At 43.3% G+C, this 57,671-nt stretch carries 57 protein-coding genes, 1 tRNA gene, 1 other RNA gene and 3 pseudogenes (2 of these 62 cut by a window edge); 42 read left to right on the top strand and 20 right to left on the bottom strand.

Annotation, left to right across the window (positions count from 1 at the left end):
* Positions 1-453: the 5' end (the start) of a hypothetical protein gene (locus tag KIK04_RS09300; RefSeq protein WP_232277982.1), read on the bottom strand. It extends 627 nt beyond the left edge of the window; only the first 453 of its 1,080 coding nucleotides appear in the window; it begins with the start codon at positions 451-453; the stop codon falls past the left edge of the window.
* 331 nt (positions 454-784) lie between these two features.
* Between KIK04_RS09300 and KIK04_RS09295 the strand changes: the two genes are divergently transcribed.
* From KIK04_RS09295 to KIK04_RS09260, 8 genes are read left to right on the top strand one after another with little or no spacing between them, the layout of a single operon-like run.
* Positions 785-2,992, top strand: a complete 2,208-nt coding sequence (locus tag KIK04_RS09295; RefSeq protein WP_232277981.1) for an NAD-dependent epimerase/dehydratase family protein — start codon at positions 785-787, stop codon at positions 2,990-2,992.
* The gene (locus tag KIK04_RS09290) at positions 2,985-3,962 is read left to right on the top strand and encodes a hypothetical protein (RefSeq protein WP_232277980.1); all 978 of its coding nucleotides are present in this window, start codon (positions 2,985-2,987) and stop codon (positions 3,960-3,962) included. The genes KIK04_RS09295 and KIK04_RS09290 overlap by 8 nt, the downstream gene beginning before the upstream one ends.
* Positions 3,934-5,946 (top strand): DUF2194 domain-containing protein, encoded by a 2,013-nt coding sequence (locus KIK04_RS09285; protein WP_232277979.1) that lies wholly within the window; start codon positions 3,934-3,936, stop codon positions 5,944-5,946. Before KIK04_RS09290 ends, KIK04_RS09285 begins: the two co-directional genes overlap by 29 nt.
* A 4-nt stretch (positions 5,947-5,950) precedes the next feature.
* Positions 5,951-7,393, top strand: a complete 1,443-nt coding sequence (gene pelF, locus KIK04_RS09280) for a GT4 family glycosyltransferase PelF (RefSeq protein WP_232277978.1) — start codon at positions 5,951-5,953, stop codon at positions 7,391-7,393.
* Complete coding sequence (gene pelG / locus KIK04_RS09275; protein WP_232277977.1) at positions 7,369-8,877, top strand: exopolysaccharide Pel transporter PelG; 1,509 nt, start codon at positions 7,369-7,371, stop codon at positions 8,875-8,877. The genes pelF and pelG overlap by 25 nt, the downstream gene beginning before the upstream one ends.
* A gap of 50 nt (positions 8,878-8,927) precedes the next feature.
* Entirely contained in the window at positions 8,928-10,760 is a 1,833-nt protein-coding gene (locus tag KIK04_RS09270; RefSeq protein WP_232277976.1) for a CotH kinase family protein, read from the top strand.
* 45 nt (positions 10,761-10,805) lie between these two features.
* A complete protein-coding gene (locus KIK04_RS09265; protein ID WP_232277975.1) occupies positions 10,806-11,528 on the top strand; it encodes a polyphosphate polymerase domain-containing protein in 723 nt (240 codons plus the stop codon).
* A gap of 20 nt (positions 11,529-11,548) precedes the next feature.
* Positions 11,549-12,229, top strand: a complete 681-nt coding sequence (locus KIK04_RS09260; RefSeq protein ID WP_232277974.1) for a DUF4956 domain-containing protein — start codon at positions 11,549-11,551, stop codon at positions 12,227-12,229.
* Between the two features lie 85 nt (positions 12,230-12,314).
* On the opposite strand, the gene clpP is transcribed toward KIK04_RS09260, so the two are convergent.
* Both clpP and KIK04_RS09250 read right to left on the bottom strand, forming a co-directional pair.
* Positions 12,315-12,941, bottom strand: coding sequence for an ATP-dependent Clp endopeptidase proteolytic subunit ClpP (gene clpP / locus KIK04_RS09255; RefSeq protein WP_269671011.1), 627 nt, complete (start codon positions 12,939-12,941; stop codon positions 12,315-12,317).
* A 275-nt stretch (positions 12,942-13,216) separates the two neighbouring features.
* Positions 13,217-13,291, bottom strand: a tRNA-Arg gene (locus tag KIK04_RS09250).
* A 7-nt stretch (positions 13,292-13,298) separates the two neighbouring features.
* Between KIK04_RS09250 and KIK04_RS09245 the strand changes: the two genes are divergently transcribed.
* From KIK04_RS09245 to KIK04_RS09230, 4 genes are all read left to right on the top strand, one after another.
* A complete protein-coding gene (locus tag KIK04_RS09245; RefSeq protein ID WP_232277972.1) occupies positions 13,299-13,505 on the top strand; it encodes a hypothetical protein in 207 nt (68 codons plus the stop codon).
* A 205-nt stretch (positions 13,506-13,710) separates the two neighbouring features.
* Complete coding sequence (locus KIK04_RS09240) at positions 13,711-14,301, top strand: hypothetical protein (protein ID WP_232277971.1); 591 nt, start codon at positions 13,711-13,713, stop codon at positions 14,299-14,301.
* 17 nt (positions 14,302-14,318) lie between these two features.
* Positions 14,319-15,209: a nucleotidyl transferase AbiEii/AbiGii toxin family protein gene (locus KIK04_RS09235; protein ID WP_232277970.1), complete on the top strand. Its 891-nt coding sequence runs from the start codon at positions 14,319-14,321 to the stop codon at positions 15,207-15,209.
* Between the two features lie 241 nt (positions 15,210-15,450).
* Complete coding sequence (locus KIK04_RS09230; RefSeq protein WP_232277969.1) at positions 15,451-15,609, top strand: hypothetical protein; 159 nt, start codon at positions 15,451-15,453, stop codon at positions 15,607-15,609.
* Between the two features lie 512 nt (positions 15,610-16,121).
* On the opposite strand, the gene KIK04_RS09225 is transcribed toward KIK04_RS09230, so the two are convergent.
* The 9 genes from KIK04_RS09225 to KIK04_RS09190 form a co-directional block, all read right to left on the bottom strand.
* Positions 16,122-17,918, bottom strand: a complete 1,797-nt coding sequence (locus KIK04_RS09225; RefSeq protein WP_232277968.1) for an ABC transporter ATP-binding protein — start codon at positions 17,916-17,918, stop codon at positions 16,122-16,124.
* A 7-nt stretch (positions 17,919-17,925) separates the two neighbouring features.
* On the bottom strand, positions 17,926-18,324 hold the full coding sequence (locus KIK04_RS09220) for a hypothetical protein (RefSeq protein WP_232277967.1): 399 nt from the start codon (positions 18,322-18,324) through the stop codon (positions 17,926-17,928).
* A gap of 2 nt (positions 18,325-18,326) precedes the next feature.
* Positions 18,327-18,761, bottom strand: a complete 435-nt coding sequence (locus tag KIK04_RS09215; protein ID WP_232277966.1) for a hypothetical protein — start codon at positions 18,759-18,761, stop codon at positions 18,327-18,329.
* A complete protein-coding gene (locus KIK04_RS24415) occupies positions 18,748-19,263 on the bottom strand; it encodes a MauE/DoxX family redox-associated membrane protein (protein ID WP_442951147.1) in 516 nt (171 codons plus the stop codon). The genes KIK04_RS09215 and KIK04_RS24415 overlap by 14 nt, the downstream gene beginning before the upstream one ends.
* A gap of 9 nt (positions 19,264-19,272) precedes the next feature.
* Entirely contained in the window at positions 19,273-19,680 is a 408-nt protein-coding gene (locus KIK04_RS09210; protein WP_232277965.1) for a thioredoxin domain-containing protein, read from the bottom strand.
* Between the two features lie 21 nt (positions 19,681-19,701).
* The gene (locus KIK04_RS09205) at positions 19,702-20,184 is read right to left on the bottom strand and encodes a hypothetical protein (protein WP_232277964.1); all 483 of its coding nucleotides are present in this window, start codon (positions 20,182-20,184) and stop codon (positions 19,702-19,704) included.
* Between the two features lie 338 nt (positions 20,185-20,522).
* Entirely contained in the window at positions 20,523-20,837 is a 315-nt protein-coding gene (locus KIK04_RS09200) for a DMT family transporter (RefSeq protein WP_232277963.1), read from the bottom strand.
* Positions 20,837-21,172, bottom strand: coding sequence for a DMT family transporter (locus tag KIK04_RS09195; protein WP_232277962.1), 336 nt, complete (start codon positions 21,170-21,172; stop codon positions 20,837-20,839). The genes KIK04_RS09200 and KIK04_RS09195 overlap by 1 nt, the downstream gene beginning before the upstream one ends.
* A gap of 109 nt (positions 21,173-21,281) precedes the next feature.
* On the bottom strand, positions 21,282-21,926 hold the full coding sequence (locus KIK04_RS09190) for a TetR/AcrR family transcriptional regulator (RefSeq protein ID WP_232277961.1): 645 nt from the start codon (positions 21,924-21,926) through the stop codon (positions 21,282-21,284).
* A 305-nt stretch (positions 21,927-22,231) separates the two neighbouring features.
* On the opposite strand from KIK04_RS09190, the gene KIK04_RS09185 reads away from it, so the two are divergent.
* The 7 genes from KIK04_RS09185 to KIK04_RS09155 all read left to right on the top strand — a co-directional run bounded on the left by KIK04_RS09185 (position 22,232) and on the right by KIK04_RS09155 (position 30,603).
* On the top strand, positions 22,232-23,287 hold the full coding sequence (locus KIK04_RS09185; protein WP_232277960.1) for a sugar-binding transcriptional regulator: 1,056 nt from the start codon (positions 22,232-22,234) through the stop codon (positions 23,285-23,287).
* Between the two features lie 30 nt (positions 23,288-23,317).
* Positions 23,318-24,325 carry a type I glyceraldehyde-3-phosphate dehydrogenase gene (gene gap / locus KIK04_RS09180; RefSeq protein ID WP_442951165.1) on the top strand — a complete coding sequence of 336 codons (1,008 nt, stop codon included), beginning with the start codon at positions 23,318-23,320 and terminating at the stop codon, positions 24,323-24,325.
* Between the two features lie 639 nt (positions 24,326-24,964).
* Positions 24,965-26,146, top strand: a complete 1,182-nt coding sequence (locus tag KIK04_RS09175) for a phosphoglycerate kinase (RefSeq protein ID WP_232277958.1) — start codon at positions 24,965-24,967, stop codon at positions 26,144-26,146.
* Positions 26,147-26,258: 112 nt separating this feature from the next.
* Positions 26,259-27,011, top strand: coding sequence for a triose-phosphate isomerase (gene tpiA / locus KIK04_RS09170; RefSeq protein ID WP_232277957.1), 753 nt, complete (start codon positions 26,259-26,261; stop codon positions 27,009-27,011).
* A 1-nt stretch (position 27,012) separates the two neighbouring features.
* Positions 27,013-28,551 carry a 2,3-bisphosphoglycerate-independent phosphoglycerate mutase gene (gene gpmI, locus KIK04_RS09165; RefSeq protein WP_232277956.1) on the top strand — a complete coding sequence of 513 codons (1,539 nt, stop codon included), beginning with the start codon at positions 27,013-27,015 and terminating at the stop codon, positions 28,549-28,551.
* Between the two features lie 79 nt (positions 28,552-28,630).
* The gene (eno, locus tag KIK04_RS09160; protein ID WP_232277955.1) at positions 28,631-29,917 is read left to right on the top strand and encodes a phosphopyruvate hydratase; all 1,287 of its coding nucleotides are present in this window, start codon (positions 28,631-28,633) and stop codon (positions 29,915-29,917) included.
* A 275-nt stretch (positions 29,918-30,192) separates the two neighbouring features.
* The gene (locus tag KIK04_RS09155) at positions 30,193-30,603 is read left to right on the top strand and encodes a PPC domain-containing protein (protein WP_232277954.1); all 411 of its coding nucleotides are present in this window, start codon (positions 30,193-30,195) and stop codon (positions 30,601-30,603) included.
* A gap of 59 nt (positions 30,604-30,662) precedes the next feature.
* Here the strand turns inward: KIK04_RS09155 and KIK04_RS09150 are convergent, their stop codons facing one another.
* Positions 30,663-31,184 (bottom strand): DJ-1/PfpI family protein, encoded by a 522-nt coding sequence (locus KIK04_RS09150; RefSeq protein ID WP_232277953.1) that lies wholly within the window; start codon positions 31,182-31,184, stop codon positions 30,663-30,665.
* A 256-nt stretch (positions 31,185-31,440) separates the two neighbouring features.
* Between KIK04_RS09150 and KIK04_RS09145 the strand changes: the two genes are divergently transcribed.
* The 11 genes and pseudogenes from KIK04_RS09145 (at position 31,441) to KIK04_RS09095 (ending at position 42,039) form a co-directional block, all read left to right on the top strand.
* Positions 31,441-31,827 carry a winged helix-turn-helix transcriptional regulator gene (locus KIK04_RS09145; RefSeq protein WP_232277952.1) on the top strand — a complete coding sequence of 129 codons (387 nt, stop codon included), beginning with the start codon at positions 31,441-31,443 and terminating at the stop codon, positions 31,825-31,827.
* 193 nt (positions 31,828-32,020) lie between these two features.
* A complete protein-coding gene (locus KIK04_RS09140; RefSeq protein WP_232277951.1) occupies positions 32,021-32,359 on the top strand; it encodes a PadR family transcriptional regulator in 339 nt (112 codons plus the stop codon).
* On the top strand, positions 32,352-32,999 hold the full coding sequence (locus tag KIK04_RS09135; RefSeq protein WP_232277950.1) for a DUF1700 domain-containing protein: 648 nt from the start codon (positions 32,352-32,354) through the stop codon (positions 32,997-32,999). The genes KIK04_RS09140 and KIK04_RS09135 overlap by 8 nt, the downstream gene beginning before the upstream one ends.
* Positions 32,986-34,059 carry a DUF4097 family beta strand repeat-containing protein gene (locus KIK04_RS09130; protein ID WP_232277949.1) on the top strand — a complete coding sequence of 358 codons (1,074 nt, stop codon included), beginning with the start codon at positions 32,986-32,988 and terminating at the stop codon, positions 34,057-34,059. Before KIK04_RS09135 ends, KIK04_RS09130 begins: the two co-directional genes overlap by 14 nt.
* A 93-nt stretch (positions 34,060-34,152) precedes the next feature.
* A complete protein-coding gene (gene pdxK, locus KIK04_RS09125; protein ID WP_232277948.1) occupies positions 34,153-34,977 on the top strand; it encodes a pyridoxine/pyridoxal/pyridoxamine kinase in 825 nt (274 codons plus the stop codon).
* 112 nt (positions 34,978-35,089) lie between these two features.
* The gene (gene secG / locus KIK04_RS09120; RefSeq protein WP_232277947.1) at positions 35,090-35,329 is read left to right on the top strand and encodes a preprotein translocase subunit SecG; all 240 of its coding nucleotides are present in this window, start codon (positions 35,090-35,092) and stop codon (positions 35,327-35,329) included.
* Between the two features lie 292 nt (positions 35,330-35,621).
* Positions 35,622-38,948, top strand: coding sequence for a ribonuclease R (gene rnr, locus KIK04_RS09115; RefSeq protein ID WP_232277946.1), 3,327 nt, complete (start codon positions 35,622-35,624; stop codon positions 38,946-38,948).
* A gap of 205 nt (positions 38,949-39,153) precedes the next feature.
* The gene (gene smpB / locus KIK04_RS09110) at positions 39,154-39,627 is read left to right on the top strand and encodes an SsrA-binding protein SmpB (protein ID WP_232277945.1); all 474 of its coding nucleotides are present in this window, start codon (positions 39,154-39,156) and stop codon (positions 39,625-39,627) included.
* A gap of 319 nt (positions 39,628-39,946) precedes the next feature.
* Positions 39,947-40,311, top strand: a transfer-messenger RNA (tmRNA) gene (gene ssrA / locus KIK04_RS09105).
* Positions 40,312-40,701: 390 nt separating this feature from the next.
* Positions 40,702-41,295, top strand: a pseudogene (locus KIK04_RS09100) (TerD family protein); the annotation flags it as partial.
* Positions 41,296-41,370: 75 nt separating this feature from the next.
* Entirely contained in the window at positions 41,371-42,039 is a 669-nt protein-coding gene (locus tag KIK04_RS09095; RefSeq protein WP_232278664.1) for a vWA domain-containing protein, read from the top strand.
* A gap of 343 nt (positions 42,040-42,382) precedes the next feature.
* On the opposite strand, the gene KIK04_RS09090 is transcribed toward KIK04_RS09095, so the two are convergent.
* From KIK04_RS09090 to KIK04_RS09080, 3 genes and pseudogenes are all read right to left on the bottom strand, one after another.
* Entirely contained in the window at positions 42,383-42,601 is a 219-nt protein-coding gene (locus tag KIK04_RS09090) for a hypothetical protein (RefSeq protein ID WP_232277944.1), read from the bottom strand.
* Positions 42,602-42,671: 70 nt separating this feature from the next.
* Positions 42,672-42,800 (bottom strand): annotated as a pseudogene (locus tag KIK04_RS09085) (IS3-like element ISBth8 family transposase); the annotation flags it as partial.
* A 157-nt stretch (positions 42,801-42,957) separates the two neighbouring features.
* A complete protein-coding gene (locus KIK04_RS09080) occupies positions 42,958-43,602 on the bottom strand; it encodes an SGNH/GDSL hydrolase family protein (protein WP_232277943.1) in 645 nt (214 codons plus the stop codon).
* A 464-nt stretch (positions 43,603-44,066) separates the two neighbouring features.
* Here KIK04_RS09080 and KIK04_RS09075 point away from each other — a divergent pair, with 464 nt between their 5' ends.
* Positions 44,067-45,578 (top strand): FAD-binding oxidoreductase, encoded by a 1,512-nt coding sequence (locus KIK04_RS09075; RefSeq protein ID WP_232277942.1) that lies wholly within the window; start codon positions 44,067-44,069, stop codon positions 45,576-45,578.
* Positions 45,579-46,125: 547 nt separating this feature from the next.
* Here KIK04_RS09075 and KIK04_RS09070 read toward each other — a convergent pair.
* Positions 46,126-46,800 carry an Ltp family lipoprotein gene (locus KIK04_RS09070; RefSeq protein WP_232277941.1) on the bottom strand — a complete coding sequence of 225 codons (675 nt, stop codon included), beginning with the start codon at positions 46,798-46,800 and terminating at the stop codon, positions 46,126-46,128.
* Between the two features lie 628 nt (positions 46,801-47,428).
* Here KIK04_RS09070 and KIK04_RS09065 point away from each other — a divergent pair.
* Together KIK04_RS09065 and KIK04_RS09060 are read left to right on the top strand one after the other, a co-directional pair.
* Positions 47,429-47,737: a hypothetical protein gene (locus KIK04_RS09065; protein ID WP_232277940.1), complete on the top strand. Its 309-nt coding sequence runs from the start codon at positions 47,429-47,431 to the stop codon at positions 47,735-47,737.
* A gap of 277 nt (positions 47,738-48,014) precedes the next feature.
* Positions 48,015-48,206, top strand: coding sequence for a hypothetical protein (locus KIK04_RS09060; protein WP_232277939.1), 192 nt, complete (start codon positions 48,015-48,017; stop codon positions 48,204-48,206).
* Positions 48,207-48,396: 190 nt separating this feature from the next.
* Here KIK04_RS09060 and KIK04_RS09055 read toward each other — a convergent pair whose 3' ends face one another.
* Together KIK04_RS09055 and KIK04_RS09050 are read right to left on the bottom strand one after the other, a co-directional pair.
* A complete protein-coding gene (locus KIK04_RS09055; RefSeq protein ID WP_232277938.1) occupies positions 48,397-49,002 on the bottom strand; it encodes a pentapeptide repeat-containing protein in 606 nt (201 codons plus the stop codon).
* A gap of 21 nt (positions 49,003-49,023) precedes the next feature.
* Positions 49,024-49,659, bottom strand: a complete 636-nt coding sequence (locus KIK04_RS09050; protein WP_232277937.1) for a pentapeptide repeat-containing protein — start codon at positions 49,657-49,659, stop codon at positions 49,024-49,026.
* A gap of 292 nt (positions 49,660-49,951) precedes the next feature.
* On the opposite strand from KIK04_RS09050, the gene KIK04_RS09045 reads away from it, so the two are divergent.
* The 9 genes and pseudogenes from KIK04_RS09045 (at position 49,952) to KIK04_RS09005 (ending at position 57,342) form a co-directional block, all read left to right on the top strand.
* A complete protein-coding gene (locus KIK04_RS09045; protein WP_232277936.1) occupies positions 49,952-50,323 on the top strand; it encodes a VOC family protein in 372 nt (123 codons plus the stop codon).
* 21 nt (positions 50,324-50,344) lie between these two features.
* Positions 50,345-50,617: a CD3324 family protein gene (locus KIK04_RS09040; protein ID WP_232277935.1), complete on the top strand. Its 273-nt coding sequence runs from the start codon at positions 50,345-50,347 to the stop codon at positions 50,615-50,617.
* 302 nt (positions 50,618-50,919) lie between these two features.
* Positions 50,920-52,137, top strand: a complete 1,218-nt coding sequence (locus tag KIK04_RS09035; RefSeq protein WP_232277934.1) for a hypothetical protein — start codon at positions 50,920-50,922, stop codon at positions 52,135-52,137.
* A gap of 58 nt (positions 52,138-52,195) precedes the next feature.
* Positions 52,196-52,924 (top strand): ABC transporter ATP-binding protein, encoded by a 729-nt coding sequence (locus KIK04_RS09030; protein WP_232277933.1) that lies wholly within the window; start codon positions 52,196-52,198, stop codon positions 52,922-52,924.
* Positions 52,911-53,663: an ABC transporter permease gene (locus KIK04_RS09025; RefSeq protein WP_232277932.1), complete on the top strand. Its 753-nt coding sequence runs from the start codon at positions 52,911-52,913 to the stop codon at positions 53,661-53,663. The genes KIK04_RS09030 and KIK04_RS09025 overlap by 14 nt, the downstream gene beginning before the upstream one ends.
* A gap of 25 nt (positions 53,664-53,688) precedes the next feature.
* Positions 53,689-55,122 carry a sensor histidine kinase gene (locus KIK04_RS09020; RefSeq protein ID WP_232277931.1) on the top strand — a complete coding sequence of 478 codons (1,434 nt, stop codon included), beginning with the start codon at positions 53,689-53,691 and terminating at the stop codon, positions 55,120-55,122.
* A gap of 72 nt (positions 55,123-55,194) precedes the next feature.
* A pseudogene (locus KIK04_RS09015) lies at positions 55,195-55,886 on the top strand (response regulator transcription factor).
* 209 nt (positions 55,887-56,095) lie between these two features.
* A complete protein-coding gene (locus tag KIK04_RS09010; protein WP_232277930.1) occupies positions 56,096-56,365 on the top strand; it encodes a CD3324 family protein in 270 nt (89 codons plus the stop codon).
* Positions 56,366-56,517: 152 nt separating this feature from the next.
* The gene (locus KIK04_RS09005) at positions 56,518-57,342 is read left to right on the top strand and encodes a GNAT family N-acetyltransferase (protein ID WP_232277929.1); all 825 of its coding nucleotides are present in this window, start codon (positions 56,518-56,520) and stop codon (positions 57,340-57,342) included.
* A 209-nt stretch (positions 57,343-57,551) separates the two neighbouring features.
* Here KIK04_RS09005 and KIK04_RS09000 read toward each other — a convergent pair whose 3' ends face one another.
* Positions 57,552-57,671, bottom strand: the end of a protein-coding gene (locus tag KIK04_RS09000) for an alpha-helical endospore appendage domain-containing protein (RefSeq protein WP_232277928.1). 810 nt of this gene lie beyond the right edge of the window; only the last 120 of its 930 coding nucleotides appear in the window; the start codon falls outside the window, past its right edge; it ends in the stop codon at positions 57,552-57,554.

Below are 57,671 nucleotides of genomic sequence, written 5' to 3'. Positions count from 1 at the left end.
CTTTGCCCCTAAGCGCTTCCACTTATCAAGTTTCTCAGCAATGAGCCACATCGGAAAATTGTTTGTGGTTACACCAAGATCAATATAACCGTACACGCTCGTTCGGGGCGCTATTTTCCGCAGCTCAGTTAGCAATGATTTGGTTGGCAAATGATGAGGAGAATCGGGCTCCTCTAAGCCAGCGCCAAATACGATAACGTCGTAACCGGCAAATAGTTGTGCCGCTTGTTTGATGTCCTCTGTACCGTTTACATTTTCGGGTATTCCGTAATAAATGAGCAATCGCTGCTTGGGTTGGCTTGGTAAGGACTCCATCTTGTTTTCACCTTTTTTCGTAATCGGCTTCAGGTGGCTAGTAGAAACGATCTTATCTTTAGCACGTGACAATGCTATATTAGGAATAATCGACCAAATTAAAGTGATGCAAACCAGTGACAACATCCATTTTTTCATAAAAATGTTCCTCCCTCATCCTTATAAACCATTTAACCGTGAATTTAATTCCGCTAACACTGATTCAGTTTACATATTTAAAGTGTATATATGAAATAGTTGTATGACTAATGAATAGTTGGTAATTCCTCATTATTTAACATAAATCGATTAAAATATCGAGGAATTAGAAGAATTATGAAATATAGTGCTAATTAATAATAAAATTACAGCTTTTTTCTGTAAATTTCAAGGAAAACATGACCAGTTTATGTTTGAAATGTACCATTTAATACGCTAGACTTGGAATTAAATAGATTTATAAGTTAAAAATAGGTAGGTGGAGTAGGTAGTGAGAATACTGGTAACAGGTGGTTGTGGTTTTATTGGTTCATTTGTGGCTGAACGATTTTACAAAGAAGGACATCAAGTTTGGATTATCGACAATCTAAGCACAGGTCAGCGATCCAATCTTACATTTAGCCCAACATGTTACGAAATGAATGTCGAAGATGCTCGATGTGAAGAAGTATTCAAGAGTGGTAAGTTTGATGTCGTTGTACATTTAGCTGCTCAAGTTGATGTTGAAACATCCGTCCGATCCCCACAGCAAGATGCGCAAGCCAATATTATGGGATTGTTGAACATGTTGCGCCTCTCCAAAGCGTATGGTGTAAAAAAATTTATATTCGCCTCATCCGCAGCCGTGTATGGTTCAGAAGGCGAAATCCCGTTAAATGAACACGCCGAGCAAAATCCGGTTTCTCCCTACGGCATTCATAAATGGTTCGGTGAGCACTACTGTCAGAAGTGGTCAGAGCTGTATGAACTACCGACCCTATGTTTTCGCTTCTCGAATGTATTTGGACCACGCCAAGGCAACTCCGGAGAGGGGGGCGTTGTATCGATATTTATACAGCGTATGCTCCGTAATGAACAATTGATTGTTTATGGCGATGGCGGCCAAACCCGAGATTTTATTTATGTAGAAGACGTCGCTGATGCAATATATCGGGCTTCGGATTCATACTTGCATGGTGTCTACAATCTTTCCACCACGACCGAAACATCTATTGTCCAACTGATCGACCACCTTGCTGACAATCACCCCATACCTCATGTTATTCATAAGCAGCCAAGAGAAGGTGACATTTATCGCTCATCACTTGATAACTCCCGATTGAAACGAGATTTGGAGTGGGTTCCTCTTTACAGTGTACAAGAGGGACTGCAAAAAACGTTCGCATGGTTTCAAACAAATGCGCAGGAGACGGAACATCGTTCCAACCACCCAACGAAATCAACATTACTTCAACGTCGATCCTCTATGCGCCAACCGTGGCTTCCACTACTAGAAAATATGATCGCATTTTTACTGGTTGCCCTGCTTACCTTATATCCTGCTACTTGGATTCAACACCTATCACTAGATTTCACCCTAATTTATATTACTTTAATCGGAATTATATATGGTTCACGCCAAGCGATGATTGCGGTTGGATTATCTACCTTATTGTATTTTGCTCATTTAAACGAGGAAGGCCGAGAATGGGTGTCGTTGTTATTTGACACAGAAGTGCTGTTCGATGTTTCGATGTATTTACTGCTAGGGCTTGTATTAGGCTTTACGACAGATAAGCGTCTTCAGCAATTGAGGTTGGCAGAACAACGCATTGAAACGCAAGAAGAGCGCTATACCTTTTTGAAAAAAGTGTTTGATGATACAAGCGAGATGAAAGATGCGTTAGAGCGCAATATGGTCAATTCCAAGGACAGTATTGGGCGATTGTATCGTATTGTGACCGAAATGGAGAGTTTGGAGCCGGAAAAAGTGATGACCTCAGCAGTGAGCGTGCTGGAGCAGATGTTGGAGACAGATGCGGTAGCGATTTATGCCGTTAGCACAGGCGACTATTTGCGCTTGCGAGTCCACTCCAAGAAGGAGCGCGCGTGGCTGAAATCACTCCAGTTACATGATAATCATGACATTGAGCGCGTCGTATATAAGCAGACGCCTTGGTTCAACAGGGAGCTGAATCCGAACAGTCCTATGATGGTTGCCCCTGTTGTGTTTGAAGGAGAGACGATAGCCATCGTTACCGTTTACGAGATGCCATTTGAGCGAATGAATCCATATGCCGAGAACGCGTTCCGCATTGCTGTCGATATGTTCTCTAAATCGTTAGGACGCGCGCTGCAATATTCGGATGCTGTACGTACAGACCGTTATATTACGGGCACGCAGTTGTTAAGAAGATTCGCCTTTGAACAAATGTTGTCACAGAAACAGGAAGCAAAACGGAAGCACCACGTCCCATACGTACTTATAAAAATAGAAGGTCTAGGGCTTGATTGGAAGGATTGGGGGGCACGAATTGTTGGTGCCTTGCGGGACACGGACTATGTCGGAACTGAGCAGGGCGATAGTGTAATGGCATTGCTATCTAATACGGACGAGAGCGAAGTGGAGACGGTAAGAGCGCGTATTAACCAACTTGGTTTAACGACACGCGTAATAGTGGAGCCTGATTGGCAGAGTAGGGAAAAAGTATATGGATAATTGGGTGTTGTTGATTGGTGTAGGGATTGTATACACCGTGTGTGTTGTTGCCATATGGACATGGCTGGTGGTGACGCACTGGCGTGATTGGCCTATTCAGAAGCGGCGTGTACTGCTTGTCGTGATGTGGGCGGTGCCGATAGCCGGGGTGATGCTGGCTTTAGTGGTCACATGGGCTGCACGTCACGGGGAACGTGATCAGGCAGGAGAAGGGAAGTCGTGGACATCGCGCTTCTCTTACTTGGTCGTGCGCGGGGAGTCGGGCGACTCCTTGTCGCACCGCCTTTACATGAAACAAGAGCAGGCGCAGGAGACCCTTCCGCTTGAAGAGGCGCTGCTGTTCAGTGATGTAATGGTTCGTCGTCGCCGCTTACTGGATGCGATCAAGTTCGATGCGATTGAGCGGACATCGCTGCTAGAGGCGGCGGTTAGCAATGAAGACACGGAAACGTCGCATTATGCCGTTACCGCTGTTATGGAGATGAAGCGCAAAATGACGCTTGCGCTACAGGAAGCTGCCGTGCGCACCACGCGTGAACCGCACAATGTGGAAGCGCTGAGACAGCATGCAGACTTGTTGACACGTTGTTTGCAGAGCGCGTTGCTCGATCGGCGCACTTATTCCATTTACCGCAATCAACTGGCTGTGGTGTTGGAGCAGTGGCTTGCTGTCGGTGAAGCTGGGGCAGAAGCGTATGAACGTAAAATATCGGTGGAATTGGAGCTTGGGCACCATGCGAAAGCACTTCAATGGTGTGAACGATTCCAGACGGCCCATGGGGACAAGGAAGCCCCTTATTTATGTGCGCTAAAAGTACATTATGCTTTGCGTAACGGTCGAGCCTTCGCAGCACAGTTGGAGCAGTTCAAGCGAACGGGAATTCGTTTTTCACCGGATACGCTACAGCTCGTACGTTATTGGAGTCGGGAGGTGAAGAGCGATGCAACGGCAGGAGAACCAGCAAGGTGAGCAGCAGAACAACCGGCGGGATGAGCAGCAGCAGGATGAACAGAATCAGAACCGCCAGAATGAGCAGCGTCAGAACCAGCACGAGCACTCGCAGGGCGTAAACCCTAACGAGCGACAGCTTACGAAGTTAGACAAGAGCCGAGGGCATGTGCAGCGTGCAAGCATAATCTTTATGCTTGCGATCGTGCTTATATTAGGCGGTGTACTGCAATTTTCCCGCTCGCAAAGTTTAGAGCACATTGGCAGCGTTCAGCAGGTAGAGCAGGCTATCGCGAATGTCAAATGGCAGAGCCTTTCGCTAACTGCTGATAAGAAGGCCACTTTCAATACGCAGCGCTTAGCGATCGCATACGATCAGCAGGATGAGCAAAGTATGCGATTGACGCGCAATATCGAGCGAGTGCTGACCGATATGAAGTGGGCGCATGATCTTGTGGACGTCAACAAACTTAAAGTAGGAAGCACAGTGAATGATTATTACGGTGTGGTGCTGACTAAGCCCGATCTGTCCACGCTGCCAGACAGCGACTGGATCGAACACTATGTAACATCTGGTGGCAGGCTGCTGTTTGCAGTAGTTCCGACAGTGGATGGGGAATTTTATAGCGTGTATCGAAAGCTAGGTATCAATGATATGGGTGGACATATCCAAACGTCTGGTATTCGGATAGAGACCGATTTCATGCTCGGTGCGAAAGGTGCGTCATTTAAAGGGGATTCGTTGACGAATGTGTCACTTTCGGTCACGTTGGAAGACGACGTTGCGGTACATGTTAAAAGTGAGCAAGGTGTACCGTTGTTGTGGGAAACGGCATTAGGTAAAGGCAAAATAGTCGTATTTAACGGTTCTATACTTCAAGAGAAGACGAGTCGAGGCTTAGCGGGAAGTGCTATCGGGTTACTTGCCGATACTTATGCCTATCCGGTCATAAATGCGAAAGTTATATATTTGGACGATTTCCCAGCGCCGCTTCCTATAGGGATCAATGAGTCCTTGTTTGAAACGTATCGACGTAGTTTGCAACGCTTTTTTAAAGAAGTATGGTGGCCTGACATGATAAGACTCGCTGCTAAGCACGATCTGCGATATACCGGGGCAGTTATTCAATCGTATGACAATGATGTGACACCGCCTTTTGAGCAAGCATCTAGTGCCGAGACGACTCATCTGCTTTCGTTTGGACATGAGTTGTTAAAGAACAAGGGAGAAATCGCGATTCATGGATATAACCATCAATCGCTGTCCACTAATCTTAAAAAGTCAGCTTTTTTCGGTTACAAACCTTGGCCGAACGAATCTTCCATGGAACAATCCATAAAAGAAGTGAACAAATATGTAGAGGGTGCGTTTCCAGGTATCCATTTGCACACGTATGTTCCTCCTTCTAATGTCTTAACACCAGAAGGGCGCGCAGCGCTTAAACAAGCTTGGCCGAAGATTGGCGTCATCTCATCTGTTTTTGCTGAAGACCAAAATAAGAACGCCTACGTACAAGAATTTGGGGTCGCCGCGGATGGCATAATCGAGCTGCCACGAATGACAGCTGGCTTTACCCAATCGGAGTATAACAATTGGATTATGATGAATGCCGCATCTTATTTAGGCGTATTTTCACATTTTGTTCATCCTGACGATGTGCTGGACGAGCGTAGAAGTGGTTCCTATTCGTGGAGCCAGATGTACAAAAATTTAAGTGCGTACTTATCCATGCAGGAATCGCATTATGGTTGGCTTCGCCCGATGACGGCAGCTGGAGCAAGTCATGAAACGTTAAAATGGGCGAAGGCGGATGTGACGCTCGATTATAAACAGCAAGGGGTTAACGGTTATGTAAACCAATTTGGTGGAGAGCTGCAATTTATATTGCGTACGGATCAAAGGATAACAAATCAGCGTAATTGCAAAGTAACGCCGCTTGGACAATCCGCCTACTTGGTGAAAGTAGCAGCACCCGAATTTTCAATCCAATGGGGAGGTCAGTAGACAAATGAGAATAGCGCTAATCGCGGAGGGGTCATACCCTTACGTCACTGGCGGCGTATCCAGTTGGGTGCACTCCCTTATCAGTTCCATGCCGGAGCATGAATTTGTGATTTATGCCATAGGAGCAAGCTCTGAACAGCAAGGAAAGTACAAATACGACTTGCCCGCAAATGTAGTTCAGGTGTGCGAATATTTTTTGGATGCGCATCTTCAGGATGAGGGCAAGTGGGGGAAAAGGTACCGTATCTCGCCACAGGAGCGGGATGCTCTGCTCGCCTTTATTAGCGGAGCGTCACATGTCGATTGGCAGGTGTTATTTAACTGGATGTCAGACGGAGGTTTTGGTTCGGCAGCTAATTTTTTGCGTAGTCGCGATTATTTTGACTTGCTATCAGAGCTTAGCGAGACAAAGTTTCAGTATGTGCCATTTACAGAATGGTTCTGGACGGTGCGCTCCATGGTACTGCCCTTGTTCGTTCTGCTGCGCGAGCCGATTCCGCAGGCAGATTTGTACCATTGTGTAACGACAGGGTACGCTGGCGTAATTGGAAGCATGGCAAAATGGCGGACAGGTAAGCCGCTTATCATAACTGAGCACGGTATTTATTCGCGAGAGCGGGAAGAGGAAATTATTAAGGCGGAATGGGTGCCTAGCTATTTTAAGGAGCAATGGATTGACTATTTTTATATGCTCTGTAATTGTGCCTACGAATCTGCGGATCAAGTCATTACGTTATTTGGCCGTAATCGTGAAATTCAAATCGAGCTTGGGTGCAGCTCAAGTAAAATTAGCATTATTCCTAACGGAGTCGAGTTTCACGACTATGTTGGACTGCCTGCAAAAGCAGTAGGCGACAATCGTATACACGTCGGTGCCATCGTGCGCGTCGTACCGATTAAAGACATTAAGACGATGATTCAGGCATTCGCCATCGTGAAACAAGAGGTGCCGGACTCGACATTTTGGATCATTGGCCCTTATGACGAAGATCCTGAATATTACGCAGAATGTCAGGCGCTGTTGGAAGCGTTGGCAGTAGAAGAAGTAACGTTTACAGGTAGTATGCAGATTAGCAATATTATTGGCAAAATGGACTTACTTGTGTTGTCGAGCATCAGCGAGGGGCAACCATTGGCCGTGCTTGAAGGGATGGCCGCTGGCAAGCCGTTCGTGACAACGGATGTTGGCAGTTGTAAAGAACTGCTGTATGGCATGGATGACGCCTATGGCCCAGCAGGATTTGTGGCTCCTGTTATGAATGTGGACAGCATCGCGCAAGCGATTATCGAGCTGTGCAATCATCCAGATGAACGTGTGCGCATGGGAGTAGCGGGTCAGGAGCGGGTTAGAAATCTTTATAGTAAGCAGCAATTTATTCAATCGTATGTTGCGTTGTATGAAAGCTACGAGGAGGGGCGCACATGGCAGGCATCGGCTTTGAATTGAAAAAATTGTTCACTAGGCGGGAGTTAGCTTATCGCTTACGTGCTTATGCCATCTCTTCAATCGTTACAGTTGGCCCCATGCTTGCCTGTATGATGATGATCATTGGTGCACAGCTCGTCATGAAAGCGTGGGAGGGACCACTTAGCGAGCGAGAGTTGCTGTTCGGCGGCGCTGTCTACGCCTTCGTCTGCTCCTACATCATTGTGTCGATCTATCAAATGATGACGACGCGTGCTGTATCAGACATGTTGTATGAACAGCGCTACGAACAAATTTTGCCCTCTGTTTATGCAGGGCTCATTTGGTCACTCACTCCCGCGCTGCTCATCGGCGGGGCGTTTGTCATTTGGGCGCCACTTAGCTTCGGATACAAGCTAGCGCTGTATTTATTTTTCGTGCAGCTAGTCGTGATATGGCATCTTGGCGTATATGTAACGGCGTTAAAGCACTATGGATACGTATTTGGTGCCTTCGCCGTAGGTGGCATTGTCGGTACATTAAACTGTGTACTGTGGCCGTTTATTACAGGTTCCTTGTCAGCCGCAGCCATGTTATGGATGTTAAATATCGGGATTTGCTGCACGCTGCTAGGGCTTGCTTATGCGGTTGAACGGCAATTTGGGGGCCGTCTGCCTTCAACGAAAGGTGCAACAGGTACGATAGATGCGACAAGTGCAACAGGTGCAACAAGTGCGGCAGGTGTGACACGTAAGGGAGACCTGTCGGCGGACAAGCGTCTTTCCGACGAGGCACGTAGCTACAGCTTAGTGCAGTGGATGCGTCGATACCCATCCTTGATGGGCATTGGATTCATGATGGCTCTAGGGTTATATACACATCAGATTGTACAGTGGATCAAAAATGAGGGAATATGGGTCGAAGGTGTGTTTAGGATGTCTCCGGCATACGATTTGCCAGTGTATTACGCATTTTTAACGACGATACCGACGCTAGTGTTGTTTGTTGTAGCGCTAGAGACATCATTTTATCCCAAATGCCGTCAATATTATGAAACGGTACTTGGACAAGGGTCAATGCGGGAAATTGAACAGGCTCGAAGAGATATGAGCCAAGTGCTCGTGTATGAAGTGTCGCTCTTAATGGGCATCCAGCTCTTTTTTACGATATTATCGATTGCATTCGCCGTTCGTTTACTACCCTTTTTCGGGTTCACAAGTACGATGATAGAAGCGTTTAATATTTTGGCGCTTTCCTTTTTCGCCTATACGTTATTTATGGTTATTGTCCTTGTTCTGCTCTATTTTGATGATCGGAAGGGTGTATTTGCATTAAGTGCGATTATGCTCGCATGTAGTGCAACTTTCTCTATACTATTTGATAACGTTGATACGAGCTTTGCTATGTTTACGGCCTCCTTTATCGCTTTAACCTTGTCTTTAGGGCGTTTGCGATACGTCATTAGACATTTGCACTACTACACATTTAGCGCACAACCGATAGTTATCAAACGAACTCCGCTTTAGCATGAAGCGGAACGGACATAAATAACGATGGTGATATGGGAGGGGACAAGATGAAACAGCATGATCAATCCCAGACAGCATTCGGACAAAGTAGTTATTCTGGTGGGGGACGAGGCATCGAACGCTGTGTAGGGTCGGTAAAGGCAGTCATCTGCCTACTGTTGGCAATTACGTTGTTAGCTGTAGCGGGGTGCACAGACGATACAGCGACACCATCACAATCAGATGAAATAGATTCGATCGTATCGAACAATAAGGGAATAATGGCAGCAGATTCACTTGTTGAGAATAAAGAAATATATCGTTCAGATAGGGGTGATCACATCGTTCACCTCTATTTGACGATAGCTGCCTCAAATAAGACGAATGTGCCGCCTGTCACTTGGGCTCAGCTGAGTTCGATTATGAAGAAGGTACCGGGGGAGAAGCATCCTGAGGTGGATGTTATTTTTCAAGAAGGCAATGCAACAGGTCCGGTAAGCGGGATGTTCGGTTACAGCGAATTGGTGCCTAACGGTACGGCTACCGTTCGAGGGGCATCATCGCTTCGCTCGCCGCAAAAGTCATATAAAGTGAAGCTCATTGACGATGCTGGCCTGTGGCGAGATCAGCGGGTCATTAACCTCGTTAAACATTCATATGATTTAACACGTGTGCGCAACAAGCTAAGCTTCGATCTGCTCAAGCATATGCCCGATATAACAAGCCTACGGACCCAGTTCGTCCATTTGCATGTAAGGGATTTAACGGCTAGTCCTGCTGCATCTACCTTTCAGGACTACGGCTTATATACGCAGATCGAACAGCCCAACAAGCGCTTTTTGTTGGCACACGGTTTAGATCCGAGCGGCCATCTGTACAAAGCGGTCATGTTTGAATTTTTCCGTTACAAGGATAAGTTGAGAACGGAAGATGAGCCGCAATTTGATAAAGATGCGTTCGAATCTGTGCTTGAAGTGCAGGGTAGCAACGATCATAAGAAGCTGTTGGCAATGTTAGACGATGTGAATGATATCTCGCAAGATATAGACAGTGTGGTAGATAAACACTTTGATCGCGATAACTTTTTAACATGGACAGCGCTCAATATTTTGTTCGATAACATGGATACGAATACACAAAATTTTTTGCTGTATTCTCCGCTTAATTCGGAAAAATGGTACTTCCTCCCGTGGGATTACGATGGCGCTTGGGGAGATTCCAGCTTTGAGGCGCCTCTGGCAAAGGAGCCGCCTGTTCGCTGGCGGACTGGTGTTGCGAACTACTGGAACAACGTGTTGCAGAGCCGCTTTTTTAAGAAGCGCGCGAATGTTGAACAATTAACGGCAAAAGTCGATGCCTTGTTTCCTAAAATCAAGCCGGAGCTTGTACAGCAATATTTGAACCAGTACCGCAAGGTTGCCCCACAAGTCTCGCTAAGCTCTCCTGATTTGAATTTCTTGCCGGGAACACCGCAGCAATACAAAGCGGAGTGGGCTCGACTGGCTACGATTCCAGCCAAACAAATTGAAGCCTATAAGCGCCACTTGGAATGGCCGATGCCGTTCTTTTTGGGTGAGGCAAAGGCGAAAGGGACTGGACTTGCGTTTAATTGGGGGAATTCCTACGACTTGCAAGGTGATAGCTTAACGTATCGGTTCGAGTTAAGTAAGTCACCGAATTTTGATAAGCCGCTCACGGTTCAAGACGGCTTGCGCTCAACGACAGCACAGGTCAACAATATTCAGCCTGGGAAATATTTTTGGCGCGTGTTTGTATTTGATGCGAAAGGCAACAAGCAGCATGCCTTTGATACGTATCGTGATGCCAATCAGATCAAATTTAACGGCGTGAAACAAATTTTCGTCGAGCGTAAGGACGGAACATTAGTTGTCCCAAAATGATGGAATAACGTTCAATAAACGCTAAGTATAATCGGAGGATACACGATGCCACGCATGAATTTTGGCGACGTAAAGCTTAGACATGAGTTGAAGTTCTACATTCATCATCATGAATATATCGGTTTAAGGCAGCGGATACGTTCATTGCTGACGTTGGACAAGCATTCCGTCGATGAGGAAGGCTACCATATCCGCAGTTTGTATTTTGATAACAAGTATGAATCCGCTTTGCACAATAAAAACGAAGGCATCTTTCATCGGCGCAAATATCGTATTCGTATTTACAACAAGTGCGATTCTATCATTAAACTAGAACGGAAAAGCAAGTGGAACGAGCTCGTATCCAAGGAATCAGAGCAGCTGACCCGCGCGCAGGTCGATCGGATTATGCTAGGAGATTACGAAGCGCTGCTAGACAACAAAGATGAGCGTTCCTTGTCAGCGCGGTTTTACCGTGATTTCACGCAAGGGGCCATGCAGCCAGCGGTTATCGTTGATTACGTTCGTGAAGCTTATTTGTATGATGCAGGTGACGTGCGGATTACGTTCGATAAGCAGCTTAGTGCCGGCGTGCATTCCCTCCAGTTGTTCGACCCGCATCTGATGACACGTTCCATGATTGGCGGGCCCCGAACCATTTTAGAAGTGAAATACAATCAATTTATGCCCCGTGTCGTGTTCGACTTGTTGCAAATGTCGGCGCATCAGCGATCCACGATTTCGAAGTATGCTATTTGCAAAGAGAGCCGCAAGCCGTACGCTTATTAAACAATGGTAAGGAGAGTACCATGGATCAGATCGTGAATTTTAAAGATATGTTTAAAAAGAGTGTGCTGCAATTAGAGGCGTTTAACAAAATTTCGCTGATTGAAATTTTTTGGGGAATGCTTATTTCTTTCCTTATCGGTATGTTCATATATTGGGTATATCAAAAATGTTTCCGTGGAGTCGTGTACAGTCATAACTATAATGTGACGTTCGTGTTAATGACGATGATTACGACGCTCATTATTATGACGATCAGCACCAATATCGTACTCTCGCTCGGCATGGTAGGCGCACTGAGTATTGTGCGGTTCCGTACGGCGGTGAAAGATCCGATGGACATTATTTATATGTTTTGGGCCGTTTCTGTCGGGATCGCGACAGGGGCCAAGTTGTATCCGTTGTCTATTTTCGGATCGTTGGCAATTGGGGCAACGATTTACTTTTTATCGCAGCGGCAAGAAAAGCAGAAGCCATACTTGGTCATTTTGCAATATGAAGAGAAAGCGAGTGACGAAGTACTCGTACAGCTGCGCAAGCGTAAATCGGTGTTGAAATCAAAAACGGTACGCAAAGGGATGACCGAGCTTACGGTAGAAACGAGGCTAAGTGATGACAACACGGCGTTTGTTGACGCACTTGCCGCGTTGGATGGGGTTAAAGATGTTGTGCTCGTCAGCTACAACGGAGATTACGCGCCTTAAATAAGAAAGCCGTCCACCTCATTGGTGAACGGCTTTCAGCTTGTAAAGCTCGCTCTGCGTGCTTAGCATGACGCCTATAGCTTGTTTATATCAACTCGCTAAGCGGTTTATCCAATACTTTGTCAACGAGACCGTACTCCAGCGCTTCTTGCGCGGACATGAAGTAGTCGCGGTCCGTATCTTTCTCAATGCGCTCTAACGGTTGACCTGTGCGGTCAGCCAAGATGCGGTTGAGGTTGTCACGCATCTTCAAGATGCGCTGCGCACGGATATGAATATCCGATGCTTGGCCTTCTGCTCCGCCCAGCGGTTGGTGAATCATAACTTCGCTGTTAGGGAGCGCAAGACGCTTGCCTTTAGCGCCTGCGTTCAGCAGGAATGCGCCCATCGAAGCTGCCATACCTACACAAATGGTAGATACGTCTGGCTTAATATGCTGCATTGTATCGTAGATGCCCATGCCAGCGGAAATGGAGCCGCCTGGACTGTTGATGTACAAGTAAATATCTTTCTCTGGGTCGTCAGCAGCTAAAAATAGCATCTGGGCGATAATGGAGTTCGCCACTACATCATTGACTGGGCTTCCCAAGAAAATAATCCGATCCTTCAACAATCTCGAGTAAATGTCATATGCGCGTTCGCCCCGATTTGTCTGTTCGACAACCATAGGTACGTAACTCATGTTTAACTCCTCCTTACGAATACGTTGCATCCGCCATCGGATGCATTCGCCCAATGATAATAAGCATTGCCTGTTTATGAATCGTGCTATACCCATTAAACGGGATAAATTAACTATAATTCAGAATTTGCAAAAAGTCAAAGATGGTCAAACTCGATATTGAAAAAAACATCCTACCTGTAAGCCTGTGGGCTTGTGCTGGCGGATGTTCCTTCGTATCCCTAATATGTTGCAATATGCGTTCGTTAAGTAGCTTGTTAAATTGCTTCTAATCTCCCGCCCCAGACGCGGGTTCAGAAAATGTATGGCGCGCCCGCAAGGAATCGAACCTTGATCTCAGGCTCCGGAGGCCTACGTCATATCCATTGGACCACGGGCGCACAACTAATGAAAGATGCTCGACTTATTATAGAAGATTCGGAGGGAAAAAGCAAGAACAACGGAAAAATTCAACAATTTATTTTTTGTTTTTGTGTGAACGCCATGCTGGTTATGTTAGCACAAGTAAAATCATGTAAATGTGCAGGTGTTTTTAAGGAAAAAGACGTGCATTGGAAAAAATCTGCGTTTGTGCAGGGATTTGAATCGAAATAAGCCAAATGAAGCAACTTGGGACGTATTATGAAGCCTGTTTGTATCAGTTGTTAGGGGCTCGACTTGATAGGCTATAAAATGAAATATTCGCAGCAATTGTAACAACTCGTGAACTTGTTTAAAATCCAATAATAGGTATACCTATGGCATGGCATTAAGCAGGTCTTTCTGATACAGCATGAAAGAACTTTCAAGGAGTGAAATCATGGAATTTGAATATCACCTTACCATTAATGATTTGAAGTTGGATGAGAAGGAAGCTTTTATGAGTATTTGTCAGTCAGAACAAGTTAAGCCTCTTATGATCGTCTTGGATCAAGGACACTACATCACGCAGCCCATGATTACAGGTGTTACCCAGTGCGCAGATTTTCAAGCAGCTAATATAGAAATTGAAAGGGTTGCAACGGCTTTTCGCAACAACGGATTTACTATTGTAAGGAAAAAAGTAGAGATTCCCCCGCAGGAAGAAAAGTATTTTTATGAGCCGATCGTGCAGCATTCGAAGCCTTATTTTGAATGGCATGGCAAGGTAGAGGTCGATGATGTAGCCAAGTTAAAAAATTGTTGCGCAAGCCATGGCGGACATATTTCTAGAAACTCGATGAACGCGAATGGTAAAGTGCGATTTATTACGGTTAGAGAATATGAAGGCCCAGCGCAATTTTATAGCCGTGTCGACCAGATACATACCATTTTACAGCAAAATAATATAGAACTCATCAAACAACAATATGAGCTATGTATTTATGATAGTAGAGAAGAATTGGATAGCGGCTGGATCTCAACATTGTAACGGGGGAGATGATGAGGATGAAACACGTGGAAAACATAAAAGACTTGGAACCTAAGGTGAGACGGCTAGTTGTAATGGAAGCCCTCTTACGAAGAATAGCACTCGTAAATAAGCCATTTGTATTAAAGGGTAGTCTACTAACTAGACAATATTTAGAAGACCCAGAGCTCCGCGCTGTGAGTGATTTAGACTTGTTGTATGCAGGCAAAATCGAAGACACAGAGCACGCGTGTAAGACATTTACAGCTTGGATGATTCAAGTGACTGAACTGGACTTGGATGACGGTATTGTGTTTAAAAGTTTTAATGATGATGACTATTGGAGATACATCGACTATGCGATGGCAGATGATTTCCCGACGGTAAATACAGAAGTGGAATATTATTTTAAGGGTGAACCGAGGCGTGAAAATCAATATTACGAACTGGATCTCGATATCTCGTTTAACTTAGAAATGGAAGTAGAGCCTGTTGCGCTACAGTATAAGCCTGTCTTCGGGGATAGCTTCATTTTTCCGTATTCCGCACCCCTTGCGCTTCAAGTGGCTTGGAAGCTGCACCAGACTATCGTAAGACCGAGGTTTAAAGATTTAGTCGACTTAAACTATTTGTTATCGCATCCAGCGTATGACAAGCGTGCACTTCAAGATACGCTTCAGGCACTTGTGAATGAATGCAGCCTTGATCCGAATATTACAAGCACTCATATTAAGCGGGTTCTGGTCAACGACCTCCATCATACTTACTCGTTATTAAAAAATGATTATGATTTAAGGACATATGAGGGTGCCGAAGGCAAGGAAGTTTATTTCTGCCGAGTTGTGGATGGGTTGCGTGAAAAAATGGATTTGTGCGGTATGAATCGATATGCATTTGCAGATCTGCCAAGTCCAACGCTGAAAAAATAGTTGACTACAGGGTAGGTGAGCCTCGGACGGTCAAATGTTCGGGGCTTAATTTTACTTTACGAAACATGTGGTGGCAATTTTCTTTAGGATACAAAGCATTAATAGTACATTGGAGCCGTTCTGCTGATGCAGGGCGATTTTTTATATTTTCCATATGTCGCATTGTTGATTTAAAAAAGGTATTCATGCACCTTGGTTAAGGCTCCCAATTTCACAAGCTGTACTCAAGAGGTGACGGGATATGATGTACAGTACTGAAGGTGGCGGGCATCGGCCTCTCTATATGCCTGTAAAAGCAGGTACACAAAAAGGTTGGAAGGAAAACCTTATGTTTTCTCACCCAACCTTTTTATTTTGGGGACTTATTGGACAGCCCCCTTTATACTTAACAACAGCTTAGATATTGCGAATTGTCCCAAAAACAATCTGCGCAATGTGTGCCACCAAATGTTGCGCAGCCTACAGACATTTGGACTATCTCACACCCAACATAAATGTGTTTATATCTTGTTGTGCTGTTACCACATGGAGTACTTGTGCACTCTTCTCTAGGCGAACAATTTGGCTTCGAGCTACTCGTCCAACCGCTAGGACATCCTGCCATTTTTTTTACCTCTCTTCATTACTAATTTTGTTTTGTTCTATGATTTGTTTTTAGTACTTAACAACAGCTTACATATTGCGAATTTTGCCAAAAACAATCATAGCAACCTGGGCCACCGAATACATCACAAGTTACGGTAGCCTTCACACATCCTGTATAATGGTGTCTATATTTTGTTGTGGTGTTACCGCATTTAGTACTTGTGCACTCATCATTAGACGAACAATTTGGTTTCGAGCTCCACGCCCAACCACCTGGACATCCTGCCATTTTTTTCACCTCCCTTCATTATTAATTTTTGTTTTGTTCTATGATTTGCTTTTATACCAATCCGCCTGAGATTTGAACATTTTGGAATATTTGTTTCCATTCACCATGAGCTCTTCATGAGTACCTGATTCGATGATTTGCCCATCATCTAAAACCAAAATTTTATCCGCATTAATACAACTTCCAAGGCGGTGGGTTATAATGAATGATGTTCTAATTTCAACCATTTTCATGAATTTTGATAGTAATTCCGTTTCAGCCAATGGATCAAGTGCTGCAGTAGGCTCGTCCAAAATAATAATATCTGAGTTCCGGAACAACGCCCTTGCTAAGCCAACTTTTTGCCATTGTCCTCCTGATAACTCAATCCCCCCTTGTAAAGTCGAGCCAAGAGGTGTTTCCACTCCATTGGGAAGTTTATCAACCAAATCTTTAAGCCCAGATTCTTGGATAACATGGTTTAATCGCTCTAAATCCAATTCGGTTAATTGCTCTTTAAAGGTAATGTTTTCTTTTAAACTGAGCTGATATTGAACGAAATCTTGAAAGACAACCGTAATATTTTGTCGAAGCTTAGATGGATTAACTGAATTTATATCGATACCATCGTACAAAATTTGCCCAGAGTCAATTTTATACAGACTAGTTAGGCACTTGACGAGAGTACTCTTTCCCGAACCATTAACGCCAACAATAGCGACTTTTTCGCCTGGTTGTACATTGAAAGAAATATTTTTCAGTACACGGTCTTCTGAATTTGGATATTTAAAGGATAAATTTTTTACTTCAATTCCTCGATTTAGAGGAAATTTTATAGTAAGCGTGCGTTCAGGGGTATTCTCCTCTTCTAAACTCATAAAATAGTCAAAATCTTTTATGAAAAAACTATCTTTTATAATTGCCCCAAAATTATTAGACAATGCTTGTATAGAGGAAACAGACATCGAAAGTATCTGAGACATTGCCACGTAATCTCCAACTGTTAGCTTTCCTTTTGTTCCTATCCATAAAAGAATAATTGAAAATATATTCGTGGCGAGGCTATCAAAGCTAAACACCATTAGATTGACCTTCGTTGTCTTCTTTTCAAGCAGATACTTATCGTTGACTGTTTTAAGAAAGGACTTACTCCAATAATTTAATAAAAAATAATAATGATTAAAGAATTTCAATTCCTTATTTGTAGCTCTATTTCTTAACTGATTATTTAAATAGCTAGCTCTTCTCATTAAATACGTTTGGGAAGATATTTGTATGTAACTCCATTTTGATACTAAATGTTGAGTGTAAAATGAGGGTATGATAAATATGATCAAAATGAAGATAAGAGACCAATGTACTGCAAATAACATAAATACATAACCAGATAGGGTAATGAATGCTTTTGCAACTTCTAAAAAAGTCATATAAGAGCTTACCATTTTGCTCCCTATGCCATTTGATGCTTTTTCAAGATGGTCATAATTCTCTGAATTGTCATAGTAAACAAAGGGTAGTTTTCCGCATTTTAATGAAGTGATCTCATCAAACTTGTAACTTACTAATGCGTCAATTCTCATTCTGATTAAATTTTTTACGCTAGTTAATACTGATGTTGTAAGTATTAGAATAACCTGTGCGAAAATGAACAAAATAGCTCTACTCAGTTCGTGCTTCTCTTGAATAACTAGAACAATTTCATCAGTAACAACTTTTAATGAGTAAATTTGCATTAGAGGGATAAACGCTTCAGCAAGCGTTATAATGGTAATGAAAATAAACTCTTTTTTTTGTTCACTTAATAAGAATTTATATTTTTTGAAAATGATCATAAGACTATATAATGCACTAAACATATATTAATTACTCTTTACTATTAACATAGAAAGGATATTGGCATAATAATTCACCGTCTATAACCAGCCTACAAAAATAGTTACCTTCCTCTACAACTGGAAACCTTACGTTGAAGGCCATGTCGAAGCCAGGGATAGCTTCTTTCGCACGTAAACTCTTTACTGGTAATGAAGTCATAATAAATATTATTCGATCATCAGGGGATATTATGGTGAATTCCGCTTCGGTTTCATAGTCATGAGTTTCAAGGTAGATTTTTGCTAATACGTCGGCTATAACTGCAGCAGGAAATAATGGGACACTAATTTTGTTTAAAATGTTCTTTGCAGAATGACAATTTCCTATAGAATCAAACTTTATTTGTTCAGCTAAAATAAGCTGTGCTGTTATTTTTTGATCATTCATATTTAATACCCTCTATTCAGAAAAAATGTATTTTTCAAGTACTTCACCGCATCATTGTGGAAGACTACCTTGCTATTTTCTTTCCTAACAAACAATGTTGAAATACCTATAAAATCATCATCTTGTTTTTTCCATGCAATATGGGTCAATCTATGCCTCGTCCATGCCTTTTCTTTTACATTAAACATCCACTGAGGTCCTATAAAAATGATGGACAACGCGGGGATTTCTTCTTTACACAAAATCTCTTCTAATTTGTTTAAATGGTCTGAGGAAAAATGGATTAATAGCAAATGCTTTGATTTTTCAGGATGCATATGATCCATTTTCTCAAATTGCTTCAATTGAAGCTTTTCTAGCTTCTTTCCTAAATAAAAGCGATATCCGACAGCAATAATGAGAAGTGAAAAGATGAAAATAACGCTAAATATGATCATGTATTTTCCCCATTACTTTAATCTTTTTAATAGTGTTCCATATATCGAAAAGTACAAGAAAGAGCAGAATGCTAAAAAATAAAAATATGGAGTGTGACCATTGAAACTGAAAAGATACGATATTCATATTTAAGATGCAAATCAAAATCAGTATGAGATTTCTTTGGATGGGATATTTGTTTAAAAAGTTATCGTTCCCAAAACAAGAACAAGTGGTTTGATTCTTTGTTTTAGTCTTTCTTAGTAAAATTATGATGAAGAAGAGTAACAATGTAATCGTAAATAACTCTCTCCAAACACTAAACAAGTCAAGAACATAAGAAACTACGAGGAATAGTTCAAATATTAATAAGCTATAAACAGATAATGCAATTAACTTATGAGGAATAATTTCAAGCGATTCTACTTCTTGAAAAAAAGAATCGTAATCAGATAACTTTGAAAATAAAGACAGTGCGAAGATAAAGGCAATAATAAATTGAAACAGGATACTCCAACTCATTTTAGATACCTAAAGCATACTCAGTACTGATGAAATATCAGTCGCTTGAGAGTGATTCAGTATTTGACCATTGGGACTTACCAAAACTAAGTAAGGAGTTGTTTCAACCTCTAACTTACTTAGAGGGCCACGATAAGAAATTATAGGGAATGTGTAGCCGAAGTGTTCTTTAATTTCCAAATTATCTTCTTCAGTGCCATCCGTTATAAGAATAAAGTTATCTTTATCATTAATCTGTTCAAACTCGGATAGTAAGTCAATACAGTGGGTACAACTAAGAGAAATAATGGCGAATAAACTATTTTGAGTAATCGGGGTGTCCATTTTCAGTATTTCAAACGGGAACTTTTTTTCACCTAGGTCGATGTTCTCCGTTTTTTCCTTTGCTGCTCTTTGAAAAATATTTTTCAAACTCACAAGAATCCCTCCCGATATTTGTTATAAATCTAATTTCCTTAGTGGATCTTTTAATTTGTTGTACCAGAATACTTCACTGCATGTTTCCACAGCCAACACCTGACCCAAGCTATTGAGTGTATATCCTTTTGGAAATTGATATGTCTGTAATTCCTCATTCATTTTTGCTTTCGGCATCATGAATAACAATATTTTATTTTGATAATATTCTCTTAACATATGTAATAATTCATCCGTTGTGTTTACAAAAGCAACGATATTTAAGTTTGGATTTATGTCTTGAAATCTTCCGAGAGCTTCCATTGCCGGTTCACAGGAGTCACAGTCTGTGCTAAAAAAGGTAGCAATAAGATGATTTCGTTTAATTAAGTCATGCATTCTAAATGATTCATTACCATCTTTTAAAATGATATTTGGAATATAATCACCAACTTGCAGTTCTCTTTTTGAAGGAACTTTCAAAAACTTTCTGTGGATATTTTCTTTTGTTGAGTTATTCTCCATTATGTTCCCTTCTTTTCCAAACAAGATATTATCTAACTTAAATATCTCATTAATATGTTTAATATTTAATCCCGAGTAATAAAATAACATGTTCTTCCCTATATTTCCACTATATAATATGTAAAAATTTCAAATTAATAGATATATTTTGAGGATATAGCATTCGCATAAAACAACTTTGGCATAAAAAACGCTTGGAGCGTCGTGCTGTGCTCCAAGCGTCATTGTAAATAAAGTAAGCTTAATGTCTAATGTGCTCCACCGTTAATTGTCCCAACGTGATGCATGACTTCGTGCGCTGTACGGATTGGAGGAGTTGATGTACGTTGTGTTTTTCGTTATGTCGTTAACTTCAACCCCACAATGCCAATAATAATGCAGCCTAAAAATACAAACTGTACCGGACGATAATGTTCCTTGAACCAGAGCATGCTCACCAGCGTAATTCCGACCGTTCCGACTCCTGCCCATACCGCATAGGCGACACCCGCAGGAATGACGCTCATCGAGTGGGTCAGTAAATAGATCGAGGCGACAAGGCCGATGATGACGACCGCAAGTGGACCTTTCTTTTTAAAGCCGTCCATATGCTTCATCGCGATAACGGCAATAATTTCTTCAAGTCCGGCCAAGATCAAATATAGCCAAGCCATTATGCCTCACCCTTTCCGCTCTCAGCTTCATCCGGTGTCGTAACTTTCATACCGATGATGCCTCCAAGTAAAATGAGCAAGAACATGATTTGCAAGGCGTTAAAATCTTCGCCCATTACGATACCGATAACGTATGTACCGATTGTGCCGATACCTACAAAGACCGTGTACGCAATCGCAACTGGCAGCGTCTTATAAGAGCGAATAAGCAGGCCGAAGCTTACCGTAATTAACACAGCTACGCCAATCCAATGCCAAGTTGTTGTCGCGTACTTCAGGCCCGAAGCCCAAACAATTTCCAATAGTGCAGCTAATAATACTAGCAGCCAAGCCACAATATGACCTCCTTGATATGAGGTGCGGGTTCAATAACGAATTTTACTTTTCAAAATAGTGGTGAGAGGAGCACATGTCGATGCCCTGTTATAGATGTTCCTTGTCCCGTCAATTCCGTGAATTTAGCGAACTCAGCGAACGAGAAATAAAATCAAATAGCTCCTGCTTGAGCTGATGCTCCATGCCAGTTGATGAGGATTGCTCCGTGCTAATCTTCTCACCATGCTGCTCCTGTTGAACATCGACGAAGAAGTACATCTCTGCCGTTTGCTCGACCATATTGATGATCATGCGGACAAGACGGTCGGTCACGACAATATCCTGATTGACTTCTCCTGTTTGCTGCGCAGAGCGAATTTGCTCGGCAAACCAGACGTAGTAAGGATCATAAATTTTTTCCCACTGTAAAAAAGAATGGTGATACGCAAGTCCAGAATAACAAAGTAAGATTGCTTCCTTATAATGAGACGTCATGTCAAAAGTAGCATCGATTATAGTGTGCACCTTATCCCAGAAGCTATGTGATGCAACCGTGGTTGACTTGATCTGCGACAGAAGTTGCTCCAAAATATGTTCAGCAACCGCAGGGACAATATCATTTTTTGTTGGAAAATAAATATAAAAGGTACCTTGTGCCACACCAGCGCGCTTAACAATGTCACTAACGGACATCTTTTGAAATCCTTTTTCCAAAATAAGCTCAATCGAAGCTTGCAGCAGGGCATTAAACTTCGCTTCTTTCTTAACATTCATGAGAGCAGGTCACCACCTGTTTGAAATATCCCGCACAACAGCCCGTTTCAAAAATGACTGATTGTCATTCATTTTTACATATAATCGATAAAAAAGTCAACTGTAGAGCAGTTTGTGCATTTTGTGGGGCGTGATTTTTAGATGCTTTTGGTCAAAATGAATAAGTTGTGCGAACGTTGCCCATTCTAGATGCGGGATGCTTGCAAGTTGCTGAATTATTCGGTAAAATAGTGGTGGGACATAAAAAGTTATGTTGGGACGTTTTTAGTCCAACGGTTGGTTTGGGGAGAGCAGGAGTGGAACAAATGCGTGGTTGGATAGATATACAAAAGCGACTTCTGCCCGATCTCATGGAACTGTTGAAGAAGCGTTATACGATTCTGCATCAAATTATGTTGTCCGAATCCGTTGGAAGAAGGACACTCGCAACGTCTCTGCAAATGACAGAGCGCGTATTGCGGGCGGAAGCTGACTTGTTGAAGGCCCAGGGCCTGATCGAAACAGACAGCACCGGCATGCGAATCAGTGAAGACGGGCGCAAGCTTGTCCAGCAACTGGAGCCGTTGATGCGGGAGCTGCTCGGTACGCGCGTGCTTGAGGAAGCGATTCGTCAAGCGTTCGGATTGAAGCAGGTCATTGTCGTCCCTGGCAACTCGGATATGTCGCCCGCCGCCAAGCAGGAGCTTGGTCAAGCGGCGTGCCAAGCGCTCAGCAGCGTAATGGGCAAGGAAGATGTCGTCGCCGTAACGGGCGGGTCGACATTGGCAGCGATGGCTGACCAATTAACGAGCTCTACATCGCTACGTGGGAACTGGTTTGTCCCAGCGCGTGGCGGACTCGGTGAGAGTCTCGAATATCAAGCGAATACGATTGCTTCCACTATGGCGAAGCGAGTAGGTGCGCAGTATCGACTGCTGCACGTGCCGGATCAGCTTAGTGAAGAGGCGTATCAATCGTTGAAGCAAGATCCTAACATTCAAGACATGTTGCGCGTCATTCGCCAAGCACGCATCGTCGTGCATGGTATCGGAGATGCCTTGGTCATGGCTAAGCGTCGTCGTGTCGATGACGAGACGATCCAGCAGCTCATGTCAGAAGGTGCGCTAGCCGAAGCTTTCGGTTATTACTTTGACCGCAATGGCAAAGTCGTTCATGCGATGCTCACAATGGGCTTACGGTTAGAGGATATTTCCTCAACAGAGGTCGTTATTGCAGTCGCTGGCGGCAGAAGCAAAGGCGAAGCGATTACCGCTGTACTGAAATCAGGCTATGAACACATCTTAGTCATTGACGAAGCTGCGGCATTAGAAATTGTTTACTTGTGTGGTCTCGATGTGCCTATGGGCCGTCTTGAGCAATAAATAAAATGGATATAGGAAATGGGAGGAATCATCATGGTTAAAGTTGGTATTAACGGTTTTGGACGTATCGGACGTAACGTATTCCGTGCTGCTTTGAACAACCCTGCTGTAGAAATCGTGGCAATTAACGATTTGACAGACGTAAATACACTTGCACACCTTTTGAAATATGACACTACACACGGCAGATTGAATGCTACTGTAGAAGCTAAAGAAGGCGCTCTTGTTGTTAACGGCAAAGAAGTTAAAGTATTTGCTGAGCGTAACCCTGAGAACTTGCCTTGGGGCGCTAACGGCGTTGAAATCGTTGTTGAATCCACAGGTATCTTCACAGCGAAAGAAAAAGCTGAGCTTCACTTGAAAGGCGGCGCGAAGAAAGTAATTATCTCCGCACCAGCTACAAACGAAGATATTACAATCGTAATGGGCGTTAACGAAGACAAGTACGATGCAGCTAGCCACACGGTTATCTCCAACGCTTCTTGCACAACTAACTGCTTGGCTCCATTTGCGAAAGTATTGAACGATAAATTCGGAATCGTTAAGGGTATGATGAACACAATTCACTCTTACACTAACGACCAATCCGTTCTTGACTTGCCACACAAAGACTTGCGTCGTGCTCGTGCAGCAGCTGAGAACATCATTCCATCCACAACTGGTGCTGCTAAAGCAGTTTCCTTGGTATTGCCAGAGTTGGCTGGTAAATTGAACGGTATGTCTATGCGTGTTCCTACACCTAACGTGTCTGTTACAGACTTGGTTGTAGAACTTGCTCAAGACGTTACAGTTGAAGAAGTAAACGCAGCTCTTAAAGCAGCAGCTGAAGGTCCTTTGAAAGGTATCTTGAACTACTCCGAAGAGCCATTGGTATCCAGCGATTACAACGGCGACCCAGCTTCCTCTACTATCGACGCTTTGACGACGATGGTAATCGGTGGCAACATGGTTAAAGTTGTTTCTTGGTACGACAACGAGTGGGGCTACTCCAACCGCGTTGTAGACTTGGCAGCTTATATCGCAAACAAAGGTTTGTAATCACATAACGAACACAATCAAAGAGGAGTAACCGTAGAGGTCTCCTCTTTGATTGGTTGTTTAACTGTAAACATTTTACAATTGAACACACTCAAGTAGGCACATCGAGAACCTGAACGGACTGCTTGAGCCCATGTTTGAAATGAGATAGGATAGGGAGTGGAACCATCTTGAACGGTGGTTTACCTTTTAGAGAGATATAAATATAGAGAACCAATATACAGAGTTATTTAAACAGAACCATGTAACAGAACCGATAATATAGAACCCAAATACAGAGATAGAACATGTTCGGCGATATGAGAAACAACCACAGCATGGAATCAAATACACTGCATCATACAACCAGAACGATATAAATAGATACAGATATAGATAAGCAACAAACAGGTAGTTCTTTGGAGAGAAACAACCTGTTTAACAGAACCGATAACAGAATCACACTGAATACCTTCCCATTCAGAGTGATGTGTTTCAAACAGAGCGAATTTCGAAATTATTTTCGAAATAAATCATACAGATAAATTCGCCAGCAATAGGCGGAATAGAGAGAAACCATACAGAATTGAACGAAACTAGCGCAGCTCTGCTTAATTCAGAGGGCATTTTACGGTTAGCATATGATAGGAGGAACGTGAAATGAACAAAAAGAGTGTACGTGATGTAGAAGTGAACGGCAAACGCGTGTTTGTACGCGTTGATTTTAACGTGCCATTGGAAAATGGTGTGATTACGGATGATACTCGTATTCAATACACATTGCCAACGATCAATTTCTTGATCGAAAACGGTGCAAAAGTAATCTTGGCAAGCCACATGGGTCGTCCAAAAGGTGAAGTCGTTGACTCCATGCGTTTGACGCCTGCAGCTGCTCGTTTGAGCGAATTGTTGGGCAAGCCAGTTAAGAAATTGGATGAGTCCATTGGTGAAAACGTGAAAGCGGAAATCGCGAAAATGGAAAACGGTGACGTTGTCGTATTGGAAAACGTTCGTTTCCACAAAGGCGAAGAGAAGAACGATGCTGAATTGGCAAAAGCGTTCGCTGAATTGGCTGACCTGTTTGTTAATGATGCATTCGGTGCTGCTCACCGTGCACACGCGTCTACAGAAGGTATCGCTCATCACTTGCCAGCAGTATCCGGTTTGTTGATGGAGTCAGAATTGAACGTTCTTGGCAAAGCATTGTCTAACCCAGAGCGTCCGTTCACGGCTATCGTTGGCGGATCTAAAGTAAAAGACAAAATCGACGTTATTAACAAAATGTTGGAGATTGCTGACAACATCGTTATCGGCGGCGGTTTGACTTACACGTTCTTTAAAGCTCAAGGCCACGAGATCGGTAAATCCCTTGTGGACAACGAGAAGTTGGACGTAGCGCTTGGCTTTATCGAAAAAGCAAAAGAGCTCGGCAAGAACCTTTACTTGCCTGTTGATATTGTCGTTACAGACGATTTCAGCGCAGATGCTAACACTCAAATCGTAGACGTAACAGGTATGCCTGCGGATTGGGAAGGCATCGACATCGGACCGAAAACACGCGAAATTTACGCGGACGTTATTAAAAACTCCAAGTTGATCGTATGGAACGGACCAATGGGCGTATTTGAAATCGAGCCATTCTCTCACGGCACGCGTGCTGTAGCAGAAGCTTGCGCAGAAACTGCTGGATACACAGTTATCGGTGGCGGCGACTCCGCAGCAGCTGTTGAGAAGTTCAAATTAAAAGACAAAATGAACCACATTTCTACAGGCGGCGGCGCTTCCTTGGAATTCATGGAAGGCAAAGTATTGCCAGGCGTGGTTGCATTGAACGATAAGTAAGAAGGAGCAAAGGCTCTTTGAACGGACTAGCTGTTATGCTGTGTCTTCCCGCACAGTTGTACGCTAGTGCGCCAAGAAGAGCCGCTTCTCTTAGGCATAAGGAGGGACTCACATGAGACAACCGATTATTGCAGGTAACTGGAAAATGTTTAAAACGGTTTCCGAAGCGACAGAGTTCGTGGAGCAAGCAAAAGGTAAAACAGAAGTAGAAGGCGTAGAAAGCGTAATTTGTGCGCCATTTACAAACTTGCCAGCTCTTGCTGAAGCTGTTAAAGGTACATCCATTAAAATTGGTGCACAAAACATGCACTTCGAAGATAATGGTGCGTTCACAGGCGAAATTAGCGGTGCAATGCTCAAAGACTTGGGCGTTGAATACGTTATTCTCGGCCACTCCGAGCGTCGTGCGTACTTCGTAGAGACGGACGAAATCGTTAACAAGAAGATGCACGCAGCATTCCGTCACGGCTTGACACCAATCTTGTGCGTAGGCGAATCGCTTGAAGAGCGCGAGTCTAACCAAACAAACGACGTGTGCAAAGTACAGACAGAAGCAGCATTCCAAGGCTTGTCCGCTGAACAAGCGAAGCAAGTCGTTATCGCTTATGAGCCAATCTGGGCGATCGGAACAGGCAAGTCCTCTACAGCAGCTGACGCGAACGAAGCGATTGCGTTCATTCGCAGCGTTGTTGTAGGCTTGTACAACGATGAAGTGGCACAAGCAGTTCGCATTCAATACGGCGGCAGCGTGAAGCCAGAGAACGTGCGCGAATATATGGCACAATCTGATATTGATGGTGCTCTTGTAGGTGGCGCGAGCTTGCAGCCAGCTTCCTACATCCAGTTGGTGGAAGGGGCGAAGTAAGATGTCTGCACCTAAACCTGTAGCACTTATTATTTTGGACGGTTTCGGATTGCGCGATGACGTAACAGGTAACGCTGTTGCACAAGCGAACAAGCCGAACTATGACCGTTATTGGAACACATACCCTCATACGATGTTGACTGCTTGTGGTGAAGCTGTAGGCTTGCCACAAGGCCAAATGGGCAACTCCGAAGTTGGCCACTTGAACATCGGTGCAGGTCGTATCGTGTACCAAGACTTGACGCGTATTACGAAATCGATTCGCGATGGTGAGTTCTTCGACAACGAAACGCTGCTTGGCGCAATTCGTTATGCGAAGAGCAATAACAAGAAGCTGCATTTGTACGGCTTGTTGTCCGACGGCGGCGTGCATAGCCACATCGATCATACGATTTCGATGTTGGAACTAGCTGCTAAAGAGGGCTTGAAAGACGTGTATGTGCACGCATTTTTGGACGGACGCGATGTAGCTCCGGACAGCGCGATTAAATATATCGAGCATTTGCAAGCGAAGATTGAAGCGATTGGCGTCGGTCAAATCGCAACGGTTCAAGGCCGTTACTATGCGATGGACCGTGACAAGCGTTGGGAGCGTACGGAGAAATCCTATTGCGCTATGGTTTACGGCGAAGGCCCTAAATACCATGACCCACTTCAAGCGGTTAAGGAATCTTACGAGAAGTCGGTTATGGACGAATTCGTTATGCCGACAGTTATCGTTGACGAGAACGACCAGCCACTAGGCTTGGTTGAATCCGGCGATGCAGTTATCTTCTCGAACTTCCGTCCTGACCGTGCGATTCAATTGTCGCAAGTGTTCACGAACGCAGACTTCCACGGCTTTGATCGCGGTGAGAAGTTCCCGACGGACTTGTACTTCGTTGCCTTGACACTGTTTAGTGAGACAGTAGGCGGCTACGTAGCGTACAAGCCGAAGGATCTTGATAACACGCTGGGCGAAGTTATCGCACAGCACGGCAAGAAGCAATTGCGCATTGCCGAAACAGAAAAATATCCGCACGTGACGTTCTTCTTCAGCGGCGGCCGTGATGTCGAGCTTCCGGGCGAGACACGCGTACTCATCAACTCGCCAAAAGTTGCAACTTACGACTTGCAGCCAGAAATGAGCGCGTACGAATTGGCAGAAGCTTGCGTGAACGAAATCAATGCGGATAAGCATGATGCTATCATCTTGAACTTTGCTAACCCTGATATGGTTGGTCACTCCGGTATGTTGGAGCCAACAATCAAGGCAGTTGAAGTAACGGATGAGTGCTTAGGCAAAGTTGTTGAAGCTGTACTCGCGAAAGGCGGCGTCTGCATTATTACAGCAGACCACGGTAACGCGGATATGGTATTCGACGAGAACGGACGCCCGCACACAGCGCATACGACCAACCCTGTTCCGTTCATCATAACGGACAAAAATGTCGTATTGCGTGAGGACGGCATCTTGGCAGATATCGCGCCAACGATTCTTGAATTCATGCAATTGCCGCAGCCTGCGCAAATGACAGGCGCGACGATGTTGAAGAAGTAAGAAAATAAAGTTAAAGTGTATATATAGCTAACATTTTATGAATGTTAAATTTAGACGGTATGAAGGAGATGTATTCAACATGACAATGATTATGGACGTATACGCACGCGAAGTCCTCGACTCCCGCGGTAACCCTACAGTAGAAGTTGAAGTAAAATTGGAATCTGGCGGCTTTGGCCGTGCAATCGTTCCATCTGGCGCATCCACAGGAGCTCACGAAGCAGTTGAGCTTCGCGACGGTGACAAAGGTCGTTACTTGGGTAAAGGCGTTGAGAACGCAGTTAAGAACGTAAACGACATCATCGCTCCTGAGCTTATCGGCTTGGACGCACTTGATCAAGTTGCAATCGACCGTTTGATGATCGAACTTGATGGTACAGCGAACAAAGGTAAATTGGGCGCTAACGCTATCTTGGCTGTATCTATGGCAGTAGCTCGTGCAGCTGCACACGCTCTTGATATGCCATTGTACACTTACCTTGGTGGATTCAACGCTAAGCAATTGCCAGTACCAATGATGAACATCATCAACGGTGGTGAGCACGCTGACAACAACATCGACGTACAAGAGTTCATGGTATTGCCAGTAGGTGCTCCTAGCTTCAAAGAAGCACTTCGTATGGGTACAGAAATCTTCCACAGCTTGAAGTCTGTATTGCAAGGCAAAGGCTTGAACACAGCTGTAGGTGACGAGGGTGGATTCGCTCCTAACTTGGGTTCCAACGAAGAAGCGCTTCAAGTTATCATCGAAGCAATCGAAAAAGCTGGCTACAAGCCAGGTGAAGATGTATTCTTGGGTATGGACGTTGCTTCTACAGAATTCTACAAAGACGGTAAATACACACTTGCAGGCGAAGGTAAATCTTACACTTCTGCTGAGTATGTTGACCTTCTTGCTTCTTGGGTTGATAAATACCCAATCATCACAATCGAAGACGGTATGTCTGAAGATGACTGGGATGGTTGGAAATTGCTTACTGACAAGTTGAACGGCAAAGTACAACTCGTTGGTGACGACTTGTTCGTAACGAACACTGAGCGTCTTGGCCAAGGTATCGAGCAAGGCATCGGTAACTCCATCTTGATCAAAGTTAACCAAATCGGTACGCTTACTGAAACATTCGAAGCGATCGAAATGGCTAAACGTGCTGGTTACACAGCTGTTATCTCCCACCGTTCCGGTGAGTCCGAAGATAACACAATCGCTGATATCGCGGTTGCAACAAACGCTGGACAAATCAAGACAGGTGCTCCTTCCCGTACAGACCGCGTTGCGAAGTACAACCAATTGCTTCGCATCGAAGACGAGTTGGGCAGCGTAGCTCGCTACGACGGCTTGAAGTCTTTCTACAACTTGAAAAAATAATGCACCGCCGCATTAGCGGATTGTGTGTCTTATAAAAAAAGAAGCTGGGCTCTTAGGAGTCCGGCTTCTTTTTTATGATAAAAAAGGGTGCGTCTCGAGGATTTTCATTTTATTGCGCGTTACGATTAGTCATATAAAGTTAACTTATTTTCATTTATAAAGTAATCAGATTACTACAAAAAGTAATGAGACTCCCCTACTTTATCATTACACTTTCTACTAAGATTAAGCGAAGGAGAAATCCTTAGATATGAAAATGAGGGAGGCTACAAACGATGAAAAAGTTTTTGTTGAGCATTTTAGGAGCAAGCTTAATTATGGGCGCAACAATGGGGACTGCTTTTGCTGCAAGTGAGCGTGAGCCTAATGACACTGCTGACAGAGCAGATAGACTTGATTTTGGAGCTAATAGTGGCCATGTCGGCGGTCAAGATAATGATGATTACTGGTTCTTTGAGCTTACTTCACGAACTCGTGTTGAATTTCATTTAAAAGACTTGAGTGATGATGCTGATCTTTATTTACTCGATATAAATGAGACAGGTATTGATAAATCAATTAATACAGGAAAAAGAAAAGAAAAAGTTTCAGGAACATTGGCTCCTGGGAAATATTATGTTCATGTCACCAAAGGAACTAGTAGTGCGAATGCTAATTATACTTTAGAGGGTGTAAAGTTAAACTAACAATAACTTTGTAATTTTCTGCCGACTCTTGATTGTGAGAGTCGGCAGCTTTTTTGTATCTACGCTAACGCCTCAACAAGGCTGTGCCCGAAGTCTTTCGCCCCGTCTGGGCCGTCGCTTGTGATGATGTCGTTGTGCTTAACGACGTGCTGCACGACATACTCAACATGGCTGGACTTCAACTCATTGATCATCACATCAACCGGATAGCAAGTGCCAGCTCGCCCGTTTAACAGCCCCGTTTTTACAACAGAAACAGAACCTGCGCAAATGCCGGATACGAGAATGTGTTGCTCGTGTGCTTGCTTCAACAGTTGCAACAACGGCTCATTGTCCCACAGGTGGTCAATCGTACCCGATCCACCGATAACAGCTACAGCATCATACTCGTCAATCTTTACGTCGGAGATGGCTACTTCTGCTGTTGCCTTACCGTTGAAATCGCCGATGACGTCACCAGCTACCGTGCTGCCAATTGTCACTTTAATTCCAGCGCCTTCAAGGATAGATTGAGGATAGAACAGCTCGACTTCGTTGAATCGCTCTGGTGGTATAATAAACAGTGTTTTTTTAGTTTTCATGGTAATGTTCCCCCTATAATAAATACTGCTGCTAATTATGAGATCTCATGTGTGCTGCTCGTTAACTGTTAATAGCATAGCTCGATTATTAAAATGGCGGAAGAATGCACTTTTTAGTGCGGTAGTTACTTTAAAGTAACTGCCTGCAATGATGTTTATATTTATCTCATCGGAATGTAGATGGTATGATTAGTAGGTTGTGGAAAACAGGCATTTAAATGGATACATTTTCAAAAATAAAAGGGGTTATTAAATCATGTCAGACACATTACGTAAAGAAATTAGAGAAAAGATTCGTAACGGCGATTTCAATTGTGAAAAAGAGCTGACCTTGTCCATCCTAAGCGGAAAGTGGAAAGTCGTTATTTTGTGGCACTTAGGGGTGGAAGGGACTCATCGCTTTAGCGAGCTGCAAAAATTATTTCCTAAAATATCGCATAAAATGCTGACGAATCAGCTGCGTGAACTTATTGAGGATGGGATTGTACATCGTGAAGTTTACCCTGAAATTCCGCCAAAAGTGGAATATTCGATGACGGAGCTAGGGATGACCATTTTGCCGATTGTGGAGTTAATGTATGACTGGGGTAAGAAGCAGATGGTAGAAATAAAAAACAATTTGCAGGAAGAGGATAAAAGTTAAGGGGAGTAAGTGCTGGAAGCCGTCTAAATAAAAGTTAACTGGTAAGTACTTCAATTTACATTGGTTAAATATTCAAATAAACTCTTGCGCAATGTAAGAAACGGATGTACACTACATAAGCAGGTACTATTCATTGAACAATACTATACAATGATTATTATAAGTTTATATTTATTAGCGGAGTTGAAAAGAAATGAAAGAAATTGTTCAGTTTAAAAAGGGAGTGCTTGGCCTATGCGCACTCGTGCTTATTTATCAGCGCGATCGTTACGGTTTCGAGCTTGCCCAGCAAATATCGAAGCATATTGAAGTGGCGGAAGGTGCTATTTATCCGGTTCTACGGCGTCTGGTTGCGGACGGTCATTGCACGACGTATTTGCAAGAATCAACAGAAGGGCCGCCTCGTAAATATTACAAGCTAACGCTGGCAGGAGAGCTGTACATGCGTGAGCTTGAAATGGAGTGGAAGATATTTGTAGGGGGCGTAACGCGTTTACTTAGAGACATAGAAGAGGTGAATAACGGTGACTAAGCAGCAATATATGAGAACGTTGCGTTTACATCTTCACGGGATGCCTGAACGTGAACGAGAGGAATTGTTAGCAGAGTATGATGCGCACTTTGAATTTGGACGGCATAGTGGCAAGTCCGATGCGGAGATCGCCTTTGAGCTTGGAGATCCAGCAGATTTGGCGCGTGAAGCGCTGGGGGACAGTTATTATGAGCCTCAGCCTGTGATGCATAGCGGGCAGCCGATGGGGCATGATCCGATGATGTTCAACCCGCCCATTCATGATCCCCGCCTTATGGACAACCGACCTAATCAAGCAAGTAGTGTTAGCAATATGGCGGGACTGGCGGCAGTGTCATTTATTAGCTTAGTAGTTGTACCTTTTCTTTTCGTAGGATGGATTCTTACATCTGTATTCGCACTTGTCGTTTTTATTTTTACGATTACTCCTGTATTGGTAGGTATAAAGGCGTTAGTTGACATCTCTGAAGATGCAGTTAATCTTTTCGAGATAAGTACATCGTTTATTTTGTTCGGTATAAGTATGTTTATACTGCCATGGCCTAAACGCGCTTTTAAAGGATATACAAAGCTAAATATACTTTATTTTAGATGGTGTGGACGACTTATTGGAGGGGGAAAAACACATGAACATTACTAAGTTTCGATATGTAATTGGAACATTAAGCATTATTTTTGGAATAATCGGTATCAGTATTGTTGCAATCGTTCGTGGCAGCGTTGTTGAATTTCAAGATTGGGGTAATGATTCCGTAGTTAGTAGTGACTACAGTGATCACAAGTATGTGACAGGGAATATGGTCGACGGAGTTGTAAGTGGTGTGGCAAATGAAGTGGCAAATGAAGTAGCAAAAGAAGTAGCAAAAGAAGTGGCGAATGGTGTTGTAAGTGGCGTGACAAGTAGTGTGGCAAATGAAGCATTTGCACATGGTAATAAGTTTGAACATCAATGGGCGCTTCCTTCTTCCGGATTAGAGAAGTTAAAAATAGAGTCCACCGCTGGAGATATACATATTCGTTTTGTAAAGGGTTCGAAAAATCAAATTAAAATTAAAGGCGACGGGCCGCCTGAAATACTGAATTCGATTAAACACATACAGCTTGATGGCGCGTTCCTAAATCTTGATTTGGATAAGAAAAAACACAAAAATAAATGGGAATCTTTTTTCGGTTCTCCTATTGATTTCGAGGAAAGCACTTTTGAAATAACAGTTGAGCTGTCAGATGATTCACATCTTCAAAAGCTCAGTGCATCACTTTCGTTAGGTAGTTTATCGATTCGGGGCGGTAAAGTAGGAGAACTTGAAGTTGAAAACGAATTTGGCGGAATTGATATTAAAGATATGAGCGCAGATTATGCTCGAGTTAAAGCTTCAGCAGGTGAGATCAAAATAAATGATGTGGTTGCACCGCTAGATGTAGAATCCGAAATGGGAGTCATACGATTAATTGATACCGTGATGCCGGTCAAAGCATCAGCAGAAATCGGCTCTATTCATATTGAGCAGAGTAAAGAACATAGCATCGATGTTACAACGGAAATGGGTGAAATAACAATTGAGGTTCCTTCCTCATTTGCGGGAATTTTTGACTTGCAGAACGATTTAGGCGAGGTAAGTGCGCCCCAGATGAAAGGCCAGACGAAGACCATTATTAAAGCCCGTTCCGATATGGGTAGTATTACTGTTACCGAAAAATAGATTCATGTGCCCATAATGAGTATAATAAACGTAGATTTTATCATACGACATATACTGACACTCATGTAAAAGGGGAATTATGGGGCTATGACTATGAAAGAGATGAACAGAGTATTAACCGTTGCAGGTTCGGATTCTAGTGGTGGAGCAGGTATTCAAGCTGATCTAAAAACGTTCCAAGAGCGCGGCGTATATGGGATGACGGCGTTAACAACAATCGTCTCGATGGACCCAGAGCAAGCTTGGGCGCACAAAGTATTTCCGCAAGCTGTCTCCACGGTAGAGGAGCAGTTGAAAACGATTATGTCGATCGGTGTACAAGCGATGAAGACGGGTATGCTTGGTTCGGTAGACATTATCGAGCTCGTTGCACGCACGATTGAGCAGCACGGGTTGACAAACGTTGTCATCGACCCTGTGATGGTGTGCAAAGGCGTGGACGAGCCATTGCACCCGGAGACGAACGAAGCGCTGCGCGACGTTCTTGTGCCGAAGGCGACAATTGTGACGCCAAACTTGTTTGAGGCGGCACAGCTTGCAGGTACAGCGCCAATTCGTACGCTGGACGAGATGAAGGTGGCAGCAGAGCGCATTCAGGCGCTTGGTGCGAAGTACGTGTTGGTGAAGGGCGGTGCCAAGCTTGGCTTGCCGACTTCAATCGATGTGCTGTACGATGGCAGCACGTTTGAAATATTCGAGTCGGATCGCATTGACACGACTTACACGCACGGCGCGGGCTGCACATATTCTGCAGCGATTACGGCAGAATTGGCGAAAGGCCACTCTGTGATCGAAAGTGTGCGCACAGCTAAAGCGTTCATCACGGAAGCGATTCGCTACTCGTTCCCGATTAGTGCTTATGCAGGTCCACTGCGCCATAATGCGGAACGGATTCTTCGTCATGGTGAAGAAAGCTAAATGAAATTCGGTACATCTTGTCATTCTGGGCATTTCTGTGGTACAATGGTAATGCTGTTTTTATAGTAATGCAACGATGTTTACGTTGGTATTACGCATAGGAGGTGGAACCATGGAACTTTTCTTGAAAATATTGCTCGTAATTTTTTCGATCGGCTTGATTAGCGTGGTACTTCTGCAAAAAGGAAAAAGTGCCGGCCTCTCAGGCGCCATCTCCGGCGGAGCGGAACATCTTTTCGGCAAGCAGAAGGCGCGCGGTTTGGATCTGTTCTTGCAACGCTTGACGGTTGGTTTGGCAGCTGGATTTTTCATCTTGTCGCTAGTCGTGGCGTACTTCTTAAAACAAACATAATAGTTATACAGTTAAGACGGGGATGAGTCCCCGTCTTTTTGTTTTATGGATCTAAGCCATAAGTTTTACCTTTAAAGGTGAAATTGGGATATTTCGAGGTTGTGAAGCAAGTCAAAGTTCATTTTTAGAAGATCAAGAAGTGAAAAAGGTTTGAACGGATGTAATTTGGGCTGATAATTATGAATAAAAGGGTGTACTTGCCCGGATGGGCTATTTTATTTTCGTGTATACTAAGATATAACTTGTTATACTGTTGCTTGTGGTTTATGGAGGCAGGGCGTGAGGTGAGAGAATGATAACAGAACAGCAATTGCTGAATTTTATGCAAGAAACGGCTTATAAACCGATGACGTACCAAGAGTTGGAGCAACATTTTCAAATACAAAATGCTGCAGATTTTAAGGAATTTTTAAAATTGCTTATTCAACTTGAGGACAGTGGAAAAATCATTCGAACGCGTGCAGAGCGGTACGGTGTACCGGAGCGCATGAATTTGGTGCGTGGGCGTTTACAGGCGCATGCGAAGGGATTTGCTTTTCTTATTCCTGAAGAGACAGGTCATCCAGACGTGTATGTGCATGCCAATGATTTGAAGACGGCTATGCACGGCGATATCGTACTTGTACGTATCGCGAACAAAGGGATAGACGGAATGCGCATGGAGGGTGAAGTTGTCCGTATTGTGAAGCGGGCGATTGAACAGGTTGTCGGCGTATTTCAAAATTATGAGACATATGGCTTTGTTGTGCCTGATGATAAACGGATTAACCGCGATGTGTTCATTCCGCAGGAAGCCTTTAATGGGGCTGTGTCTGGACAAAAAGTTGTCGTACGAATCGTCAATTATCCTGAGGGGCGCACAGCCGCACAGGGCGAGGTCGCAGAGATTCTCGGCCATAAGGATGATCCAGGCGTAGACATCTTGTCGATTATTCGCAAGCATAAGCTGCCGGAAGCATTCCCGGATGGAGTGATGGCGGAAGCGGAAGCGGTTCCAGATTCGATTACGGAGGAAGAAATTATTAGCCAACGTCGTCGTGACTTGCGTGGAATGAACATTGTGACGATTGACGGCGAAGATGCGAAGGACTTGGATGACGCGGTATATGTCGAAAGACTGCCGAATGGCAACTACAAGCTAGGCGTCCATATCGCTGACGTTGGATATTACGTACGTGAAGGATCGGAACTTGACAGTGAAGCTTATGCGCGCGGTTGTAGTGTGTATTTAGTTGACCGTGTTATTCCGATGCTGCCGCATCGTTTGTCGAACGGTATTTGCTCCTTGCATCCACATGTGGATCGTCTGACACTGTCGTGTGAGATGGAGTTCGACGAAAAGGCGAAGCTTGTACGTCACGATGTGTTCTCGAGTGTGATTCGATCAGTGGAGCGCATGACGTATACGAATGTGCGTAAAATTGTCGAGGATGAGGATCCTGAGGTATCGGCGCGTTATGAGTATTTGGTAGACAGCTTTAAGTTGATGAAAGAGCTGGCGATGAAGCTGCGTGGCAAGCGGATACGACGCGGAGCGATTGATTTTGATTTCCAAGAATCGAAAGTAATCGTTGCTGAGGACGGGACGCCTGTCGACATTATTAAGCGTGATCGTTCAGTCGCAGAGCAAATAATTGAAGAGTTCATGTTGGCCGCAAATGAGACGGTTGCGGAGCATTTCCATTGGCTGCGTGTACCTTTCCTTTACCGGATACATGAAGAACCGGACAGCGAGAGATTGTTCAACTTTATGTCGTTTGCAGCTAACTTTGGTTATGTTGTACGTGGAAAAGGTAATTCGGTACATCCTCGTGCGCTGCAATCGTTGCTTGAAGAAATTCAAGGTACGCGTGAGCAGACGGTTATTAGCACGATGATGCTTCGTTCGATGAGACAGGCGAAATATGATGCGGAAAGCACAGGCCATTTCGGCTTGGCGGCCGAGTTCTATTCTCACTTTACTTCACCGATTCGTCGTTATCCGGATTTGGTTATCCACCGCGTGATCCGTGAAGTGACGGAGAGTGGTGGGGCCTTGAACGATAAGCGTTTGGAGCAGTTGCAAGCGCGTATGCCGGATATTGCGCAGCAATCGTCGGAACGTGAACGCGTTGCGGTGGATGCAGAGCGTGATACGGTCGCATTGAAAAAAGCGGAGTTCATGCTGGACAAGGTGGGCGAAGAGTTCGATGCCATCATCAGCAGTGTGACAAGCTTCGGGATGTTCGTGGAGTTGGATAATACGGTCGAGGGGCTTATTCGCTTGAGTGAGCTATCGGATGATTATTACCATTTCCATGAGCAGCATATGGTGCTGATTGGGGAGCGTACGTCGAACATTTTCCGTATTGGTGATGAGGTACGTATTCGTGTAGCACGTGTGAATATGGAAGAGCATACGGTTGATTTCGAGTTGCTTGAATCGAAGTCACGTTATGGCAGTCGTGAGGCGGCTGAGTTCGGCTTTGAGCTGCGTAAGCGTCGTGGACGTGGCGATGACCGCGGTGGTTCTGGTGCTCGTGGCGCTGGTGGACGCGGATCACGAGATGGCGGGCGCGATGGACGCGGTGGTCAAGGTGCTGCGCGTAGCGGTGGCCGTGATGCACGTGGCGGTCAGGGTGCTGGGCGTAGCGGTGGCCGTGATGCACGTGGAGGCGGTCAGGGTGCTGGACGTAGCGATGGCCGTGATGCACGTGGAGGCGGTCAAGGTGCTGGACGTAGCGGTGGCCGCGATGCACGTGGAGGCGGTCAAGGTGCTGGACGTAACGAGGGCCGCGACGCACGCGGTGGCGGTCAAGGCGCCGGACGTAGCGAGGGCCGTGACGCACGTGGAGGCGGTCAAGGCGCTGGACGTAACGAAGGCCGTGACGCACGTGGGCGTGTAGACCAAGGTGGTCGCTTTGGGGATCGTAATAGTCGTGGCGGTCGCGCAGATGAGCGCGGCAGACATGGTGACCAAACGGGTCGTGAAGCGGGCTTCGGAGATACAGAGCGCGATAATGTACATGTTGGTTTAGGCGGTTCGCATCTGCATGAAGAACCAATTAATCAGACTCCAGCTGTCGAGCAAGATGGCGAATGGTTGAATGCGGCAGAATATCGCCGCCAACAAGGCCGTTCAGGCCGTCAAGGTCAAGCTGGAAGACAAACACGTGGACGGGACAGAAACTCTGCATCCGTAGATCCGTACAAAAGACAAGGTTCATCTGGGACGCGTGAACGCGGACAGGGCGGTATTCGATTCGGGCAAGAAAATAAGGCCGACAACAACCGTAACCAATCGGGTGAAAATAACGGCTGGGTTGATCGTCTGATTTCCGACGCAGAGAAGGATGCAGACAAGGCCCGTAATTTTGACTTTGGCTCAGGGCGTGGTGGCTACGGTCGTTCTGGAAGTCATGATGGTCCATTTAGTGGCGGTGGCCGAAATGGTGGTTACAGCAGCCGCAGTGGCACTAGCGGTGGCAAAAAAGGACGCCGTAGTACATCCAATAGCGGCATATTTATCGGTGATCAAGCGGCGCAGGCACGTGATCATGCGAAGCAAGAAGCGGACGGCGGGAATAAGAAAGCAAAGTCCAACCGCGGCACGGCTAAATTTATACGTAAAAAGCGATAAGATTGTGATTCAAAAGGGGGGCTCCGTGGTGGGGCGCCCTTTTGAATTTTGGTGAGATTGTTGCTGAAGTAAATGTAGGGATGGATTTAGCTTGAGTAGAGAGCTGATTTTTTGATACAATATAAGTCTAGGATGAATGTATTATTTGTTGCAGCTATTGTGTCTTTGGATAGCCTAAGCGAATGAGTTTGGAGGGTCGAACAAGATGGCCAAAAAAGCAGAGAGCAAAGTGCTGGCTCAGAACAAAAAAGCGTCACACGATTATTTTATCGAAGACACTTATGAAGCGGGCATGGTACTAACGGGTACGGAAATCAAGTCGTTACGCATGGGCAAAGCAAATATCGGAGATGCGTTTGCTACGATTCGCAACGGTGAGATGTTCGTACATAACTTGCATATTAGCCCATTTGAACAGGGTAATCGTCATAATCCGATTGACCCGACGCGGGCGCGTAAATTGCTATTGCATAAGGTGCAAATTAACAAGTTGATTGGGTTGTCGAAGCAGGAAGGCTACACGGTTGTGCCATTGAAAATTTATGTGCGTAACGGGTATGCGAAACTGTTGATCGGCTTGGCAAAAGGTAAGAAAAATTACGACAAGCGTGCTACGGAAGCGAAGCGCGACGCGCAACGCGAAATTCAGCGGGCATTGCGTGAGAAGCAGAAGTATTAAGTTTGCGTGGGTTGTGTAGTCAGCATTCAGCTTTCAGCAGAGGATTAAGCGAGTATTCGCTTTAGCTTACCATTCTGGGTGAGATCAGGGAAACGATCCAATGGCGTCCGCACTTGGCAACAAGTTGACTAACACTTCTCAGGCAGGTATGATATAATGTACTTGTTGGTCAATGATGAACAGCAGTGCTGGTGGCCTGCTTCGTTCAAAGGTTGTAGATTTGGCTGACTTGAATGAATTGCAACATTTTAATCCGTTGTCTCGATTTGTTTAATCTGAGACGAACTACCCTTGTGGGTGAGGTAACTCACTTCATTATGGGGGCGTTCTTGGATTCGACGGGGATAGTTCGAGCGCGGGTTGCGGGTAGTGGGGACGCGTCCACTTCATCAACGCTAAAGCCTATTAAACGGCAAAACACAAAACAACTACGCTTTAGCAGCTTAATAACCTGTTAGCGTGCTTCTACTCTGCATCGCCCATGTGCCGGGATAGGAGCTCACTCTTAGTGGGATATGCTGTCACATCTCCGCCTGGGGTGTGCTGAAGAAGACAATCAGGCTGACCTGTGAAGAAGCCGGTTACGGGGCGATTTCGCAGGTGACATCAAAACTGTAACTACACCCGTAGAAGCCTGTGTGGCGTTATCTTCGGACAGGGGTTCGACTCCCCTCGCCTCCACCATGTAAAACCCTGACCGCAAGAGGTCAGGGTTTTTGCTTTTTCCGGCATATGTAGCTTTAAGATAAGGTCAACATGCTCTTATATACAATCATTTTTTTATATAGTTAGCGATGAACTTTCTAATCTCTAATCGCTGAAACATTTCGGTCAGTGACAACGCCTTTGAAGCCAGTTATCAAATTTCATAGAAACTTCTCAAAGAAGACTCCTTGCAGTTGATGGGATGGAGACGCTAAGATGTATGCGTTAATTGAAAGCTTCTGTCTTTCTAAGGCAGCAGCATCTTTGATTTGTATGATGAAAAGCTCGTTAAAAGCTCGTTAGAGATGATTAAGGGCATTCCTCCTCCACTAGTACGATATCCTCTTCTTTTTTCATGTGACTATTCCAATGCATTATACTAATGGAGTATTATTTTTACTTTTGATGTACAATTGGAACATATTATTAAAAAGGGGAGATAATCCTATGAATCTACTTAAAGGGCAAAAGATAGAAGTTACAAAAGGTAGAAAATTATCCGCCCTTAGCTTTCAATTTGGTTGGACAATGAAGAAAGCGACGATGAGCATCGATGCAGCATGTTTTCTTTTATCGGAGAAAAGTCGATGCGAGCGGGATGAGGATTTTATTTTTTATGGAAATGCCTTTGATCGTTATGGTGCAGTTACACATAGTGCAACTGCTCAAGGGGACCAAGAGACTATTGAGCTGCATCTATCGAAACTGCCGAAAAGCGTTGCAAAAGTAGCCCTTTCTGTGACTATTCATGTTGGGGACGAGCAGGGACATACGATAAGTGATGCGTCAGACTTTTATTTACGGCTTGTTGATACGATTACGGGAGAACAATTATTTCGTTTTGAATATGGGAATGATTTGTCAAAGGAAACAGCGATTGTCGTGGGCGAGTTGTATCGATATAACGAGGAATGGAAGTTTAATGCTATTGGCAGTGGATTCTATGGGGGTTTGGCCGCGCTATGCACGAATTATGGGCTTGAGGTTGAGCAGTCGGAAGAGATTGTCGAAGCTGTAGCAGTTGCGGAAGAGGTCGTATTGTCCAAAATAGATTTGCGTAAGAAAATTGTGGCGTACACATTGGAAAAGAAGAAGATGACCCATCTATCGGCTAGGGTAGGTATCGTGCTTGATGTTACAGGATCTATGCGGAGCTTATATAAAGATGGGACGGTTCAAGAAGTTGTTGAGCGTATATTGGCCGTGGCCAGCAAATTTGATGACAATGCTGCTTTGGATGTGTGGGTCTATGATCATGAATTTAGCCGATTACCCACTGTGACGGAGCGAGATTTCATTTCCTATGTAACTACTCAAATTTTGAATAATTCGAATATCCATAAGTATGGCCGCAATGATGAGCCTCGGGTTATGGAGGATGTCATTAAGAAATATACCATCGAAGAAGAATCAAGCCTACCTGTATTCATTATCTTTATCAATGATGGAGGCGTAGTGAAGCCGACTAAAAAAGTGATCGTAGACTCCGCGATTCTTCCGATATTTTGGCAGTTCGTGGGGATTGGAGATTCTGATTTCGAAGTACTAAAGCAGTTGGATATGATGGAAGGTCGGATTGTCGATAATGCAAATTTCATTCATTTGAAAGATATTTCAGCGGTATCCGATGAAGTGCTGTATGACCAGCTCCTGAATGAATTTCCGAAGTGGATCAAAGATGCGACAGAGAAAAGGATTATCCGGTGATCATGCAGACAGGTTGATTTCGCAACCTCCTCAAACAACTTCAGCATCACCTTCCGGCGAATTGTGGTTCTGTACAGCCGCGATTCGACTCCACCGAATCTGTGAGAGAGTACCGCATGAGGTACTCTCTTTCTTTATGTCCAGATGTCACCCGCAATTGATTGTGGAGATTGGGAATGCTGATCTAATAAGGGGTTACAGTCAAACATGATGCTGAATAGCATGAGAGTTTCTCACTGGGTACGACGACTGGTAAGCCTAAAGTGTAAAGAGTTATAATCCTGTCTTACAAACGGGCAGTCCCGTTAGTAACTAATGTATATAAGACAAGCTTTGCTTAGGCTTAGAACAACTTTTTGATCGATGATAGCGTGTCCCCTGCTTTATCCAACGTTATTTTTCCTTTCACACCCTCGATTAGTGCATTGACTTGATCGTTTGGCAGGTCGATCCCAATAACGGATTCGATTGCAGAAGCAGGATCGCTCATAAATTTAGATGAGAAATCTTTATCATTTTTTATTTTGGTAACGATTTCTTCGATTTTAGCTTTAATATCCACGTCATATCCCTCCTAAAGTGTGTGCTACATGTATGTTGTCCAAAATACTGTAACTAATTAATTTAGGATGGGCATCGCTTTTTATTCCATGTCGTTCCTTGATTTGAAAAAGGGGCAATCCTTCTTCAATCCTCAGTCGTACGACCTCTTTCTTTATTTCTTCTGTGTATCGTGAAAACTTCTGTCCTTTTATAGCCATAAAAAATCCCCACCGATAAACAATGTTGAGTCCATAATATTATGAACTCTTTAATCACTGTCTAACTTAAGGGGATAATACCATGAAAGAGTCTCTTTTTTTGCACAATTCAACTGTGGAAATGAAGGGGAGACTGGCTTCTTAGGGGTGAGAGCGACTAATTATGAGGAATGAGATAGGGGGTCAATCCCGTGGCAATAACTCGATGTCCTTGATCATTTGGATGGATGGGCAAAAATCCGCTCATTGCATCTTCAATTACCCCATTGCGATACCCATAGATCAGATATGCTTGTTTTCCTTCGAACCAGGTATGAACAGGAGCGAGAATAACATTACAACTTCGGGCAATTTCGCTCGTCAAATAATTTAATCGTGCTATCGCTTCGATTGCAAGCGGGCTGTTTGGAAATGGATTGTATTGTGTGCAGATAATGATGCGGGAACAGCTTTCTTTTTTGATTCGAGTTATTATGGTATGCATATTTCGACTATAGGTAGTTGCAACTTGTTGTACAGGCAATGGTTGCTGGGTTCTAAGGGCATACAGTGCGGCATTCGCTAGATCCACTCCCCCAATCCAAATCGTAACAACATTAGAGTGACGAATAATGGAGGAGCCTCGCCATTTCATTGCACGTAATAAATCACTACTGGTCCAGCCAGGCCGAGCTAATACACACCCGCTAACCCTATAAGAGCAGGCATTTAAAGTAGATACTAATAATTGCGGATAAGCATTTTCCATAGAAGAGGCATTTTCCCCAAAAGTAATAGAATCTCCAAGAGCTGTATAGGTCATAGGATTATCACCAACCTAGCGGTCGAATTTTTGTTTGTTTACGTATGTACAAATATAGTATTTTAATGTTGTGCAGGTTGTGTGGACATTAATAATTAATACTTCAATCTGAGCGTTTACTAGTACATATTTGACTAGAGTTAAAGACGGAGCGGTGCTCGGATGACAGATGACAGCATTGGAGTATCTACACCGGTAGAAGCCAGTGCAGCATTAGCTTCGGACAAGGGTCCGACATGGTCATCCAGCGAAGTCATATGTATGTTTATGTCCCATGGCAACTGTCGAAGCAACATCTGTTAACCTTGGATAGCGCAAAATAAATTCCCTCATAGTTCTCCACATTCATCCAATCATTTCTTTTCAGGCTAACATCCAATGTATACGAGAGATACGAGAGCACGGTCTACAGCCGCTGTTGTGCTTCGGTAACAGCAAAAAATGTGGATAGGGATGTGGAAGGATTGAGCGTAAAACAGCCGATGCGTAAATTGAAAGCCAACATTAATGTGCTGCGAAGCCTAAGGAAGAATAAGAAGAAAAGAAAAATTCGAGGATTATTAATCGATAAACGATATGCTCCTCGAATAATAAGACGTGGGAAGGAACCGGAACTAACGGGACGTATCGTTGTGCCAAGCGATTCCCAATACAACTTGGCTCGCCGGGAGTTCAACACCTACTTTAATAAATTTCCGCGAGTGATCGTATTTGCTCAGAAGACTCAGGATGTAATCAACGCCCTTCGTTGGGCTCGTTATCATAACGTACCGATCCGCATGCGCTCCGGCCGTCACAGTTACGAGGGCTTATCTGTCGTTGACGGAGGAATCGTAATTGACGTGAGCGACATGCACGAGGTAGATGTAAACCGCAAGTGTGGCATTGCCACGGTGCAGGCAGGTATTAGGGGTGGTGCCTTGAACGCAGCACTTTGGAATGAAAGGTTAGTCGTGCCCGTAGGGCTTTGCCCAACGACAGGTGTTGCTGGAGTTACGCTTGGAGGCGGTCACAGTATTCTATCTCGACCCTATGGTCTCACGCTCGACCATTTGGTGGATATAGAAATGGTTAACGCTGAAGGGCGCTTGATTCACGCTAGTGCCAATCAGAACCCTGACCTTTTTTGGGCATTGCGTGGTGGCGGTGGTGGAAACTTCGGCATCTGCACAAACTTCCGTTTCCGTACGCACCCCATTGAAACAGTTGGCTTTGCCGAAATTGGTTGGGACCTTCGTGATCTGGAAGCAGTCCTTAGGACTTGGCAGGACTATACGGTTCCAGGAGCTAACGAGCGGCTCACCGTTACCCTTGGGATTGCAAATGGACGGCAAACCTCACCGTTAAGCTCTTCTAACCAGCAACCTTCAGAAGATTTTCAAATATTGATGCAGGGGGTCTTTCTCGGATCTACTAAAGAGCTACGACAATTACTCCAGCCATTACTTCGTTCGGGGTCACCACGGAAGGTAGTTATCGAGGAGATACCTTGGATTGAATCTGTTGGACTAGTAGCGAAGACTACGCCAACCACTCCTTTTCCCTTTAAAAGTGTTGGACCTTACGTCTATCATCGGCTACCCGAGGCTGCGATTGCGACAATACGGCGTTACATTGAATCACCGCCTACTTCTGGGGTCACCATTTTCTTTCACGGCTTAGGCGGTGCGGTAGCTAAGGTGCCGAATCGCGCTACAGCTTACTACTATCGCCGGGCTTTGTATAATATGAGTCCGACTGCAACATGGAACACACAAGCAGAGTCGAGACGGGGAATCCGTTGGGTAGAGAACTTCCGCTTGGCGATGCTCCCTTATACTCGCGGTGTCTACGTCAATACACCAGACCTTCAAATTAAAAACTGGCAGCAGGCTTACTACGGTAGTAATTTTGCTAGACTGACACGAGTAAAGGTGCAGTATGACCCTAAGAACATCTTCCATTTTCCACAGAGCATCCCGCCAGCATGTAGGTAGTATTTGAATCTATATTTAATTTGTAGAACCTAAGCTTTATCGGTTTGGGTTCTAGCGTTATATGGCGGCTTGCCCGAACTATTTGTGTCAGTAGCGGAAGCAGCAAGCACGAAAGTTGCTCAAAAGTGAGGAAGGGATACAAGCTCTCGGTTCGTCGAATGACTGAGATAGAGAGTGTATTTGGACTATTGAAGAGTAGCCGGAACTCCCGGTAATTCCCGCTTCGCGGCTTGCTAAAAGTGAGCCTGGGGGTTCGGTGGCTTTGGGATTCATCTTACCATCCATGACATGCATAAAGTGGGTCAAATGTATCTTAGTATATGAAGACTAAGATACGGATTGAAATTGCATCGACTTTTGACGTGTTCAGAGATGATACTCTCGATGCGTGCTTTCTCAGCCTTGTGTGAAATATCCTTTTTCGCTTGGAATTCAGCCAGTCATCGATACCATATCGAAGACTGGCTGCTTAAACTTGCACATTTTTTTGAACCCTATCTCACAAATAGGCGTCAGTCCCGAATGGGATGAGGGTGTGTTTTTCGTTTTATTTATTTAAATTCTTAATAGCGTAATCGGCTTCTTCCTTTGTGAATTTTTCACCGTGTTGAGAAGTAAGTTGGTCTTTTATTGCTTTTGGTGACATATTCATTGATTCCTGATAACTTTTCGCTTTCATTAATGCGTTCTCTTTATAATCGGCTTTCAGAGTATCAATTGCGTACTGTGCTTCTTCCTTTGTAAATTTTTCACCGTGTTCAGAAGTCAGTTGGCCATATATCGCCTTTTTCGACATATACATAGTATTTGAATAGGACTCGGCTTTTTTTAAAGCGTTCTCTTTCCAGTCAAATTTAAGATTATCCATTGCATACTTGGCAGATTCTTTGGAAAATTTCTCTCCAAATTCTGAAGTTAATTGTTTGGAAATGGAGTTTTTAGACATATGCATGGTCTCTGCGTATGTTTCAGCTTTTTTTAAAGCGGATTTATATTCTTGAGGAACGTTATCCTCTACTTTCGTATCTTCTTTTTTCGGTTCCTCTTTTTTCTCCCCCGGACTATCTGTTACTGGTTCAGTAACGGCCGCATTGCTCTCTTTTTTGTTTGCGTCCGTTTTGTCACCATCTTTGCCATAGACAGCAGCCACAATAATAATCGCAAGCACCCATACCCACCATTTTTTATAAAACGGTTTCTTCTGTGTTTGTTGTTTCTCCATTTTCCAGATCCCCTTTGTATAATTTTCTATAAAATTATACCATATATCAAACTATTTATCACCCATTAATTGGTATTATAAAGATCTTGATTACGCATCACGCTCCGACGAATTGTGAGTTTACACAGCCATGTTTCACTTCCACCATGTCTTCCAGCATAGATTCCTGTACTGTAAAAATAAAGAGGCAGCTATCGTTTTTATGGAAATATATGTTCTGTATTTATATATGTAGAGCTGGATTTTGTTATTTGAGGGAAAGAGGAATGTCGGAATGAACACATATTGCAAAGGAATTTTTAATTAAATGGATATGGCTATCAACTCGATAGTCAAACTAATGAGAACGCTGAGTGACGAAGACCTGAGCATCAAACTGACTGTGGAGAAAATGTCGATCGGCGAGCTGCTTGCGCATATATCGGTGCTTTGCCAAACGGGACACCTTATTGTATTCCCCGCTATGTCTCTTTATCGGGCTATGTTTGATTATTGTAACCGTTAGTTGATGGGGCGATTTCGCAGGTGACATCAAAACTGTAACTACATCTGTAGAAGCACATGTGGCGTAGTCTTGCCTGTATCGTATACAATAGGAATATTGTATAAAAGGTAGTGGAGGTATTAGATGAATACTAGATATCGAATTACGAGAAATGCTGACGGTAATCACCCTGAGCAAAATATATCTATTGATGAATATAAAAGCTACTTTGGAACTCAGCCGGATTTTGAATATGCACAACAGTATTCTTTTCGATCGGCTGAAACGACCATGACCATTCCAGGCGATTTTTTTCTTTGGCATGTAGGAGAGGCGACAATTCCATTCCGATATTTTGAGGGAGATCTTTATGTAGCCGTATCGCATGAGATTATTTTTCAGAAGATGTTAGAAATAGTAGAGCATTTTGATGCGCAATATATAGAAGGCTAATGGCAGCTACGATTTAAAGGAAAGAAAGCTAAGGTAACGAATAATTGTGGATTTGCAGAGCTACGGCTCGGCTCCACCATGTAAATCTACAACTGCATGAGGTTGTAGATTTTTCTTTTTCTACACCACTACTGTTTTACCCATATGATCGGACCTTGTTATATCCAGTTAACAAAAAAGATCGAAAACCATTCAATTTTGTGAAAAATATCACAAATAATTCTGGATTTTTATATTAGAATTAAAATGTAACTAGAAGTAGTAAGGAGTGATACTCATGCTGAACACCCACAGAGACGAACAACTAACGAAGTATCTTCTTCATTTTTGTTATACTTGCGATCAGGGGCACGAATGCACGACCGAAGAAATGACGGTCGCTTGTATGAAAGAGAAACTGGCTGAAGCTGAATGTAAGACACCGCAAGAAGAGACGCGTGAATTGCTGCAATGGTACGAGCAAATATAGGTATTATGAAAAAGTATGCTCTCTTACAAGGATATAATGCCAAAAGCACCCGAAGAGGCAACTGTTTTCCAAGGTGCCTCTAGGGTGACCTCAAAACTGCGCCTATTCGGAAAGGAGTTCGACTCCCTCGCTCCACCATCATTAAGCCGACCGCATGAGGTTGGCTTTTTGCATTCTCATCTGGTGAATTTCAATCAACTTTAGCACCGTGCGAGAGTGCAAACAAAACAGATTGCTCCCTATCCATTCGAACACCCTTCAGAGAAAATGTTTTGAAATCGACACCATCCATTTTAGCGCCACGAATGTCAGCTCCCTGTAATTTCGCTTTTGATAATAACGCTCTAGTAAAATCACAGTTCCTCAGATCCGCTTTTTCTAAATTAGCTTCAGAGAGATCCGCCTCGAAAAAACGACCCCCGCGAAAATCCTGTCTTATAAATCTAGTATGTCTCAGATTTGTGTAAGACCAGTCCCCTTTAAGAATGGTGATCCCATCCATATTTGAGCTTGAAAAGTCCGACCCCGTCATTTTGCAATTTTCAAATTTTGAAACAAAGAGATTGGCTTGGCTGAAGTTACAGTTCTCAAAAGCGGATTCCGTATGAATAGAGCCATTTAGTGATGCTCCTTGGAATTTGCATTCAATGAATCTACAGCTTTTCGTTGTTATTTCCTCTAATGCCCCGTTAGAAAAAATGCAGCGTGTGAAGGTACAACTAATCAATTCGCCATACCTTAAATCTTGGCTACTAAAATTAACCCCTTCATAGTGCTGACTGCTATATTGAAACATAATAAAGCCTCCTAGTATCGATTATCGAATAATCATTCCCATAAGTCCCACAAAGGTTGAAGCCTGATGACTAGATATCATACATCCATCTAAATCCTCAATTTCTACACTTAGTTCATCAAAGGTACAATCGCTAAGATCGACTCCCTTTAACTTGGATCCGACCATATAAGCTTGATCAATATTACAACGAGTGAAAGATATTTTTTGGGAAATAGAGGAACAATAGTCGGCGCTTATTAATGAACAATCTTCAAAACTCACCTGTTTAAATGTAGCGAAGCGAAAATTCGAAAAGTCACCTAAGCAGTCCGAAAAACGGACATTTTGAAATCGACTTTGAGAGAAGTTTGTACCAATGAGCTTACAATTTCTAAATTCAATACGATGCATGAATGAACTTGGAAAATTAACATTTGAAAAATCGCACTTCTCGAAAACAATATCGGTAAGTTCAATTTGTTCCAACGAGGACTCCGTAATGGTTACATTTCTAAACATCATTTTATCCATGGAAACCCTGACTGCATCTTGATATTCAATGGTTATATTTTCAATAACTCCATTACTAATCTCGTCTCTTGGTTCTAATGAGTGAATAGATATTGTTTCGAGTAACTCAACTGGAATTTTAGGCTGCTCAATCTTAAATTTCATATTATCCTCCATCTTTCATCAGTTGATAAATCAGCTATTGTAGATGCCTTATTCATTTTATTAGTCTGTTAATTGAACAAGAAAGAACATATGTAATAAGCATACATGTGTAGATTAAAAAGGGAAGAACCAATAATCCTCAAATGGGTAAGATGATGCTCTTTTGTGGCTCATTGTTTGTATCATATTAATTGCTTCCGTGGTTATAATACTGGGTGAAACATGTATTCATCAACGTAAAGTAGATTGCATTGTGCAATCCTTCTGAAAATAAGGTTTTATCGGAGGAAATATGAAACTGGGCGCATTCTCAGTAAGTTTAAGTGTAAAAGACATTTTTAAATCAAGATTATTTTACGAAAATCTAGGATTTCAAGCCTTTGGAGGAGATATTACTCAAAATTGGCTCATTATGAAGAACGAAGATTGTATAATTGGCCTATTCCAAGGAATGTTTGAAGAGAACATTCTGACCTTTAATCCAGGATGGAATGAAAATGCTGAAAATCTCGATTCGTTTATGGATATCCGAGATATTCAAAAACAGCTTAAAGCAAAAGGAATTAAAATACTGTCTGAAGCAGATGAAACAAGTGAAGGACCTGCAAGTTTTATAATTGAAGATCCTGATGGTAATTCCATTCTTTTGGATCAACACAGATAAGTTGAATACCTTCAATGTGAATTGCTTCAGGAAATCCAAAAGTATATCCAAGGTGAATTTATATACATCCCACAACAAGATGGATCACGTAAACATTGGGGTGAAAAGTCGGGTCAAAGAGAACAATTGGCCCGCAGAAACAAGGACATTCGCGAGAAGTTCAAATTAGGCATGTCCATTGATCGACCTACGAAGAAATTTCATCTATCACATGATACGATTAAGAAAATATGTATTCGAATAAATGTTAAGGCTCGGCAGTTATCTCATACTGCCGAGCCTTATTGTGTATAGAACGCATATAATGATGTTCACTATATATACAGACTATTTGCAGTTCAATGAGGTCGGCTTTTTTCATTTTCCCCTTTGAACTCATCATGAGTGTTCCCCATGTACATATTCAAACGATGATCGTAGAAAGATATCTGATAAGAAGTAAAACGGAGTTAATATTTTGTTAATAGTTCATTTACAAGGATTCAATAGTCTTCCTGTATGATAATAATCAATAAGATTTGTTCCTAATGTTCATGTAGGAAAAGGAGAATGAGAATGAATATGAAACTTAGCAAAAAAAAATAACTGTACTCGCGTTGGCGGTTGGAGCATGTATATATGGAGTTACCGCTTTTGCCGATTCGACGATTGGCTCTGGCTACGACCGGTTCAAAGGTTCCTTATTACACACGACAGCACAGTTGGAAAAGGATTTGGACAATTACACGATTAAAGCGGTAATGACGTTGAAAGAGAACGACAAAACGCTGTATCAGTCCACCACGACGAGCAAGAATGATATTGTAAAGCAGGCAGTAGAAGAGTTCGAGACGGTTCAAGATTCGAATGGCGAGGTAGTATATTACCACATGTATAGAGACAAAGAACATATGATGAGCAAAAGCAGTTTGAAGAAAGAATATTCGGTAGCGGAAACCGATAAGAACGTTACTCACGGCGAAAAGTTTAACTTCACAAGCACGGTTGAAAGCCGAGATGCTGCGAAAATTGTAAGTGTCGTTGATAGTGTCGTCGGCCATATGAAGGATGACATACAAGTAGGAGAACAGTCGGACAACGGCAAGGTGTACGCTGTGAATTGGTCGGAAGGGCAGACGCCTGTTATGGTTAATCCTCTTTTTCCCGCATACAACATAAAGCAAACGATCGATTTTATGGGAGGGGCTTCTCCGGGGGTACCAGAAATAGAGAGTGACTTGTATATAAAAAAGTTTACCGGCAAAGCTGTAGAAAATAAATCAGGTTTATTGGAAGATGTGACGGGTGATGTTGTTGTATCAGGGAAAGATAAAAATGGGAAGCAACATGATCTGACGCTGAGTGTAGTCGTCAAGCTTTCTGACATTGGAGATACGAAGCTGGTGAAACCTGATGTAGTAGATGAGAATGTTAAATGGCATAATTCATACGTCTATATGAACAAAGATAATTATGTAGGGAAATACAAAAACGACATCATTGTGGATAATAAAGGTAAGATCGGTGAAAGAACGATTGAAATTACGAGTATGTCTCCCGATAAAGTAGCGGGTAGGTATTACGAGACCGTAAACTCGGGCTTTGAGGCTGATTTGCCGAGTGAGTATAATTTTAGCTTTGATTTCAATCCTAAAGAGACGGGATATTTCTTCGCTTATATTAATTCTAAGGGTAGGCAGGAATATGGACAGATTGTTCCACATGAGGGTGAAATGCTCCTTAATCTTAATATAGAGATCGCTGATAAGTCCTCATTTTTTCAAAATCCACCACCGCATTTCAACGGCCAATTTACTCGTGTAATTGAAAAATAATCGTGTAGAGGGAGGTCGCTAATGCGGCTTCCCTCCCATTTGTTGGAGGGAGCTACCATTGACGAATACGGCCATACAATTATCCCGTTTATCCAAAGCATATCCTAACAGCCGTGGAATTCACGACTTGAACCTGAACGTCGATCAAGGCGATATATTTGGATTGTTGGGGCCTTGTGGCGCAGGTAAGACGACTGCCATGAAAGTGATATCAGGACTCATCAAGCCGGATAGTGGTGATGTGAATTTCTTCGGCAGCAGTATTACAGATCACTACGTGGATGCCATCAAGCAAGTCGGTTGTATGATCGACACGACGGAGCCGTATCCTTATTTGACAGCGAATGAAAATTTGCAGTTGATCGCTAGGTTTTATCCTCATGTGGATCAGGGCAGAATTGATGAATGCTTGAAAATAACGGGCATGATTAAATATAAGCATGAAAAAGCTAAAAAGTATTCACTTGGCATGAAGCAGCGGCTTGGCATGGCAACTGCCATTTTGTCCAGACCAAAGCTGTTGATTTTAGACGAGCCTATGAACGGACTTGATTTTGAAGGGAAGCTGGAAATAGGCAGGCTAATGAAGCGTATTTCTGTAGAGGAAGGCACGACTCTTTTTATTTCGAGTCATTTGATTCACGATATGGAGCAGACTTGTACAAGAATCGGCGTCTTATACGACGGTAAGCTTGTGAATGAAGATTATACCGGGAATATTCTTTCCAATTACTCCTCACTCGAAAAATATTTTGCTAGCGAGGTGGACAGGCATGACAGGGTTTAATGCGGCATTTGTTAATGAAGCCGTCAAACTTTTGAAAAGAAAAAAAATGATCGTTGCAGCCATTTTATCGATGCTTGCCGTTCTGACTGGACAAATAGCGGTCATGTTGATCAAGAATGATCTTGGCATCAGAATTGCAGGAGGCAACGAGTTTTCGCTACTGACTCTCGCGATGGTAGCTTATACGGTGTTACCGCTGTTTGCAACTTTAGTGGCGATCGATATGTTTAATGGAGAGTTTTCGTCCGATACGATGAAACTAACGTTGTTGAGGCCTGTTACCAGATTCGGCGTATTTAGTGCGAAAGTGCTTAATTTAGCTGCATTTATTTTTTTTAACCTTATGTTCGTCATGATTGTCTCCATGCTTGCTGGGTTTCTATTTCATCCTGCATCTGCAAATTCAGTAGGAGCAGGCAAGGTCGTGTTGTCATATGTCACTACATTTTTACCTATATTTTCATTCTCCCTTCTCGCTGTACTGTTCTCCAATGTATTCCGGAATGGGATGGTCGTTCTTTGTCTGATCATGATCATGTTTATTGGATTTAACGTATTGGACATGATGTTTACATCCTACTCCAGTTTTTTTGTTACATCGATGTTCGATTGGTATAGGCTTTGGATTTCTGAATCCATATACGTGTCCAAAATCGTCCGGCAGATTCTCATCATGTTGGGCTGGAGTTTGATGCTTTTCACCGCCGGTTATGATCTGTTTTCCCGTAAAGATATTTAGTACAACGAAACAGAAAGGTAATCCTATGCAACTAACGAAACGCTTTTTTACGATGAACGTGCTCTCCGTCATACTTTCCGTTGGATTGACAGTATTGGCAGTCATTATTTTTGTTGCTGTGTATACAAAAATTTTTAGTCATGGAGTAGATAGTGACGAATTGAAGCATGCTTTTGAGGTTAGAACGGGTCTTAACGAGATTAACATGAACGCGCAGACGATGAAATTCGAACAGCTGTTGGACAACACATATAAGCAAGAACTGTCTGCTCGTGTTAGGGCTTTAGGCGCCCATGCCGTGATATTCAAAGAAGGTGAGATCGTGTACTCCGCTCAGAACGTTGACGATATCGATATAGAGAGAATTCTCGATTTATCTAGCAACATGTCTGATCAGGATACTGTCGAGCTTAATGGAAAAATTTATATATTCGCCCGGACGAATTACACGTTGGAATTTGGCGATAGTGGAGTACTGCTCTTGTTTGCGCAGGTCAAACTGAAAGCGGACTTATACATGCTGATCGGCTATTTTACAATCGGAGTGTTTGTTCTGTTCTTTTTATTGATGAACTTTTGGGTGTCATGTACGTTTTCACGCGGGATCATTTTTCCGGTTGTCCGATTGAAGGATGCCGCCGTTAAAATCAGCGAAGGCGATTTGGATGGCGAAATTGTCGAAGAGGGCGAAGGAGAAGTGCGGGAGCTGTGCAGAACGTTGGAACTTATGCGAATCAAGTTGAAGGAATCGGTTTACTTGCAGCAAAAATATGACGATGACCGGAAATTTCTCGTTTCTAGTATTTCGCATGATTTGAAGACGCCGGTCACTTCCGTTATTGGTTATATTGGAGGTATTATCGACGGGGTCGCTAAAACACCAGAGAAAACGGAAGAATATCTGGAAACAGCTCGCTCCAAGGCTATTCTTGTCAATGCGATGATTGACGATCTTCTACTTTACTCCAAGCTCGACTTGAATCATATTCCTTATCATTTTGAGAAAATCGATTTGGTAGCTTATTTCGAAGACTGCGTTGTGGATTATCAATACGAATACAATAAAGCCAATCTTTCGCTTGAGCTAGATAATCAGTTGAATCATTCTGTTCTTGTATTCATGGATCGCGAAAGGTTTAAGAGGGTGGTGCAAAACATTTTGGATAATGCCGCTGCCTACATCGATAAGCCGAAAGGAAAGGTTGCTATTGTACTAAGGGAAACGACGTCTTCTGCTATTATCGAAATTAAAGATAACGGAAAGGGCATTCCTGAGGCGAAGCTTCCTCATATATTTGACCGATTTTATCGAGCGGATAGTTCGCGGAGTCATACGAACGGCAGTGGGCTTGGGCTCGCCATCGCGAAGCAAATCGTGGAGGGGCATGAAGGGGATATTTGGGCTAGAAGCGTTGTAGATGAAGGGACCCGCATTATGATATCACTAAAAAAGATTTAGGATACTGTCCGACGATTAGATTGGTGGATTTGGCTGCCTCAGGACAAAATGAGATAAGGTAGGAAGTGTGAAATGAAAAAAGTACTAATTGTCGAGGACGACCAAAGTATTGCTAACTTACAGAGGGATTATCTGGAGCTGAGTAATTATGCGGTGACCATAGTGAACAACGGTTCGGCAGCCTTGAAAGCACTCCGGCAGGAAGAAATCGATCTGGTCATCTTGGACATTATGTTACCGGGTATGGACGGTTTCGAAGTGTTGAAAGCGATACGTGAGCATGAAGATATTCCTGTTCTTCTTGTATCCGCTAGGGAGGAAGAAATTTATAAAATTAATGGTTTCAATCTTGGGGCAGACGATTATATCACAAACCGTTCAGTTCTGGAGAACTGGTCGCCCGTGTCACAGCTCATTTGAACAAATTCGGGCGGATGAAGGAGCGATTCGGGCAGAAAGAAGGAGACAAGCTCCAGATTAGAGGTCTTGAAGTTCAAAAAGATTCCAAGCGGGTGTTTGTTAACGGGAAGGAAGTTACGCTAGCCCAAAAAGAATTCGATCTCCTTTTGTTCTTGATGCAAAATGCCAATCGGGTATTCGGTAAAGAGGAATTGTTCGAGCGCATATGGGGAATGGACGCGATGAGTGATGTTACTACCGTTACTGTACACATTTCAAGAATAAGGGAAAAGATTGAAGTGGATCCATCCAAGCCACAATATATTGGAACGGTTTGGGGATCAGGATACCGGTTTATGGTTTAATTGTTGCTGATGCATCCTGATGGTAATCCCATTCTTATGGATCAGCATAGATAAGTTGAATGCCTGCAATGAGTATGTTACTCTTTTACTATAAAAATCCAATTTATGCATTTCTGAAAGAAGGTCGATATCATGTTTATCTTGTGTTAATAAAAGATAGCGGGCTCCGCTTTACCTTATAGATTGTATATATAAGGAGCGGTGCCTCAATGAAATATGTAAAAGGTAATACTATTTTTCCAGATGAATTGCTTCAGGAAATCCAAAAGTATATTCAAGGTGGACTCGTATACATCCCACAAAAAGATGGATCACGTAAACAATGGGGTGAAAAGTCGGGTCAAAGAGAACAATTGGCTCGCCGCAATGAGGATATTCGTAAGAAGTTCAAACTAGGCATGTCCATTGAAGGACTTACGAAGAGATATCATTTATCATATGATACGATTAAGAAAATCGTCTATTCGAATAATGGATAAAGTAAAGGCTCGGCAGTTATATCTACTGTCGGGCCTTATTGTGTATATAACACCTATAATTATTTTCACTATATATGTGAGCAGGGATGTTTTTTATACTTTTTACAGAACAGCACAGTATAGAAGACAAAAAATTGTATTGGAGCGCCAACATGATACATGAACTAGATAGGAATCAATTTTATAGATGTAAAAATCTTGTGAATCGTGGTGTGAATATTGAAGAAAAGGCAATTGTAGAAGGTGCACATTCAGGTAGAATATTTGTTGATAACATCGAAAATCCAAGGTCAGGGCTAATTTGGCAAGGAAACAATGATGGGTTTATTTTTATTGGAGATTCCCAAAACAAAACGTTTAATCACGATATTAAGCGGTATATTGATGATGTCATTTCAGTTCAGGCTAAAGAGCAAGGTGTGGAATGGTTTGAATGTATTGGAAATCATCAAAGCTGGTACACAACATTCCATGAAATTTTTAGTGATAAGGCATTAAAATCGTGGGATCAAAATGTGTATATGATATCTCCAAGCTCATTTAACTCTACAGCCAAACAGCAGGATAATGAAGATGAGTTTATAGTAGAACAGGTAACAAAACAATTTTTAGAAAATAAAGAAATAAACAATATGGAATTCGTCAGGTCTAAAATAATGGAGTTCTGGGAGAGCGAAGCAACATTTTTTGAACAGGGGATTGGATTTTGTATGCTGCACAATCATGATGTTGTGAGCCTTTGCATTTCGGGTTACCGTTATAAGGACATTCATGGAATTGATATTGAAACGATTGAATCTTATCAAGGAAGAAAGCTTGCACAAAGAGTTGTATATTATTTTGTTGATTATTGTTTTGCTAATGGTTGCACTCCCTATTGGGATTGTATGGAAGTGAATTACCCTTCTAATGCTGTTGCGAAAAATATAGGGTTTACGAAGGAGTTTGGCTACAAGGGGTTTGAATATAAGTTGTAGTCCTCGAATCGATCCAGTTTCATTTAGGCCGATTCCTCCGTTACAGCTTTGTTTACAATGGCTCTATCTTGTTAAGGAACGTAATTTAAAAAAATTCAGGCGACCACTCCCCAATGAAATGCAGGGAAGCAACCGCCGCTTAATGACACTCGTTGTATTGTCAATTTGACATGGGGTATGATGGCATATTCGTTAGTAGCTTTATATACCTATATGAGTTTGATAACTGTAACGGATGGTGCTGCTATGGTTGTTGCCGTCGCGAAGAAGTTCCGTAGAGTCAGAATGTTTGGCGCTGCCCCCGTGTTGAACACAGCACTGCCGGTAAT

This window comes from Paenibacillus sp. 481, assembly GCF_021223605.1.
Lineage (GTDB): Bacteria > Bacillota > Bacilli > Paenibacillales > Paenibacillaceae > Paenibacillus_B.
This window is presented reverse-complemented; position numbering and strand designations above follow the sequence as displayed.

Excerpts from the sequence above, each read along its gene's own strand:
- KIK04_RS09290 (WP_232277980.1), top strand. The coding sequence starts at position 2,985 with ATGGATAATTGGGTGTTGTTGATTGGTGTAGGGATTGTATACACCGTG.
- KIK04_RS09285 (WP_232277979.1), top strand. The coding sequence starts at position 3,934 with ATGCAACGGCAGGAGAACCAGCAAGGTGAGCAGCAGAACAACCGGCGG.
- pelF (WP_232277978.1), top strand. The coding sequence starts at position 5,951 with ATGAGAATAGCGCTAATCGCGGAGGGGTCATACCCTTACGTCACTGGC.
- pelG (WP_232277977.1), top strand. The coding sequence starts at position 7,369 with ATGGCAGGCATCGGCTTTGAATTGAAAAAATTGTTCACTAGGCGGGAG.
- KIK04_RS09270 (WP_232277976.1), top strand. The coding sequence starts at position 8,928 with ATGAAACAGCATGATCAATCCCAGACAGCATTCGGACAAAGTAGTTAT.
- KIK04_RS09265 (WP_232277975.1), top strand. The coding sequence starts at position 10,806 with ATGCCACGCATGAATTTTGGCGACGTAAAGCTTAGACATGAGTTGAAG.
- KIK04_RS09260 (WP_232277974.1), top strand. The coding sequence starts at position 11,549 with ATGGATCAGATCGTGAATTTTAAAGATATGTTTAAAAAGAGTGTGCTG.
- clpP (WP_269671011.1), bottom strand. The coding sequence starts at position 12,941 with ATGCAACGTATTCGTAAGGAGGAGTTAAACATGAGTTACGTACCTATG.
- KIK04_RS09245 (WP_232277972.1), top strand. The coding sequence starts at position 13,299 with ATGAAAGATGCTCGACTTATTATAGAAGATTCGGAGGGAAAAAGCAAG.
- KIK04_RS09240 (WP_232277971.1), top strand. The coding sequence starts at position 13,711 with ATGGAATTTGAATATCACCTTACCATTAATGATTTGAAGTTGGATGAG.
- KIK04_RS09235 (WP_232277970.1), top strand. The coding sequence starts at position 14,319 with ATGAAACACGTGGAAAACATAAAAGACTTGGAACCTAAGGTGAGACGG.
- KIK04_RS09230 (WP_232277969.1), top strand. The coding sequence starts at position 15,451 with ATGATGTACAGTACTGAAGGTGGCGGGCATCGGCCTCTCTATATGCCT.
- KIK04_RS09225 (WP_232277968.1), bottom strand. The coding sequence starts at position 17,918 with ATGTTTAGTGCATTATATAGTCTTATGATCATTTTCAAAAAATATAAA.
- KIK04_RS09220 (WP_232277967.1), bottom strand. The coding sequence starts at position 18,324 with ATGAATGATCAAAAAATAACAGCACAGCTTATTTTAGCTGAACAAATA.
- KIK04_RS09215 (WP_232277966.1), bottom strand. The coding sequence starts at position 18,761 with ATGATCATATTTAGCGTTATTTTCATCTTTTCACTTCTCATTATTGCT.
- KIK04_RS24415 (WP_442951147.1), bottom strand. The coding sequence starts at position 19,263 with ATGAGTTGGAGTATCCTGTTTCAATTTATTATTGCCTTTATCTTCGCA.
- KIK04_RS09205 (WP_232277964.1), bottom strand. The coding sequence starts at position 20,184 with ATGGAGAATAACTCAACAAAAGAAAATATCCACAGAAAGTTTTTGAAA.
- KIK04_RS09200 (WP_232277963.1), bottom strand. The coding sequence starts at position 20,837 with ATGGCTTGGCTATATTTGATCTTGGCCGGACTTGAAGAAATTATTGCC.
- KIK04_RS09190 (WP_232277961.1), bottom strand. The coding sequence starts at position 21,926 with ATGAATGTTAAGAAAGAAGCGAAGTTTAATGCCCTGCTGCAAGCTTCG.
- KIK04_RS09185 (WP_232277960.1), top strand. The coding sequence starts at position 22,232 with ATGCGTGGTTGGATAGATATACAAAAGCGACTTCTGCCCGATCTCATG.
- KIK04_RS09175 (WP_232277958.1), top strand. The coding sequence starts at position 24,965 with ATGAACAAAAAGAGTGTACGTGATGTAGAAGTGAACGGCAAACGCGTG.
- tpiA (WP_232277957.1), top strand. The coding sequence starts at position 26,259 with ATGAGACAACCGATTATTGCAGGTAACTGGAAAATGTTTAAAACGGTT.
- gpmI (WP_232277956.1), top strand. The coding sequence starts at position 27,013 with ATGTCTGCACCTAAACCTGTAGCACTTATTATTTTGGACGGTTTCGGA.
- eno (WP_232277955.1), top strand. The coding sequence starts at position 28,631 with ATGACAATGATTATGGACGTATACGCACGCGAAGTCCTCGACTCCCGC.
- KIK04_RS09155 (WP_232277954.1), top strand. The coding sequence starts at position 30,193 with ATGAAAAAGTTTTTGTTGAGCATTTTAGGAGCAAGCTTAATTATGGGC.
- KIK04_RS09150 (WP_232277953.1), bottom strand. The coding sequence starts at position 31,184 with ATGAAAACTAAAAAAACACTGTTTATTATACCACCAGAGCGATTCAAC.
- KIK04_RS09145 (WP_232277952.1), top strand. The coding sequence starts at position 31,441 with ATGTCAGACACATTACGTAAAGAAATTAGAGAAAAGATTCGTAACGGC.
- KIK04_RS09140 (WP_232277951.1), top strand. The coding sequence starts at position 32,021 with ATGAAAGAAATTGTTCAGTTTAAAAAGGGAGTGCTTGGCCTATGCGCA.
- KIK04_RS09130 (WP_232277949.1), top strand. The coding sequence starts at position 32,986 with ATGAACATTACTAAGTTTCGATATGTAATTGGAACATTAAGCATTATT.
- pdxK (WP_232277948.1), top strand. The coding sequence starts at position 34,153 with ATGAAAGAGATGAACAGAGTATTAACCGTTGCAGGTTCGGATTCTAGT.
- secG (WP_232277947.1), top strand. The coding sequence starts at position 35,090 with ATGGAACTTTTCTTGAAAATATTGCTCGTAATTTTTTCGATCGGCTTG.
- rnr (WP_232277946.1), top strand. The coding sequence starts at position 35,622 with ATGATAACAGAACAGCAATTGCTGAATTTTATGCAAGAAACGGCTTAT.
- smpB (WP_232277945.1), top strand. The coding sequence starts at position 39,154 with ATGGCCAAAAAAGCAGAGAGCAAAGTGCTGGCTCAGAACAAAAAAGCG.
- KIK04_RS09080 (WP_232277943.1), bottom strand. The coding sequence starts at position 43,602 with ATGACCTATACAGCTCTTGGAGATTCTATTACTTTTGGGGAAAATGCC.
- KIK04_RS09070 (WP_232277941.1), bottom strand. The coding sequence starts at position 46,800 with ATGGAGAAACAACAAACACAGAAGAAACCGTTTTATAAAAAATGGTGG.
- KIK04_RS09065 (WP_232277940.1), top strand. The coding sequence starts at position 47,429 with ATGAATACTAGATATCGAATTACGAGAAATGCTGACGGTAATCACCCT.
- KIK04_RS09060 (WP_232277939.1), top strand. The coding sequence starts at position 48,015 with ATGCTGAACACCCACAGAGACGAACAACTAACGAAGTATCTTCTTCAT.
- KIK04_RS09055 (WP_232277938.1), bottom strand. The coding sequence starts at position 49,002 with ATGTTTCAATATAGCAGTCAGCACTATGAAGGGGTTAATTTTAGTAGC.
- KIK04_RS09050 (WP_232277937.1), bottom strand. The coding sequence starts at position 49,659 with ATGAAATTTAAGATTGAGCAGCCTAAAATTCCAGTTGAGTTACTCGAA.
- KIK04_RS09045 (WP_232277936.1), top strand. The coding sequence starts at position 49,952 with ATGAAACTGGGCGCATTCTCAGTAAGTTTAAGTGTAAAAGACATTTTT.
- KIK04_RS09025 (WP_232277932.1), top strand. The coding sequence starts at position 52,911 with ATGACAGGGTTTAATGCGGCATTTGTTAATGAAGCCGTCAAACTTTTG.
- KIK04_RS09020 (WP_232277931.1), top strand. The coding sequence starts at position 53,689 with ATGCAACTAACGAAACGCTTTTTTACGATGAACGTGCTCTCCGTCATA.
- KIK04_RS09010 (WP_232277930.1), top strand. The coding sequence starts at position 56,096 with ATGAAATATGTAAAAGGTAATACTATTTTTCCAGATGAATTGCTTCAG.
- KIK04_RS09005 (WP_232277929.1), top strand. The coding sequence starts at position 56,518 with ATGATACATGAACTAGATAGGAATCAATTTTATAGATGTAAAAATCTT.